The organism is Bartonella koehlerae C-29, from assembly GCF_000706625.1.
In the GTDB taxonomy this organism is placed as follows: domain Bacteria; phylum Pseudomonadota; class Alphaproteobacteria; order Rhizobiales; family Rhizobiaceae; genus Bartonella; species Bartonella koehlerae.
Genome location: NZ_KL407334.1, coordinates 1,199,812 through 1,244,805 on the forward strand (window position 1 = coordinate 1,199,812; position 44,994 = coordinate 1,244,805).

General features: G+C 38.7%; 50 protein-coding genes, 3 tRNA genes and 3 pseudogenes. 17 read left to right on the plus strand and 39 right to left on the minus strand.

Annotated elements, in window-relative coordinates; genetic code table 11:
* The 16 genes from O9A_RS08560 to O9A_RS05170 all read right to left on the minus strand — a co-directional run.
* A partial coding sequence (locus tag O9A_RS08560; protein ID WP_084790500.1) for a hypothetical protein occupies positions 1–1,625 on the minus strand: 1,625 nt, incomplete at its 3' end.
* A gap of 22 nt (positions 1,626–1,647) precedes the next feature.
* Complete coding sequence (locus O9A_RS05100) at positions 1,648–1,905, minus strand: hypothetical protein (protein ID WP_011180810.1); 258 nt, start codon at positions 1,903–1,905, stop codon at positions 1,648–1,650.
* Between the two features lie 8 nt (positions 1,906–1,913).
* Complete coding sequence (locus O9A_RS05105) at positions 1,914–2,894, minus strand: phage tail protein (protein ID WP_034447842.1); 981 nt, start codon at positions 2,892–2,894, stop codon at positions 1,914–1,916.
* Complete coding sequence (locus O9A_RS05110) at positions 2,887–3,810, minus strand: transglycosylase SLT domain-containing protein (protein ID WP_011180812.1); 924 nt, start codon at positions 3,808–3,810, stop codon at positions 2,887–2,889. Before O9A_RS05110 ends, O9A_RS05105 begins: the two co-directional genes overlap by 8 nt.
* Positions 3,810–6,029, minus strand: coding sequence for a hypothetical protein (locus tag O9A_RS05115; protein ID WP_011180813.1), 2,220 nt, complete (start codon positions 6,027–6,029; stop codon positions 3,810–3,812). Before O9A_RS05115 ends, O9A_RS05110 begins: the two co-directional genes overlap by 1 nt.
* Positions 6,022–7,845, minus strand: a complete 1,824-nt coding sequence (locus O9A_RS05120) for a hypothetical protein (protein ID WP_011180814.1) — start codon at positions 7,843–7,845, stop codon at positions 6,022–6,024. Before O9A_RS05120 ends, O9A_RS05115 begins: the two co-directional genes overlap by 8 nt.
* Positions 7,845–8,900, minus strand: a complete 1,056-nt coding sequence (locus O9A_RS05125) for a tail fiber domain-containing protein (RefSeq protein ID WP_011180815.1) — start codon at positions 8,898–8,900, stop codon at positions 7,845–7,847. The genes O9A_RS05120 and O9A_RS05125 overlap by 1 nt, the downstream gene beginning before the upstream one ends.
* A gap of 1 nt (position 8,901) precedes the next feature.
* Positions 8,902–9,285, minus strand: a complete 384-nt coding sequence (locus O9A_RS05130) for a hypothetical protein (RefSeq protein WP_034447844.1) — start codon at positions 9,283–9,285, stop codon at positions 8,902–8,904.
* Between the two features lie 41 nt (positions 9,286–9,326).
* A complete protein-coding gene (locus tag O9A_RS05135) occupies positions 9,327–10,784 on the minus strand; it encodes a hypothetical protein (protein ID WP_011180817.1) in 1,458 nt (485 codons plus the stop codon).
* Entirely contained in the window at positions 10,784–11,482 is a 699-nt protein-coding gene (locus O9A_RS05140; RefSeq protein WP_011180818.1) for a phage adaptor protein, read from the minus strand. Before O9A_RS05140 ends, O9A_RS05135 begins: the two co-directional genes overlap by 1 nt.
* A 75-nt stretch (positions 11,483–11,557) precedes the next feature.
* On the minus strand, positions 11,558–11,980 hold the full coding sequence (locus O9A_RS05145; RefSeq protein ID WP_011180819.1) for a hypothetical protein: 423 nt from the start codon (positions 11,978–11,980) through the stop codon (positions 11,558–11,560).
* A 19-nt stretch (positions 11,981–11,999) separates the two neighbouring features.
* Complete coding sequence (locus O9A_RS05150) at positions 12,000–13,145, minus strand: N4-gp56 family major capsid protein (protein WP_034447849.1); 1,146 nt, start codon at positions 13,143–13,145, stop codon at positions 12,000–12,002.
* Positions 13,146–13,241: 96 nt separating this feature from the next.
* Entirely contained in the window at positions 13,242–14,138 is an 897-nt protein-coding gene (locus O9A_RS05155; RefSeq protein WP_011180821.1) for a hypothetical protein, read from the minus strand.
* Positions 14,139–14,149: 11 nt separating this feature from the next.
* Positions 14,150–16,204 (minus strand): portal protein, encoded by a 2,055-nt coding sequence (locus O9A_RS05160; RefSeq protein WP_011180822.1) that lies wholly within the window; start codon positions 16,202–16,204, stop codon positions 14,150–14,152.
* A complete protein-coding gene (locus tag O9A_RS05165) occupies positions 16,189–17,514 on the minus strand; it encodes a PBSX family phage terminase large subunit (protein ID WP_011180823.1) in 1,326 nt (441 codons plus the stop codon). The genes O9A_RS05160 and O9A_RS05165 overlap by 16 nt, the downstream gene beginning before the upstream one ends.
* Complete coding sequence (locus O9A_RS05170; protein WP_011180626.1) at positions 17,495–17,821, minus strand: hypothetical protein; 327 nt, start codon at positions 17,819–17,821, stop codon at positions 17,495–17,497. Before O9A_RS05170 ends, O9A_RS05165 begins: the two co-directional genes overlap by 20 nt.
* Before the next feature lie 298 nt (positions 17,822–18,119).
* Between O9A_RS05170 and O9A_RS05175 the strand changes: the two genes are divergently transcribed.
* Positions 18,120–18,578: a hypothetical protein gene (locus O9A_RS05175; protein ID WP_011180624.1), complete on the plus strand. Its 459-nt coding sequence runs from the start codon at positions 18,120–18,122 to the stop codon at positions 18,576–18,578.
* Positions 18,579–19,095: 517 nt separating this feature from the next.
* On the opposite strand, the gene O9A_RS05180 is transcribed toward O9A_RS05175, so the two are convergent.
* From O9A_RS05180 to ssb, 6 genes are all read right to left on the minus strand, one after another.
* Positions 19,096–19,365 (minus strand): type II toxin-antitoxin system RelE family toxin, encoded by a 270-nt coding sequence (locus O9A_RS05180; RefSeq protein WP_011180622.1) that lies wholly within the window; start codon positions 19,363–19,365, stop codon positions 19,096–19,098.
* On the minus strand, positions 19,349–19,576 hold the full coding sequence (relB, locus tag O9A_RS05185) for a type II toxin-antitoxin system RelB family antitoxin (protein WP_007346764.1): 228 nt from the start codon (positions 19,574–19,576) through the stop codon (positions 19,349–19,351). The genes O9A_RS05180 and relB overlap by 17 nt, the downstream gene beginning before the upstream one ends.
* Before the next feature lie 107 nt (positions 19,577–19,683).
* Entirely contained in the window at positions 19,684–20,016 is a 333-nt protein-coding gene (locus O9A_RS05190) for a type II toxin-antitoxin system PemK/MazF family toxin (RefSeq protein WP_011180620.1), read from the minus strand.
* On the minus strand, positions 20,016–20,273 hold the full coding sequence (locus O9A_RS05195; RefSeq protein ID WP_034459411.1) for an AbrB/MazE/SpoVT family DNA-binding domain-containing protein: 258 nt from the start codon (positions 20,271–20,273) through the stop codon (positions 20,016–20,018). The genes O9A_RS05190 and O9A_RS05195 overlap by 1 nt, the downstream gene beginning before the upstream one ends.
* 80 nt (positions 20,274–20,353) lie before the next feature.
* Positions 20,354–20,848: a hypothetical protein gene (locus O9A_RS05200; RefSeq protein WP_034448601.1), complete on the minus strand. Its 495-nt coding sequence runs from the start codon at positions 20,846–20,848 to the stop codon at positions 20,354–20,356.
* A 53-nt stretch (positions 20,849–20,901) separates the two neighbouring features.
* Positions 20,902–21,348 (minus strand): single-stranded DNA-binding protein, encoded by a 447-nt coding sequence (gene ssb / locus O9A_RS05205; RefSeq protein ID WP_011180617.1) that lies wholly within the window; start codon positions 21,346–21,348, stop codon positions 20,902–20,904.
* A gap of 211 nt (positions 21,349–21,559) precedes the next feature.
* Between ssb and O9A_RS05210 the strand changes: the two genes are divergently transcribed.
* Both O9A_RS05210 and O9A_RS05215 read left to right on the plus strand, forming a co-directional pair.
* Entirely contained in the window at positions 21,560–21,850 is a 291-nt protein-coding gene (locus O9A_RS05210; RefSeq protein WP_011180616.1) for a CopG family ribbon-helix-helix protein, read from the plus strand.
* Positions 21,847–22,119: a type II toxin-antitoxin system RelE/ParE family toxin gene (locus tag O9A_RS05215; RefSeq protein ID WP_011180615.1), complete on the plus strand. Its 273-nt coding sequence runs from the start codon at positions 21,847–21,849 to the stop codon at positions 22,117–22,119. Before O9A_RS05210 ends, O9A_RS05215 begins: the two co-directional genes overlap by 4 nt.
* A 4-nt stretch (positions 22,120–22,123) precedes the next feature.
* Here the strand turns inward: O9A_RS05215 and O9A_RS08680 are convergent, their stop codons facing one another.
* The 6 genes from O9A_RS08680 to O9A_RS08385 form a co-directional block, all read right to left on the minus strand.
* Positions 22,124–22,627 carry a hypothetical protein gene (locus O9A_RS08680; RefSeq protein WP_011180614.1) on the minus strand — a complete coding sequence of 168 codons (504 nt, stop codon included), beginning with the start codon at positions 22,625–22,627 and terminating at the stop codon, positions 22,124–22,126.
* A 181-nt stretch (positions 22,628–22,808) separates the two neighbouring features.
* On the minus strand, positions 22,809–23,195 hold the full coding sequence (locus O9A_RS07750; RefSeq protein ID WP_082246570.1) for a hypothetical protein: 387 nt from the start codon (positions 23,193–23,195) through the stop codon (positions 22,809–22,811).
* The gene (locus O9A_RS05235) at positions 23,179–24,429 is read right to left on the minus strand and encodes a DUF1376 domain-containing protein (RefSeq protein ID WP_011180612.1); all 1,251 of its coding nucleotides are present in this window, start codon (positions 24,427–24,429) and stop codon (positions 23,179–23,181) included. The genes O9A_RS07750 and O9A_RS05235 overlap by 17 nt, the downstream gene beginning before the upstream one ends.
* Positions 24,419–24,898 carry a crossover junction endodeoxyribonuclease RuvC gene (locus O9A_RS05240; protein ID WP_011180611.1) on the minus strand — a complete coding sequence of 160 codons (480 nt, stop codon included), beginning with the start codon at positions 24,896–24,898 and terminating at the stop codon, positions 24,419–24,421. The genes O9A_RS05235 and O9A_RS05240 overlap by 11 nt, the downstream gene beginning before the upstream one ends.
* A 136-nt stretch (positions 24,899–25,034) precedes the next feature.
* On the minus strand, positions 25,035–25,379 hold the full coding sequence (locus O9A_RS05245) for a hypothetical protein (RefSeq protein WP_245262473.1): 345 nt from the start codon (positions 25,377–25,379) through the stop codon (positions 25,035–25,037).
* A gap of 17 nt (positions 25,380–25,396) precedes the next feature.
* Positions 25,397–25,759 (minus strand): hypothetical protein, encoded by a 363-nt coding sequence (locus O9A_RS08385; protein ID WP_034459412.1) that lies wholly within the window; start codon positions 25,757–25,759, stop codon positions 25,397–25,399.
* A gap of 84 nt (positions 25,760–25,843) precedes the next feature.
* Between O9A_RS08385 and O9A_RS05255 the strand changes: the two genes are divergently transcribed.
* The 9 genes from O9A_RS05255 to O9A_RS05300 all read left to right on the plus strand — a co-directional run bounded on the left by O9A_RS05255 (position 25,844) and on the right by O9A_RS05300 (position 31,602).
* Positions 25,844–26,182, plus strand: a complete 339-nt coding sequence (locus tag O9A_RS05255; RefSeq protein ID WP_011180608.1) for a helix-turn-helix domain-containing protein — start codon at positions 25,844–25,846, stop codon at positions 26,180–26,182.
* 238 nt (positions 26,183–26,420) lie between these two features.
* Positions 26,421–26,795 (plus strand): hypothetical protein, encoded by a 375-nt coding sequence (locus tag O9A_RS05260; RefSeq protein ID WP_034459413.1) that lies wholly within the window; start codon positions 26,421–26,423, stop codon positions 26,793–26,795.
* Between the two features lie 63 nt (positions 26,796–26,858).
* Entirely contained in the window at positions 26,859–27,215 is a 357-nt protein-coding gene (locus tag O9A_RS05265) for an antA/AntB antirepressor family protein (RefSeq protein ID WP_011180606.1), read from the plus strand.
* Positions 27,216–27,229: 14 nt separating this feature from the next.
* Complete coding sequence (locus O9A_RS05270; protein ID WP_011180605.1) at positions 27,230–27,961, plus strand: Rha family transcriptional regulator; 732 nt, start codon at positions 27,230–27,232, stop codon at positions 27,959–27,961.
* Between the two features lie 12 nt (positions 27,962–27,973).
* Positions 27,974–28,357: a hypothetical protein gene (locus O9A_RS05275; RefSeq protein ID WP_011180308.1), complete on the plus strand. Its 384-nt coding sequence runs from the start codon at positions 27,974–27,976 to the stop codon at positions 28,355–28,357.
* Positions 28,358–28,798: 441 nt separating this feature from the next.
* The gene (locus O9A_RS05285; protein WP_011180311.1) at positions 28,799–29,578 is read left to right on the plus strand and encodes an ERF family protein; all 780 of its coding nucleotides are present in this window, start codon (positions 28,799–28,801) and stop codon (positions 29,576–29,578) included.
* Position 29,579: 1 nt separating this feature from the next.
* Complete coding sequence (locus O9A_RS05290) at positions 29,580–30,203, plus strand: lambda exonuclease family protein (RefSeq protein WP_011180604.1); 624 nt, start codon at positions 29,580–29,582, stop codon at positions 30,201–30,203.
* Between the two features lie 110 nt (positions 30,204–30,313).
* A complete protein-coding gene (locus O9A_RS05295) occupies positions 30,314–30,562 on the plus strand; it encodes a hypothetical protein (RefSeq protein WP_034448587.1) in 249 nt (82 codons plus the stop codon).
* A 2-nt stretch (positions 30,563–30,564) separates the two neighbouring features.
* A complete protein-coding gene (locus tag O9A_RS05300; protein ID WP_011180602.1) occupies positions 30,565–31,602 on the plus strand; it encodes a tyrosine-type recombinase/integrase in 1,038 nt (345 codons plus the stop codon).
* Positions 31,603–31,658: 56 nt separating this feature from the next.
* Here O9A_RS05300 and O9A_RS05305 read toward each other — a convergent pair whose 3' ends face one another.
* The 5 genes and pseudogenes from O9A_RS05305 to O9A_RS05325 form a co-directional block, all read right to left on the minus strand.
* Positions 31,659–31,958, minus strand: coding sequence for a HigA family addiction module antitoxin (locus O9A_RS05305; RefSeq protein WP_011180601.1), 300 nt, complete (start codon positions 31,956–31,958; stop codon positions 31,659–31,661).
* A gap of 18 nt (positions 31,959–31,976) precedes the next feature.
* Positions 31,977–32,258 (minus strand): type II toxin-antitoxin system RelE/ParE family toxin, encoded by a 282-nt coding sequence (locus O9A_RS05310; RefSeq protein ID WP_011180600.1) that lies wholly within the window; start codon positions 32,256–32,258, stop codon positions 31,977–31,979.
* A 512-nt stretch (positions 32,259–32,770) separates the two neighbouring features.
* Positions 32,771–33,120: pseudogene (locus O9A_RS07755) on the minus strand (PBSX family phage terminase large subunit); the annotation flags it as partial.
* A pseudogene (locus tag O9A_RS05320) lies at positions 33,101–33,388 on the minus strand (hypothetical protein). The pseudogenes O9A_RS07755 and O9A_RS05320, both read right to left, overlap by 20 nt.
* A 471-nt stretch (positions 33,389–33,859) precedes the next feature.
* A complete protein-coding gene (locus O9A_RS05325; protein WP_034459414.1) occupies positions 33,860–34,357 on the minus strand; it encodes an Hsp20 family protein in 498 nt (165 codons plus the stop codon).
* A gap of 281 nt (positions 34,358–34,638) precedes the next feature.
* On the opposite strand from O9A_RS05325, the gene O9A_RS05330 reads away from it, so the two are divergent.
* The 3 genes from O9A_RS05330 (at position 34,639) to O9A_RS05340 (ending at position 37,397) form a co-directional block, all read left to right on the plus strand.
* Positions 34,639–35,541, plus strand: coding sequence for a serine aminopeptidase domain-containing protein (locus tag O9A_RS05330; protein ID WP_034459415.1), 903 nt, complete (start codon positions 34,639–34,641; stop codon positions 35,539–35,541).
* A gap of 1,319 nt (positions 35,542–36,860) precedes the next feature.
* Positions 36,861–37,223 carry a cell cycle two-component system response regulator CpdR gene (cpdR, locus tag O9A_RS05335; protein WP_034459416.1) on the plus strand — a complete coding sequence of 121 codons (363 nt, stop codon included), beginning with the start codon at positions 36,861–36,863 and terminating at the stop codon, positions 37,221–37,223.
* A gap of 99 nt (positions 37,224–37,322) precedes the next feature.
* Positions 37,323–37,397: transfer RNA gene (locus O9A_RS05340), tRNA-Val, on the plus strand.
* A gap of 237 nt (positions 37,398–37,634) precedes the next feature.
* Here the strand turns inward: O9A_RS05340 and O9A_RS05345 are convergent.
* From O9A_RS05345 to O9A_RS05365, 5 genes are all read right to left on the minus strand, one after another.
* A tRNA-Arg gene (locus O9A_RS05345) sits at positions 37,635–37,711 on the minus strand.
* A 38-nt stretch (positions 37,712–37,749) separates the two neighbouring features.
* Positions 37,750–38,055, minus strand: coding sequence for an ETC complex I subunit (locus O9A_RS05350; protein WP_034459417.1), 306 nt, complete (start codon positions 38,053–38,055; stop codon positions 37,750–37,752).
* 90 nt (positions 38,056–38,145) lie between these two features.
* Positions 38,146–38,222: transfer RNA gene (locus O9A_RS05355), tRNA-Pro, on the minus strand.
* A gap of 757 nt (positions 38,223–38,979) precedes the next feature.
* On the minus strand, positions 38,980–39,669 hold the full coding sequence (gene hdaA, locus O9A_RS05360) for a DnaA regulatory inactivator HdaA (RefSeq protein ID WP_034459418.1): 690 nt from the start codon (positions 39,667–39,669) through the stop codon (positions 38,980–38,982).
* Entirely contained in the window at positions 39,666–40,877 is a 1,212-nt protein-coding gene (locus O9A_RS05365; RefSeq protein ID WP_034459419.1) for an AI-2E family transporter, read from the minus strand. Before O9A_RS05365 ends, hdaA begins: the two co-directional genes overlap by 4 nt.
* Before the next feature lie 155 nt (positions 40,878–41,032).
* On the opposite strand from O9A_RS05365, the gene purM reads away from it, so the two are divergent.
* On the plus strand, positions 41,033–42,118 hold the full coding sequence (gene purM / locus O9A_RS05370) for a phosphoribosylformylglycinamidine cyclo-ligase (protein WP_034459420.1): 1,086 nt from the start codon (positions 41,033–41,035) through the stop codon (positions 42,116–42,118).
* The gene (purN, locus tag O9A_RS05375) at positions 42,115–42,726 is read left to right on the plus strand and encodes a phosphoribosylglycinamide formyltransferase (RefSeq protein ID WP_034459421.1); all 612 of its coding nucleotides are present in this window, start codon (positions 42,115–42,117) and stop codon (positions 42,724–42,726) included. The genes purM and purN overlap by 4 nt, the downstream gene beginning before the upstream one ends.
* Positions 42,727–44,769: 2,043 nt before the next feature.
* On the opposite strand, the pseudogene O9A_RS05385 reads toward purN, so the two are convergent.
* Positions 44,770–44,994: pseudogene (locus O9A_RS05385) on the minus strand (hypothetical protein); the annotation flags it as partial.

The following is a 44,994-nucleotide window of genomic DNA, read 5'->3' on the forward strand; positions in this document are numbered from 1 at the left end:
CCATAAACACTACTCCCACCATCACCACCTTTACCCCCTAAACCATAAACACTACTCCCACCATCACCACCTCTACCACCTTTACAGCCAGTGTTGCTCCAACCGCCCCAACCACCCCAACCACCATCGGATAAAAAATTATCACCACCACGACCACCACGACCACCTTCGCCGCCAGTGCCGCCAGCACCCTGGCCACCACCACCACCAAGAAAGCCATCTTTACCATTATAATCGCCATCTTTGCCTGTAGCATCCTCACCTTTAAACACGCCTTTTTGATAAGGTTTAATTGAGTTATTTCCACCAAAAGCTATAATAAATTGACCAACTACTGTGCGGTCGCCTCCAGGATTATTACGACTCTTTCCGCCTTTTCCAATCTTGACCGAATTCTTTCCAAGAAATTTTTTCCTTGTTCTTACGTACGTACAACAACCACCAAAACCACCTTCGCCGCCAGTGCCACCATAAAGACTATCCCTCCCAGCATCGCCGCCACCCCAAGCCCATATCTCAAGTTCTGTCTCATCAGTAACACCTTCTGGCCAAGGAATGTCTCCACTTTCTGTTATAAGGATTTCAACAGGTTTTCTATATCCACTATCATTGCTACCATTATCATTTAGGCTATTGGCTTTGATTGAAGCCATGAGGTTGGCTGGTGAGATAAGTGCGTCTATTGTTTTTGTTCCATCAATCCAGTCTTGTTTTGCAAGAGGTTGAATGAGATCAACTTTTTTCTCTACACTGTGCGCTACATCTTGCGCTTTATTAGCTGCTGTTTGTGCAGTGGTAGCAATAGCTTTTGCATCCGTAGCATTTTTTTGTGCAACACTCGCCGTATCTAATACACTCTCTGCTGCCTCTTTTGCTTTAGTTGCTGTATGTGTCCCTTGTTGTGCACTTTCCTGTGCATGTTGCACATCATTTTCAATTTTATCAATTTTTGCAATCTGTGCACGTTCTTGAGGGGTTAAAATAAGGTGCTCATTCCCCTCTTTCATATTCTCCATATCAAATGCATCTTTTGCTATTTTATCTGGATCATAGACTGATTTTAACATACCAAAAGACTTTGATATGGCAAAATAACTGATGGTATTTTTGAGATCTACCGGAGATATAGGATAATAAACACCTTCACTTCCTTTATACCATTTTTCTATTGTTGGCTGGGTAGAACTTAGCCACCGAAGCTTTGATCTTTCTTCTTCAGTCAAAATCTTTTTGGTAGGACCCTCATGCATATTTTCCATGGAAAACACATTTGATCTCACATTATCGGGATCATATGTAACCGCACTCATATCACCAATTCCTAAAGGTGATATTTGTATCCAACCATCCCCTGATAAAATCGTATTCTCATGGGCTTGCCCACTTGCTTTAATATCGTTAACAGTGATCTTATCTTTGTAGGCAAGTTTACCAATATCTCTCTTTGCAACCGCATCATCAGCTTTCTTTCCTTGAGCAGCGGTTGCGAAATATTCTACCTCATAAGCTGCTGCACTGCCCACTGAAATGGGTGCAAGAGCTTTACTATCTAAAACACCTTCTTTGACTTCTTCCTTTGTTGCTGGTTCAAGCTTAAATATATGCGTGTGATAGGGTAATGGCATTGCAGTTTATTCCTTAATCAGTTCATTTTTTGAGATTGTGTGTGGAGAGTGAGACCTGTAAGCGCAATGCATCAAGGTTTTTTTGCAGGGTCTCGATACGTTGCTCTGTTGCTTCTTGATACTGTGTCAAAGCGCTTAAAAGATCACGCTGTGTGTCGTTTTTGATAAGATCAAGGACCTTGTTTAAAGGCGCATGAACCATGCGATTGCTTGCATAAAAAAGGACGCGGATTTGTTCCGCGTCCGCAATATCATCAATAGCGGATAGGTGATTGATCATTGGAACACTCACGATTTTATGGCATAAACAACCGTTATATTAACAGGGCGCGTCTCTGTCTCACCTGTTGAAGAGAGGGTGACCTTGTGTGTGTGCATGCCAGCAGGTTGTGTTGTCGCTGTAAGAGTTTGATAGTGATAACTAGGGTTCCTTCTGCCGATATCATTGGCACTCCATCCAATTCCAGCATACTGAAAACTGTGCGTGTGCTCACCTGCTTCTTCAAGGGTGCAAGCATGTGTATGCGATTTTATGCAATCCTTCTGCATATCCGCAAATTGTCTACTTCTGTCTAAACCACGGCCATCATCAAAGCCGCGTAAAAACATTCCTCTAAAGTCTGGAACTTTAAAAGTTGTATCGCTATCTTTCCCCCATTTATCCCCTATTGCCTTGAATAACTGCGGATACTCTTTGCGTTGATAGGTTGCACCATCACATAAAAGCCACCCACTTGGCAATTCTTGCATAGCAAAGGTTGCAATAAACCCGCAAGGGAAGGTTTCGACCTTTGGTGGTGGAAGTGGTGTGGGATTTAAGAGATACCAACCATCATGTTCTTTTGTTGATGCATCGCTATTATAGACTATTGCATAAATACCACCCGTTTGTAATTCACCACCCTCTAATGGTACAATACCCATGTTCGTGGCTTTATAGAGTGGCGTTGCTCCTATATTATTCACATTTATTGTTGTAGATCCCACATTCACACCACGCGCCTTAAAGTGTAGAATGATATCATTTTTATATTTTGCTATAGGTGAAATCGTTGTTAACGTTATCGATGTTGTTTTCTCTTGTCTGTTCACCATAAAGTTTGCATCAAGGGAACCACCATTATCGGCAAGATATTCACGCACACGCTGCATCATGACACGTGCACTATCATTGACAGAACTAGGGGGTTGTCCCTCTGCCCAATTAATCATGCTATCTGAATGCGCATTTTCATCAGCTGTCAACGACCAATCATAAATATCAGACATGATAAGCCCCCGTTCTTCTTAATAACTCTTCTTGTAATTGTTGCTTTTTTTGCTGTCCATATGAGCGAACAGGATTTCTCCTTGAGGGATCAATTAAGAGCGTTAAATCTACTGGGTGTGCACTTGATTGTGAAAACCCCGTCATCATTGGTTGTTGCATCATTTGTTGATGTGCCATCTCTATTTGTTGATTTTGCGCATCTTTATTCCGTCTCATCAAATCAACCAAACTCATTACACTCTTTTTAAGAGCACCTGCATCAATGCCTTGCCCCTGGAATCGTGTATTTTCATGCAATGGTGTATCATATGCCATCAATGGTTTTCTCGCTTGAGCACCTTGAATTGCCTTTTGAAATCTCTCAACGCCGCGCAAGGGAACCACTTCATTTGCTGCACTCTGTCCATTGCCCCAGCTTTGTCGTGCCCTACCATTCGAAGCCTCTCCCGTTTTATTGTAAAGCCCATAAATATGATTCATAAAATCCCCTGCGGTTGCCTCCACATTTCCTCCGTTAAGGACAACTGCTTGACGCCCTAAAAGCTGGCTTGCTGGCACATTAGGATTTTTGATAAGTTTTACAGCCCCTGCTGGTCCTTGTTGGTGTGCAAGATAAAGTTCTGCTTGTGATGGCTCTCTGCCTAATGCTGTAGCTAAATAACGCGTGTTATCCTTCGTTAATCGTGCCATAGCATCCGTTGCTTGAAAGGGATCAAACTTATTATTCAGTTGATACTGTTTTGCTGTTGAATCGAGAAATTGATACAGCCCTCCTGCACTACTTTTGCTATTTCTTGCATTTGGATTACCCTTACTTTCTATCATAGCAACCCGTTCAAGAAAGCTTTCTGGCAAACCATATTTTTGTGCTGCCTGTGAGATAGCACGCTTCACATTGGGATGAAAATTGATCATTAGTTTATAACCACTCTATAAGCACTACTATTCAAAAGAATGCCAACAAAATTGAGGAATTTTGTGTGATCTTTTTTGCTTATTAAGCGTTTCTTTTCTGCTTCGTGAAACTTCTTAATTAATTCAACGGCTTTTTCTCTTGCTAACCCAAACTCCCCTTTTTCACGCGCTGTTATGAGAGCCGCAATATCCCTTTCAGTCTCTTTATGAACACTTAAGAGTTTGCGTCCCCATTCCCTTGCAAAAGTTTTCATGGCTGTCTTGATGAGACCAATCTTTCCTCCACTCACCGCTTGTTCTATTGTCTTTTCTTCCACTTCACCCATATGGTTTGGCAAGCGTGCAAAAAGCCTTGTTCTTTCTACTTCTGGTCGCAACACTTTCATAAGCTGCTTGGCTTTATCCTTACCAAAAATATGCTGTAATTTTTCTTGACCATTTTGCGTGTCAAACAAACTCAAAAGATTGTGGTCAAAATTCTGTGCATTGCCTGCGGCATGTTCTACTTGTGAGCGTACACCTTTTTGAAAGGCATTTTTTTCCATCAACCCCAAATCCGAAAGTTGACTTTTAATTGTATCGAGATTAACGCTTTTCTTCAGTGCTTTCTCTCCTTGCTCGAGGGCATCACCAATAGTACGCTCGTCATAATAAATTTTCCGTGCTTTAGCATAATCTGGAGATGACGTATCCAAAACGTCCAGAATGCGTTGTTTGAACAAAGTCAAATCTCGCGCATACCCTCGTTTTCCTTTGAGACGCGCAGAATTAATTTGATCATCCAAAACCTCTTTCATCTTATGTAAAATCCGCATATTCAGTTTTGGATATCCATTGCTTCCTATAACTGTTGCATCCGCTTCATTTGGCATTTGCGCAATTGCTTTTTTATAGGCTTTTTGGAAGGCAGGGGTTTCTTGCAAGAGCGATAAATCTTTACTGACGGCATTGGAAATAGGAGAAGCTTTCGCCCTCTCATAAAATGATTCAGCTCTTTTCTGTGCTTGTTTGATAATCTCTTGCTTTAAATTAAGCGTATCGACCTTTGGACCCATCACATCTGTCAACGCATCCTTTATCCGCAGTGCACTCGCATCTTGCCTTTCAGTCAAACGATTACTCACAAGTGAATAAGTATCAAGATCTTTTTTTGCCGCTCTAAAAGCTCTTGCTGCAAGCTCATCATGAAGATCAATAATCATTGAATCAGGACCACGCTGTTTTAATGCCTTCTCAAGCTTATCGACACCTTCATCCCCTAAGGCATGGCTTACATCTTTAAGCGCTCTATTGCTTATTTGAAACGCCTCTTTTTCTACACCTTGTGTTACTGATTCAGTTTTACCAAACAATTTTCCAACTGTGTTTTTGAGAGCCGCAGGCGTTTTTCTCATAACAGCAGGCGTTTTTTTAAGTGATCTTGTCGCAAAAGATGTTACTTTTGATACACCACTGGCAACAGCTGGAGTTACAAAACCTAACCCAGCACCAAGCCCAGCAGTCAGGAGAGTATCCTCTAACCCCTCCCCTTCACCACTGCCTGCTATTCCGCCATAAATGGCTCCAGTTTTTGCTGCACGCCCCAAGCTAAACTTTGCCGCCTCTTTACTTGCTGCAGCTTTCATTGCGGCTTCACCTGCCGCTTTTGCCGCTGTCCGTTCTGCACCTTCTGCCAAAGCAGATTGCACCGCCCTTTCTCCTGCTGCTAGAGCTTTACTGGTTATTTGTGCTCCTGTGGCACCTGCTCTGCTTCCCAAAAGCACATCGGCCCCAAGAGCGGAACGCGCAGCAGCAGGAGCGCCAACACCTGGTATTAGAAAAGGAATTGCTGCCCCCGCTAAATTCCCCAGAAAAGATAGATAAGAATGATCTCGGTTCGCCGCCCTTTGATAATCTCTCCATCGCTTTGTCACTTCATTATATTTTTTGATTACCTCTCCATCTCCTGTCAAAAGATCCCAGAAACCTGCTAATGCTCCTGCGGCTTCATCATCATACCCCATGGTTAACCCGTGAAGAGCTCCCCATCCAAACGCACCCGCAGCACTTGGATGTGGACCATCTTCTTCTGTTATACTTTTATTTTCTGTAAGAGAACCACTCAGCCTTTCCTTATTTTTTGAAAAAAGCTCTTGAAGCTGTTCTGGTGTATAGTCACTTACATGCCCAATGACTCTGGTATTTTTTCTATGAATGAGAGGAGGAATTACTTCAGCCATTGGTTTGTTTCTCCTTAATGCGTCCGTCACTATCAATAAACAGTATGCCTTCCGGCAAAGCCTCTATCTGTTTTTCTAGTGAAACATCTGACTGCGTATTATTTTTTTTATAAGCATCCTCCCCATAGGCAGCTCGGACAAGTTCGCGTGTTGCCTCTGCACCACCAAAAAGAATTGCCCGTGTTGCTGCATTGGATTTATTAAAAGTATCGATAATGGTTGTTAAAGATTTCTTCAGTTGCTCTGCCGTAAGATCTTGATACAGTGCCGCTACAGAGTTTTGCAATGCTTGCAATTCCATATTAGACAAATTCCCAAAGCCAGATGCACCATTTGGTGAAAATGCTTTTGCTTTTGTCAAGGCATCAAGCCCAATACTCGCCTTCAATGAATCAAGCATATGCCCAAAATCTTTTGCCTTAAAACCAGGAATGAACGACCCCCAATAACCAAGGAAACCAGCAACATGCGGGTGCTCATCAACAATTTTTAGCAATTCTTTAGATGTCGAGATTATACGATTTGATCTGTCCGCTGATTCCAAAATTTGCATTTTTGCTTGCTGTTCTTTACGCTCCTCCTCCTTCTGCTCTTGGATTAATTTATGTTCTGCACCACTGCCTGCAATTGGCATCGCACGTATGCCATGAGGGGCATTTTTATCCTTAACAAGCATATAACCCGATTCAGGCTTTGACAGCATGCTATCAGTATTTCCCCCTAATCCAGAAGCAGTGGAACGTTGTCCCCCTTGGACAGGTATAATTTTCCCTGTGCTTGTTGAAATTTGGAAAGCCATATCCTCAGGCAATCCCTGCTTTGCTTTTTCTTCCGCTGTGAGTGTTCTATAGTCTTCTTGGGGGCTCAACGTGCTGCCAATCACTTTCATGGCAAGATCTGGATATTGCATGATTGCTTGTGCGTCTTTATCATCGTATCCTTTAGAGCGTAAAAACGCAAAAATTGGTCTATTTTGAAGACGTGTATTATTGCCCTGCCGCATAACAAGCGCCGCATTTGAAAAGCTTTCTTGCGGTGTTTTTCCTGATGCTAACCCCGCAAAAAAATCCATGAGATGCTCGGAAAATTCTGATTTTCTAAAACGCTCCCATAAGTTGCTTGGATTTGCGTCTTTATGGATAAAGTTTCCAACGGCGTTTACATAATCCGTTGCTTGTTCTGGCATATCATTTGCTTTTAAATGTTCTTCTTCTGAAATAGGCGTATGAGAAAGTGTTTCTTCATTGACAGGGCTGCTTCCCCGCTGTTCTTCCGGCATAGATCTGTTGTTGAACTCTGTAATATAATCCATTACATCTTTTTGCTGTCGCCCAGCTTCATCTCCACTCACTTTATCAATGTTAGAAACAAATGGAGATTGAGGAATCATTGATGCAACACCTCCCTGCTCTGAGAAATCAGATTTTTCTTGTTTTGGTACCTCTTGTATCCTAATAGTATCCTTTAAAGCATCTGGTAATGAAGGCATTTGGCGCTTTAAATCATCCGTAGACATAATCAATTCTGCTGGCGTTTTTTTCCCAGCTTCTCTTCCTTCCCCATAAGAACCGCGAATAAGCTCTGTAGGACTTAATTTTTGTTGCGTATCAGAGCCAGTATTATCAAAAGGGTTTGTGCTAAAAGCAGCACGTTCTAAAAAACTGGGCTTGTATCGGCCTTCAAACGATGTGCTTGGAGGTGTAGAAGACTGTCCTAGAAAATACTTGGGAAGTTGCGTTACAGCTTGTGTTAGCAAAGGACGCAAAACTTTTGGATTAAGAAATAGTGATAAAGTATGAAAGCCGTTTTGTTCCATCACTGCACCCTTTCCATGTTAAAGCCAAGCTTGTCATAATCAACATGCAAAAGGCCTGTGGTATTATTGTAGAAAACAGCTTCAGGATTTGACCTCAAAACGTCTTGTGCCATCACCCCGCGATAGCGCTCTGGAGAACCCTTATAGTTGTATTCATAGAGTGTATAGCCCTTTTTCTGTCCAGCCTCCCTGATGTTTTCTTTTGCCCTCCTATCGCTAAGCCCAGCAAAAGTACCAAGTATCGTTCCAACATTTCCAATAGTTTGCCATGGATTAAGTTTTGTTTGCGGCGTAAACTGTGTCCTTTGTTCCGTTTGCATTCCGTAATTTCCAGCAGAAGCCGTACCAGCTGCAAGCAGCTTACTTAACTGATCCCAATCAAGATTATTCTGCTGTTCCCATTTCTGTCGCTCTTCGTCTAATTGTTGTTGATGATTGGCATCAAGCAAACCACCTCCAGACAACGCATTGAGATTTGCCTGACCTTGACCTTGAAAAAAGTTATTAGCGCTAGCCAACTGATTTTGATTGGCTTGATCAATCATTCCATTGGCTTGCATCATATTGTTGACGTCTTGGTTATATTGCTGTGAGAGAGCTTGGGTTGCTATGCTGCCTAATTCATCTGCCAAAACACCCGTATGTGCACCAGAACCATAACGCCCCGCGCCTGCCAATGAACTGTTAATCGTGTCTGAAGCTTTATTTAACGTGTTTTGCAGTGCTTCCTTAAAATAAGGATTATTGCCTATCTCATGACCAGAAGCCATGTTCTTTAAATTTTGGCTGGTTGAATTTTGCCCTGTGGCTAATCCATTTAAGTAATTATTATCATAGTTATGCGTATTATTGCTAAGCCCATTAATTGCATTTTTTGTTTGATCACTTAAACCTGCGACACGCTGCCCATCATAGACAGCTTTTCCGCTGCCTTGATTATAAAAACTCATAGCATCTTTAGCAGCACGTTCAAAGATTCCCTTTGCCCATTCAGGTGGTGCATTTGTTTGCGTGGTATTTTGCGTCGTCTGAATTGGTTTTGAACTTTTTCCCATGTTAAAGCTGCTTTCTATATTCTAAAAGATTAACGAAATAGCCATGCGATTTAAGGGATTTTTTCCACCCACGCCGACCGATAATGATAAGTTCTTTCGCCCCTTTTTCTTTATAATAGGCTTCAATTTGGGGAATAAGCTTCGTTAAGGGTGCTCCTCCTTTTCCCCCAAGCGTGACAATAACCGCCCTTAATGCTCCAGTGACAAGTTTCTGTAACTCTGTTGTGACATGCGCCATAAAGTTTTCCTGCTCATCCACAATAATCCAGAGAAGCTTATCCCCCTTCAAAATATCGTTTAAAATAGTCTGCGGAGTATAATCATCAGGGAACTTTTTATGAAAATAAGCTATTGATTTTATAACCTTATCCAAATAGGGGGCCATTTGTTCCGCACTCCATTTTTGCGTGTTATAAATTCTAAAACTCATCTTATACCTGCGGGTTTCAGTGTCACATCAAAGCCTGTTATATGAGTCCATGGTGTGCTTTCTGGTATTCTAAGCCGCAAAGCATGATAGCGTGCCCTAGAGCGGATATTGTACATCCCACTGCTATAGCCCGCGTAACGCTCTTTCGCCCAATTTAATTGACCTCTATTATCAATGATAAAAGCAGCTCCAACGCTTAAAAGACCATTTGTCGTATCTGCTTGAACAAAAGCCTCACTCATAAGATTAATCTGTCTGCCTGTATCTCCTACAGTTTGTGAAGCAATGACAGCTTCCATAGGAGGACCAGCAAAAAAACCAAATCTATTGTCCGGTGTAAATGCTCCCAATATTGGCGCGCCATTTTGCCACATTTTACTATCAAGAGAAGCACGTAAATCTCTCAAGCATCCTTGTACTTCGTCTAAGCCTTCTAAGGTATAACCTGCCGCAAAGAGGGGGAATAAGAGAAGTCTCTGCCCTTTAATGACGCTCCATATTTGCAAGAGCCAATCATAAACATAGATATTCATCCCCATCATATCGTCGTTTATAGAAAAATAAACGCGTGAATAGACCGGATCAATACAGGCTTTCATCTCATCAATGGCAAAATTACTGTAAAGCGTAAAGATAGTTTTATCGACCTTACCAAAACCAATAGGCAACATTTCCCCTGTACTATTGATTTGATAAAAACCATCATCAGAAACAAAGAAAGTATAGTCTCCACGGCTTGCAATCGCAGTGCTGCTTTTTGCCCCTATTTTGTCTTTTATTTTTACAAAACTAAATATTATTTTAGACCCTGGAACAAAGGTTGCATGATAAATGGCAGAACGCATAAAAATCAGTGGGTTGGTTGCTTGTGTTGCTCCTTGCACATATTCACCATCTGGAAAATCCTGATAATCGCAACTTTTCTCACCAACCTTCCAGTGTGTCGCATCATTGAGACCTGACCAGTGAACACGATTTGGCTTATCTGTTAATTTCATCAAACAGATAAAATCTCCCCAAATACGAACAAGTCCAGCCCGCGGGGGATTACCCCCCAAATCATCAAATCTCTCTGCTGTCTTCAAGGCAAATATTTGCGGCGCATCATTGTTATTAACAGCAATGATATAATCGCCAAAGACAGCAAAAGACCAAGGTGCCATTTCATTGGCATGATATTGTTCCCCAAGCTTGCTAACATCTTTCCACCTGCGCGTGCTGTTATCATATTCGTAAAGCTTTGTTGATGTCCCTACAATAATCCGCACACCACTCAATGACCTTACCGCATAGACCCCCAAAATAACATCCGGAAAAGGTTCTGAAACGGGTGCAACTTTGGGAACTGGAATATAGGAATTGGGTGCTGGCAAAACATTCACAATCTCACGAGAATAACCATTATTAATAAATGCAACATCTGGTCTAAACTCAGCAATAGGAATAAAGGTCATCAGAAATCCGTATGTTGAACTCTCAACAAATTCTTGCGCCGTGACGTTTCAATTTGTAGCGCATCAAGTTGCTCTTGAAACATAGCAAAGGCTGCTGCCGCCATCTGTGGTTCTTTAATAATATTCGTATAAATTTCATATTTTGCGCGGGTTTTGATCAGTTCATAGGCTTCTAAAAACCATATTGAGGCTTCTTGTATGCTCTCAATGTCTTTTATTCTCATAGGGTCAAGAATAAGCCTGATAGAATAAATACGATCTGGGATTGGATACAAAATAAGCTTTTGTTCAAAATAACTGTATCGCGTGGGCATGCCATGGTTACAATCATTCTCAAGGTTTTCAATGACGAGTGGATCTGTATGCAAAAGCTTTGATTTGCTGTGATTATCTTCATAAATGTAAGCATCAACAATGCGAACAGCAGCCGGAATAACTGGATTTTCCTCTGCTCCATAGCGGCTTTTCCCCTTTAAAGTGGTAAAAACAACTTCACGACTTTCATTAAAATAAAAGGGCAATCGTTCACAAAATCGAATGGCTGAAAATATTGCCTTTTGAACTTGATCAACATACTCATCTGTTTGATCGTCTATTTCATCCTGAATATCATTCACCATCTGAATGAAATTTTTATCATGAGGAACAATGGTCTGTTTGTCTCCAATCGGACCACCTGTCTGTACTATTATTGTCATATTACTCTCTTCCAAATGTCTTAGAATATTTTGAGAGAAGAGGGGACGCAAAAAAACAAACGCCCCCTTGCGCCTTTAACGATTTGTGTAAAACTCAACAATCACCTCAACATCCCCTTTGCTGCTTTTCTTGTCTCGTGTCATGTAAATCGTATTTTCAACCTCTAACGGAACATCGCGTTCCTCCATGGGTATGTACACATTGCTATCGGTAGATTGCGTAAGCCCTACATCTCCATAATCATTACCATGAGGCTCTTTTCCAAATGTCGCTGTTACATCTTCAAAATCCGTCATAGCATAAATTTTAATGCTTTTTATAAAAGCCCCTCGGGGTAGAACACCAATTTTCGTTATCAACCCTTGATCTGTACATTTAACACGCGCCCGTAAAAAACTAACCTGCTGCGTAGAGTTATTGCGTCCTTGCAAAACAGGTGGCAATCCCTCATCTGTCATGCCAACAGTTTCCTGTGTAATTAGCGATTTTTCTGCCATAATTGTCATCCTTTAATAATTAGCTTGCTTCAGCAAAAGAAGGGATAACAATCGTGCCAAAGTCTTGTCCCCCTTGATCAGAATGCGGCAATGTATAGCGTGACTTTTTCATGCCGATAATAGTTTTTGCAGCCAGACCAAATTCACGTTGATAATCAAACAATTCTTCAACAAGTTTATAACGCGTCTCACTATTTTCCTCATTGCTTCCTGTTGCACCATTACCAATACGCCCATAAGCCATGATGATACTTTGCGCACCAAGCAAAACAGCACGACGAACAGATGGCACAGGCTCTTGTGTCTTTGAATTAACACCATTAGGGACATGCTCTGCTTCACGCAAAATGACACCATTATACATCCCCAAAGAACCATTAAAAATTGGATTCTTCGCTCCAGAGCCATCATAAGCTGCCTTGGTAATGTCTAACCATTGACCACTCTTGGTATTGGTACGCAATTGAGTTACCTGTATTGGATGGAGATACATCACATAAGCCGATTTCCCATCAACACGAACAGGACGCAAACGTGGATTTGCCAATTTAGCACGTTCAACAGCTTGATCGATAAGATCTAATGTAAAAACATCCTCTTTTGTAAGCTCTTCATCAGTTTTTTTCTTAGCTGGGCGAATAACACGCAATTTGCTTGGCTCTGATGGCGCGTTAAAACCATAATGCACCGGTTTAAGCGTTATGGTGCGTCCTTCAAACTGCATCCATGGTGCGGTATAGCCTGCTGCCTGAATAAAGAACATCAAACTTAAGCGATCTGCATACCAATCAACAAGCCCATCCTTTGCTTCCTGACGCAAACTAAAGGGAATACGCTGTTGATCAATAGAGCCTTCATATTTAATGCGCACCGCATGAGTAAGCTCGTTGATGTGCACCTTTTCATTCATAAATTGGAGTGCTTCTTCATTGCCTTCCAGCGTTTGTCCCTCGCTAACGCCATCCCCCATCAGTTGGACTCTTAATCCACTCGTCACAGCGTCACCAGCGGATTTTTCTAGCATATCCAATACTTGAATAATGCTGTTTTTGCTTTTTCCCATCAGCGGTGCAATGGGCAACGCTTTTGAAGTTTCTGTGTTTAGCATCTTAGCCCAAACGCCAACGGCTAATGGGTCATTGAGCTTTACTTCTGTTACTGCCATTTCAATTAATGCCTTTCTTGGTTTTAAAACTCGCCTTGCGGCTACCCCAAACGATAACAATCACTTGGTTCTCTCTGTTGCGCCACCACGCACATCTCACGTTCTGCTCATAATTTGTTCAAATTTTTCGGGATTTTTCTCAACCCATACAGCAAATTCGGCATCTGGCATGGAAAAGAGCGTTCTCATATCCATACCGCCTGTTGGAACTTGTCCACCCCGCGCTGTAAGTGTCCGCGCTGCTTGAGAGCGCTCTTGAAGGGTTTCCACTTCATCCTTTATTGGTGCTCCACTATAGCCAAAAGCCTTTGCTTTTTGCACCAGCACCTCTATTGGGTTTATACCTGCTTTCTGACACTGCTGGCATATTTGGCGCAATTCAGCACCAATTTGCTGTTGCCGTGCTGCGGGATCTTTCCATTGTGGATAAAGATCTGCCTGCGCTTGTAGGACACTATCTGCTCTTTCATAGAGATAATCAGTGATACTGTCTAAATCCGGATATTTATCTTGTACCTGCGCTTTGGCTTCTTCAAAATAATCCCCTAACTTTTGGCGTTCATATTCCTCTTGATTCAAACGTTCTTGGCTCTCTCTTATGCGAGAAAACTCATCAAGCAATTTCTGTTGTTCCTGTACCTTATGACTAAGCCATGCAACATGTGCTTTTGGATCATCTTCTAGGGTAGGGATATTTTCATCGCGGCGTCTTACCGCCTCTTCTTGCATTTGTGCATATTTTTGTGCAAACTCAATGGCAAGTTCACGCGCTTCCATAGCCTTTTGCTCTGCCTTTTGGCGTGCTTGTCGTTCTTGCTCTATCACACCAGAATTTGGCTGCTCCTGAAGTGGTTCTACAGATGGCTGCTGAGAACTTTCTTCCGCATTAAAAGCTTCCCTAACTTGCTCAGGCTCAACTAACTCAACAGGACGATCACTGGCAAAATGTTCGTCATAGATTGCTTGTTCTTCAGGAGTAAACTTTTCTTCCATCTTCTGTTCCTTCAATGTGGTATTAATCTTTTTGTCAAAACGCGGTAGTGTTCCAACTGTGCTTGTAAGGATTTGCGCTCTAGATCACGCTGCGCTATCTCATTTTTTGCCCGTTGAAGTTCAAGCTGCATGCGTGCCTGTTCTTGCTTCAAAAAAAGCTCAATATTTTTCTGCTGCAACGCTAACTGCTTTTGTTGTGCATCAAGTTGATAAAGCGTGCCTTTTGCTTGCGCTTCTTGCTGGAGAGCAGCAATCTTTGCTTGTTGCTCTGGATTTAATTGTGTTCCTTGGTTTTGTTGCATCATTTGCTGCTGTTGTTGTTCTTGTTGCGCCTGCTGTGCTTTTGCCGTTAAATTTGCCACCAATGTTGCCGGTAATGGGGAAAGCTTTAAAAGATCTGGAATCATCTCCGGTGTTAAGAAACCACCAAGCAACGGCAACATTTGCGTAATCGCTGCAAAAGTTCTCTCTTTTTCATTGGGACTTGTTGGTGAATCATCAACAATAATGTCGTATTCAAGCTTTGTGACAGCTTCACGTGTTAAGGGCACATACTGCGCATTTTCTGGTCCAGAAATACGAACCAAACGCCCATCGGAAAGATAGTTTTGAATCAAATAAAGGATAATCTTTCCCTGTCGACATCGATAAAGCTTAAGATTATCAAATAAACCCGCAAGCAAATTAAGCGTTGATTGCCGGCGTGTATTTTCCAATACATTCGCTTGATTAACCTCTCTTGTGCCTATAAACTCTGCCGACAATCCCGTTACGTGCGTTATCGCTTCACGCGATTCATTAAACAACTGAAAAAAGCCATTAGGGAATTGTGCACTTGGCTTTGGTTGGATTTTTCCTCCTGTAAGCGCCCCGTTTTTAACCCACGTAATCGTATCGGTTCGTGTCCAATTTTCGAGTGCTTGGCGCTCATCATCAAAAGCTCCTCGTTCTGCCATCAAACCACCTTTGGCTTGACTGTTTAAAATATACATGACTTGGCTAAAATATTTATTCGACCATTTTTGTGGGTCTTTTGCGGGGCGAACAATCCCGTAAAACTGGTTTTTAAGCTTATCCAGCGTGCCTGTGATACATTCCCAGCCAAGCTGTCCATCTGGTGCTAAGGGTTTATCAGGCTTTGCTAAAAGACGCCGTCCCAGAAAAGCGCGCTTAACCACCTTTTTATTAAAACGCACCCCTTGAAGTTGTGGAGCCACCCTTTGAAGCTGTTCGAACTCTTGTTTGCTATAACTGCGCATCTGTCCTGTTTGAAGATCAGGTGCCTTGAAATAAACTTCATATTCAAACCAACGGCATTCAACTAGCGTAACATAGCGTTTTTCAGAAGCTGACTGTGATAAAGAATCTGCATTGGCATGATCATTATAAGCATCAAGTGAGACATGATACTCCTCACAAGCGGTTGTATTATCTGTTGCCCAATCAGCATGGAGATCTTCAACTGCTACATCAGGAAAAAGACTTTTAGCATCCTCAACGGGTTTACGATCAACATACCACATACGCTGTGCATCAATGAGATTGGGTCTTACAGCATTGGCATCCCAAACCATTTTCAGTGGATCTAAGCGTTGAATAGCAGGAATTCCTTCAGGATCTGTCTCATAATCAAGCCGTGTATCTGTCCAGCCCATGCCACAAATGACCATATCCTGAAAAGCATCGGAATCGGCATATTCCGCCTCTGCCTCATCACGAAACCATTCTGCTGCTCCAGTGAGCAATTCATTGGATATTGCGGCTCCTGCTTGCCTTGGTTGAAACTGCACTTCACGCTTATTATTACGCTCTGCCCCAACAATTGCGTTGACAAGGGGTGCAATACGGTTAAAGGTCATAACAGGGCGGCGTTGCGCCTTCAAAACCGCCAGATCTTCCTCAGCCCATTGACGACCATTATAAAAATCAAAATCTTCACGCGCCTGTTCACGCCATTCATTGACGTGTTCAACATCTTCCTTATACCAAGATTTTAAGCGCCTATAGAGTTCATATTCATCAAAATCTGCCGTTTTTTTAGAGTTATGACTTAGAATGCCATCCATGATGCCGCTTCTCTTTCTATAGCGCGATAACGTTCTTGTTGCGGTTTAATGCGTGGTGCTTCATAAACAATGCACATCAAACCAAAGGCATCCGCACCATGACTGGACCAATCATGTTCTGCCCCCAAGCCAATGCCGCGCTTCTCATCCCATTTCTCATGATACCAATTCAGCGCCTTACGACCCGCTACAGTTGTCTCTTCATGAAACCAAACAGAGGGTAAAATACGCCGCACCGCCTCGATCCGCATCTTGACAGCACCAGCCCCTTGATGAGGGATCACTTGCGTTTCAAAGCCCGCATCATTTAACGCACTCTCAAAACTCACATTATGTACACGGTCCCTTGTTGCGCCATCATGGGGAAGAACCATCAATGCCTTCTCATAGCCATTGCGACGTAACCAGCCTATATGCTCGGATAACGGCTGCCCTTGTGCTTCGTAATAATCCAAAACACGGATCTCTCTGCCAACAAATTGCGCTATCCATATCGCCGTCGCATCTGCCTTGGCACCCGTGCCCCCAATATCCCAAAAGGCACGCATCTGCATTAAAGGATCACGTGCAACACGCCCTATCCGTCCCTCCTGCTCGGCTGCTAACATTTCCTTTTGATAGTAAGCGCCTTGAACAGCGGTAAGATAAGCCCCCTCCCATATATGTTTATAGGTCTCTGGACGATTCTTCAGATCATCAAGCCGCGCTTCATTCAAGATCTTGGGAAATTTCGGATTGTCTGACCAGTTGATCTCTACACGCTTAATGGCTTCATTGTTTGAAAAGCGAAACCGCCTTTCAACCGGTGCATTATCTCGTAAGGGGTTCCACGTTACCCATAACTCTGCTCTCCACCCCTCACCTTCTTCACGTAAAGTCGGTATAAGCGTTTGCCAAGCTGTCTCTGTCACAGGCTCTGCCTCATCAACCCAACAGAGCAAAATGCGCCCCATGGATTTGATACTGGCTATATTACGATCTAGTCCCGAAAACTGAAAAGCAATACGACCATCAATCGACTTAATCGAAGATTCTCCAACCTTATAGTAGTCCTTTAAAAAGTCATGACCTTCAATGGCCCGTTTAATCTCCTCTAAAGAACTCTCTGCGAGAGAATTTTGAAACTGACGTGCGCAAAGGATAGTGCCTGATATTCCTCCCATGCCAAATTGATAGCCTTTTAAAGCCGCCATCAAAGCAAAGGATCTTGTCTTTCCAGACCCTCGTCCTCCCCAAGCAGCACGCACCGCCGCCTTACCTGTAAAAATCGCTATAAGCTTTGGTACAATCTTAATCTGTCGTGTTGTCATGACCCAAAGGCGCGATTTCCACGCGCCCTATCATCTTAATCGCCCCGCCATCCTCCCCTGTCACTTGCAATGGCAACACCTTACCAAGCAACGCTAAATAAGCGGCGGGGCATTTAAGTGCCTGTTTTTCCAGATAAGAGATTAATCCTTCTTTACCATATTTACTGCCTGCTCGTTTAGCAGCTTCAATGACTGACTCTTTCAAAAGGCTCGTTGTTTTATTGGGTACGCCTTTTACCCGCCCTTTTCCTGCATTGGGTGGCAATTTTTTTGGGTGCAAAGTCATCTCTGTATTTTCTGCTGTCATAAAATACTTTCTCCCAATAACAAAAAGCCCCGCAAAACACAGGGCTCTCAGTAATCATGTCAATTTAATAAAAGAAGTTGAGGGGGAATTATCTACTGTAATTTTAGACGCAATTCGACCACTACAGCAGCTCTATAAAACACCATTATTCACGCCATGTCAACAAAAAAATCACGATATTGTATATTTTTTATTTTCTTGCCTAAATATAGTGTCTTTAGCACCAAGCAACACCTCACAATTGTATCCTCTAAAAGAATCAATTATATGACTGATAATTAATAAATGGGGGGAAACAATGCGTGATATTGTCATAGTAATAGTGGGTATACTCATACTATGGAGTATAGTCTCTGACATGTGGGAAGAAGCAGAAAATGGTCGGAATACAGAATTTCAAGGTACTCTTTTATTAGTCATAGTACTCGGTGTGCTTTGGTATCTTGAATTTTCAAGAAACTTTTTATTAATAGTGGCAATTTTGCTGTTTGCTTGGAGAAATTACCTAGGAATAATAGCAAATTCTGAACATGATCGCTTAGTCGAATACTCTCAGATGGCATTTGATTATGAGAATGAAAAAATTAATAAAGCGATTATACAACGAAACGAAGCGGTTAAGGAAAATAGTAGGATGGTCGATAGACACTACAAAGCGATTAAGGAGCGAGACAAAACAATTGAAGAATTATCCGAAAAGCTTTGGCAACAACAAAAACAGATAATGATAATGGAGAAACAGAATGAATCTGGTTGAGAAAAAAATCAATTAAAGGTTCAATACTATGACTGATAATTAATAAAAAGGAGAAATTTTAGTGTTATTTTTCAAAATAAGCAGCTCTATTAGCCATAGTAATCAGTGGACTTTTTCTTTCTGATTATGCCAATAGTGAGCTCTCTATTCATTATCAGTCTGCTAATATTGATCAAAGTTTATATGAAAGAATTAAAGTTTTACAAAAGCAGTACAAAGCAGAACAGCATCCAAAAAAGATTTTATCAGATAGTGGAATTAATCAATATAACATTTCGTTTTCCACTGTCTCTGATTATGAAAAACCTCAACGACGTATAACATTCGATGATTTAATAATTGTAATAGAAGTACTCGTATTTATTAGTATAATGTCCATCATCATTAACTTACTTTGGCGCTTTAAATTGAAAATTCCTGCTTATTTCTTTTTATTAACAACCGCTCTAATTAGTTGCGCGGTATTACTCCTTTTAATCTTTGATTAAAGATCAAAATATTTTATAAAAGATTTACCTTAACCTTTATATATATTTTTTCTATGTCCAACAGCCAAAACTAATACGACAAGCTCCTTATCATAGAGTTCACAAAGTATCCTGTAATCTCCTACACGATATCTCCATAAACCTGAGAATTGTCCTTTTAAGGGCTTACCTATTACACGCACATCTTCAAGAGGAGCAACGTGTTGATCTAAAAAATCAACAATCCGCCGTGCTTCTTTTTTATCGCATTTTTTTAAAAAACTAAGAGCTTTTTTTTCATATCTAATCGTCCAAGCCAAGCTCTTTCCTCACCTCTTCAGAGCTATAAAAAGTACCCTCTCCCCTTCGAACGCGCTCTCTTACTTGTGAGGCTAAATAATAATCCTCTGCTTCCTCTATGCCACGTTCAATAATCTCGCGTAAATAAAAAGACTTTGTACGTCCTGTCTTAGCAGCTAAATTATTCAAACGTGTTTCGAGATCACTTGGCAACCGAATAGATATCGTCATGATGGAATCCTCATATTTGTATTCACTGTAATACAAATACAACGCATTGTACAGAAAAACGTTTCATCTCATGTTGCTTACTTTAACATCCTTCAAGTGCGAAGAAACTATGTGAGAAATGTTGATAGCTTAGCAAGAACTTCATTCATAATTATGGGGGGAACTGTTTCCATTTTCTTACCCTGACGCGCTGCTATATCCAGAGCACGTGGCTGGTCACAACGTATCACACCTGTTGTATGCAATCCTGTTCCTACCAATGAGACAGCGAAACCTGCGGTTCGAGAAAAATTTCCTCCACTTGTAATGGGTAAGACAATGGGTGTTTTCGTGACACGATTAAACGCCTCTGGTGATACAATCAATACAGGACGCGTTCCTTTTTGTTCATAGCCTGAAGTTGGGTCAAGAGATACAAGCCAAATTTCGCCCCGCTTCATCACAAGAGCTCTCTACCAACAGGTTTAGCATCAAACCACTCCATATCCTCATCAGAGAAATCATCTGAAAGATGACATTGAGCTAACAATTCATCAAGAGTGTAACTTGGAAATGTCTGTGGCTTCACAACCAATTGTCCATTATCAACAGCCAAACCAACTTGCGTGTTCTCAGTAAGATGAAGAACATCAAGCAATGCCGGCGGTATAGAGAGCATAACAGACCCTCCAACTTTACGTAATTTTGTTGTGTGCATTAAACGCCCTTTCCAATATTATATAAAAATATAATATTTTATCATCTATTCTTCAAGAGCTTTTCATAACAATAAAACATTTACCATTTACTTTTTGGGTCAAAATATTTCTGGAGAGTATTCAGAGCGATACGCAATGCATTCACAAGATGTGGCAATTCTTGATCTTCCATAACAAGGTACTGTAGCGCAGCATAAAGGTTATGCTGTCTATAAAGGCACTGTGCTTCTTTAAGGACCTTTTGCATATTACAAAACTGTTCTGTTGCACGTTCAACCCACTTCTCTCTTGCTTTGTCATCAGAAGATGATGGTATTTCATCATAAACAGCGCTTGGTAAACCTTTTGCACACGAATAGTCATTTCTCACTTCAAGATATTTTTGCGTAGCGTCATACTGGTCTTGAGTAAGCACGCCTTGCAAACAAAGCCGCCCAACATAAGACCCCGCAAGTGGATTTTTAGCCTCTTCTATGGTCAAACCAAAGCGTTTAGCACGCATTTCAACTGCCAATTGATTAACAGGGTCTTGACGTACTTTCACTTGTGAAATGTAGGTATCTTTCTTTCTCATACATCCCCCGTATCTGTGGAAATCCACATTCTTATTTTTGCTCTATTTTTTAATCAAAATGGCATGCTGTCATGAGCAGATATGCCATAATCATCAGCACCTGAAGCGATAGCATAACTTTGAGAAGTGACAGACGAAGAGGACGCAGATTGCTCTTTCTTTGCATCAAGTAAATGCAACTCGCCTTTATATTGTGGCAGGACAATTTCTGTTGTGTAACGGTCATGTCCATTTTTATCTTGCCATTTACGGGTTTGTAATTTGCCTTCTATGTAAACCTTTGAACCTTTGTGTAGATACTGAAGTGCTATTTTTGCAAAATGCGGATTAAAAACCACTACGGAATGCCATTCTGTTTTTTCTACTTTTTGGTGCGTATTTTTATTCATATAGCTTTCAAAGGTTGCCATACGAAAATTGACCACCTCAGCACCAGAAGTCATCGTTTTGCTCTCAGGATCATCTCCTAAATAGCCAATTAACATCACTTTATTGAGCATGTTTTCACTTACCTTATATTTGCGCTATCTATAATAGATATTTTATAATATTTATTTTTTATTTTCAATAAGATAATATTATTTATTAAAGTATATAATTAAGAATTTAAAATGGTAAGATATTCATAGCTTTTGTTTCTAACTACTACTATTGTACATGCACTAAAATGTGTTATATTATAATTACATTGTAACATATTAATGGTGTAAAATGGCTGAAACAACATTTACCTTTCGCGTTGATGATGCATTAAAAAGTGAATTTTCTCAGGCTGCAAAAGCATGTGATCGATCTGCTGCACAGCTCTTACGGGATTACATGCGTGATATTGTAAAAGAACAAAAAGAAAAGATAGCGCATGAATTATGGTTTCAGGAACAAGTCCAACTTGGATTAAATTCTGCCAACGCAGGTGATGTAATACCTTTTGAAGAAATTGAAACAGAAGCACAAGCATGGCGCTTTGAAATACAACGCAAGCTGAAGACATCAGATTCATGAAGCTCGTTTGGACACGGATAGCGCATTACGATCGTCAAAAGATACGGGAATATATCGCGCAAGAAAATCCTTCTGCTGCATTAGTATTCGACAAGCTTTTATCTAAAAAAGTAGAAAGACTCATTAGCTTTCCTAATCTTGGTCGTGTTGGCCGAATTAGGAATACGCGCGAGCTTATTGTGCGTAAGAATTATATTATGATTTATGATGTTTCTAATGGCACTATACGGGTTTTGCGCATACTTCACGCAAAACAAAAGTGGCCATAGCAAACTATATTTTTTGGTTTATCCGACATGCTGTTACGCTGTAAATTTCCTCTCCGTCTAAAAACAGGGCAGATGAGTCATGTTTTAAGTTAAGCTGCTTCCGATAGTTTTTGATCTTTTTGTTATTTTTGTATCTGCCTAACTGCTTATCAAGCGCTTCTTCTAGCTGTCTGTCTATCTCACCACCAGCTTGTGAACGCTGTTTGATATTTTCATTCATCTCGTCTATTAAAGCCTCATAACTCAAAACACTTTTAGGTACCGCACCCCCATAAATCCACGCTTTTACTTGCGCTTTGGTGCTAAAGTCCGCATTCTCAGGTATTTTGTAATACTGACCGCCATCAAATTTTTCACACTCTCTTGTACCGTCTTCATATTCGTAGAGATTATAAAAATACTCAGCGGCTCCATCTCCCCACGGCACATATCCAACAGCGGTTGCAACAAATTTTTTTTGCATGGGCTGTTTACGGTTTTTTAAGAGCAAATGTTTTAAAATGGGCATGTTTTCATCCTATATTTTACCAATAGCGTTATTTGTCTCAAATTTGACCGTATGGTGCGTTTTATGTTCCTAATGTGGTTTGTATCAAAAAAGTTCTAAATCGCGCTGTACGGTGCCTTTTTGTCGATTTAAATGCATGTCTAATCCAAAAAGATCAGCACTTCTCACTATTTTGCTGTTTTTAGGCTGCTTTTGAACTCAAGTTGCCATGAAGCTCTTCACAAGGCTTTCCTATTCTCATAAATGAGATGCGCTTGCCTCCTAAGGCTAGGTTACGACTATTTTCAACAGCTATAAACACTTTCTCAGCAGTTCCAGAAAGCCTGTTTTCTAAATCGCGACAATACTGCGCAAGATCAGCACAAGAGGGCACAAAGGTTGTTGACATGCCTTTGGCTTCTCCACGCACAAGATTTTTAACAGCCTGCAACAAAGCCCATAGCGAAATGCCGTTAAGAGCTGTGATATAAGCCTTTGCACGTGCCTCTGCATTCGAAACTTTTTGCATTGTCAAACCACCTTCAAGCACATCAAGAGCCTCTGCAATATCTTCAACAGACGCTTTCAAGGTAAGTAAGTTTTGGACTGTTTGATAAGTTGCAAAAGCTTGTTCCTCTAGAGCTGGTGTCAATTTCACGCCATCGATTAAGGTCAATGGATACTCCCTTGTGACGTATTGCGCCATCTGTTGTGCAATGTCTTGAAGTGGATTCACTAAATCCTGCTTTACGGATAAGATTACGGATTGTCTCTCCGGTACCACCACAAGTTCTTTGATCTTTTGAAAAGTTTCCATTGTTTCCACCATTGTTGTTCGTGTTTTTTGTTTTTTCTAAATCCTCGATAGCCTTTCGCACCCAGTTACGCCAGGTTGCTTGCCAATCGATTTTGGTAGCGTTTGCTCCAGATTTTGAACGCCAGTAATCTCGAAATTTTGCGATTTCAACTTTCACACGCTCTGAAGGCAAGCCCTCTGCAATGGCAAAATCGTAATCGGGTTCAAAATCCTCAGGCAATCGACAACCGCGATTAGCTTTCGCTCGTTTTGCTTTTTTCGGAATGCTTTCTTGCTCGTGACGGGGTGATTGATCTTGGGATGCGGTTTCGATTGGCTCTGATTGGCTCTCGAGATCATGAACCTCGATTGGCTCTTCAACCAAATCGTTCGTTTCTAAATTTTCAAAATCAGTTTCTTTTTTTGCTAATACGATAGTATTAGTTTTTTTATTATTACTGTTAATGTTAGTGTTATTGTTTATGTTATATATATAGGCATCATTAAGCATGTCGTAAGCATCATGCTTAGCATCCTTAAGCATACTGTTAGCATCATGCTTAACCGTTTTAGCATCATTAAGCATTGCTTTAGCATCGTTTTTATCATTGTTTTCAGTGAGTTGAGCATCATCACAAGCATCATTTGTATGTTTATCCCATCTTGCCTGCGCTGCTTTCTTTGCTCTCTCCGATAATTTCTTTGACCGAGATGCCTTCGATACCTTATCTAAGCTTTCATTAGAGTTATTGAGTTCTTCTTCAACTTTTAAACTCCATAAGCGACCATCTGCTAAACGTGTAATATGATCAGTACTCTGTAAAACATCTAATGCTTTCATAAACGTTTTTACTGAACAGCCCGTGTAATTAGCCCAGACCTTAAGATTATTCAAAAGGGGCTTTCCAGTGTAAAGCATTTGCAAACGTAACTTGATATAAACATTGCATTCAATGGGAGATAAACAAGCAAGATCAATAATCCATCTATCTGCAAACAGTCTCGTCCATGGTAATTTACTGGACATACACACCCCCTTCTTTCATTAGATATAAAATTGCCAAAGCATCTGCTTCGTTGTCATCTTTAGGTGCGTGCCCTTTTGCACACACCGCTTTAATCATCTCTTCTTTTGAGGCATTTCCTTTTCCTGTCGTTTCTTTCTTAATCGTCCCAACGGGAATGCCTTCATAAGGAATTTGGTGATGTTCACACCACGCCGTTAAGGTTGCTAACAAGCCGCCATAAACATGCGCTGCATCCGTCCCTACATGACGGCGCACTTCTTCAAAATACACCGCATCAATTCTCCTTGCTGTCATCTTCATTTCAGTAAGCCATTGTTTAAAACGTAAATAACGCATCCCACCGCCTTCAAAACGACGGGGCTGAAAATTCATGACGCCACTGAATATATGACCATCCGCACCACATATCGCCCAGCCCGTCTTGCTTCCTAGATCAAGACAGAGAATAGTTTGTGCATGAGTGATCATAATCCCCCCTTAAGGCTCTACGTATTTATATGTGTGCTATGACAGAGCGTGTAGTCATAAGTTTAAAAAAGTGGACTAACTTAATTCAGAAATACACCGCATACTTCAAACTTCACAAAACTAAGAGAAACAAATCTCACTTACTTTTTTTCTGATTTGTAGATCGCATGCATTTCTGCAAACTATCTACGAAATGTTTTTTGAAACCGTATGCATTGCTATATGCCTTTATAGACAGTGATGGTCCTAAAGCACTTTGAATTATCAAATTATCATTTTCATCAAGAGAAAAATTCCAATCAGAATTATTAAAGACAACTGTGCTGCCGTCTGGAAAATGCATTTCTTTTGTTGAATCTTCTAAAATATGAAAAGTATAATATGAACTTTGCAACACCTTTGTAGAGCTTTGTATTTTTTTATAAGAGACATAAAAACAAAGAAACATGATTATATTGGCAATAAAAAGCACAATAATCATTGCGAAATTGTCCATCTTTATTTTCTTTCTTCATATTGAGACTGCAACATTTCATTTTGTTCGCACGATTTCACCCGAAAAGTAGAACCGTTGACAAAAGAAGACGGTGGAGATAATTTTTCTTTACTCATCAAATTTTGCAAACGTTCAGAATAGAAAAAATCTTCGGGGCGCAAATCAATGTTGTGTTTACGAGCATAGTTTAAAAGCATCACTTGATATTTAGCCGGAATGATTCCGCCCTTACCTTCACGTTTTTCAAGAGAATAAGCCCATTTTCTAACCACAATAACATTACGATTAATGATATTTGCAACCTTATGATGTCCACCAAGATATGTAATTATAAGTTTCGCTGTTTCTGTATATGCTTTTATCATAGCCAATAAAATACGATATAAGGAATATTTAGTCAATACGATAAACGTATTTTTATGTTTTTTAATATTGTAAGGTTTTAAAAAATGATAAATAACTCAAGTATGGTTAAACAAAGAGAGCTAAAAATTTGGATAAAGCAAGAACTCGATAAAATGGGCCGTGGCAGTCAAGCAAAACTTGCGGCCCATCTTGGAGTACGCAGACCAGCTATATCTAATATTGTCAATCTTGATCCTAATAAGGAAATGAGAGATGTTAAAGCTGATGAGCTTGTGAAAATTATGGATTTTTTTAAAGATTCTTCACCTTTTTCCGGATTTTGTTCTGATGATTTCCTTTATTTGTATTCTCAAGCAAATGATTCTGAAAAAAAGATTGTCGAGGATCTTTTAAAATCTCTGCTCGCAGCACGAAATCTATAAAAGCTATTTTTTCACTTTCAGTTAATTTATTTAGCATTACAGTTAGTTGTTTGTTTCTTTCACGATCCAACATAAATTCCCCATTTAAATTTTAAGATAATAAATAATTATGTGGATTATAAATACACATAAATACGTTTATCGTAATTTTTTTCTTGACAATTAATTACGATAAACGTATTTTATTTTTATAAACCACAAACACACAATCGCCAAGAGGCGTTAGGGAGGGGAAATCATGGAAAAGCCAATTTTTATTCATTCCGATGAAATTTTATTAGTTGTGTATGATGATGATCAACACATTGGTCAGTCAGGACCACTTGATGCAAGCCAAGTTCAAGCAATTATTGATGAGGCAGAGGATGCAATCCAAATCCTTCGCGTAAATCCTTCTGAGAAGAGTTGTGAAGATATCTCTGAAGAGATCGCAGAAGCATATGTAGAAGAAAATATTGAACGTCTCAATGAGGATAGTGAAGTCCATTACTTTATACGTGAAAGTGATGCCTACAATAGACTTTTAGATGATTTAGCAAAAGAAAAATATAATGATGAGGTCTACGGTACTTACGAACAACAACACCGTTTGCGTCCTTGTGATGTACTTTAAAATTCTTAAGGGCGTTTGAAAAAGCGCCCCCTTTTCCCATCAATAATTGATTAGAGTAATCTTATGAACACACATGATAATGATAGTGAAGGATATCTCATACCTGAAAACGAGGCAGACAACAAAATCGGTTATGCCAAAATGGTCAAAGCCCATGTAATGCATAGGCACTTACATTTGAAACAAGATTTTTCCACTTGGTTTAACGATTGTGTTGAAAAGTTTGATCTAAAAGAAGGCGTGGATTTTGTTTTTACAAAACAAGAATGGAACAGACAGAAGATTTGTCCAAAATCTGAAATAGAAACAGATAAAACCGATAATCATTACTTCAAAATTCACGTAGCAAAGAAAATCGCTCAAGCAGAGCGCCATAGAAACTATGGCAGAATATTATACCAAGACTTGTGTTTTCATTAATTTAGGAAGTGATGATGCGAAACTTTATTACAACATCTGAAAACAATTTTCAAAACACAACAGTCCAAACTATGTCTAGCCGTGAAATTGCAGAGTTATGCGGTAAAAGACATGACCATGTTATGCGTGATATCAAGAAAATGCTTGAAGAACTTAACGCCCCCAAATTTGGGGTGGTTGATTTTAGTGGTTATTATCTTGATAGCAAAGGTGAAAGCCGCCCTTGTTATAACCTCCCCAAACGTGAATGTTTAATTCTCGTATCTGGTTACAGCACTGCTTTACGCGCAAAAATAATTGACCGCTGGCAAGAATTGGAAAAGCAAGCAATAACACCACAAATCGACTATTCAAGTCCAAAAGCTATGATTGGCTTTTTGAATTACCTACAAGGTCAAATAGATCAAAAAGACACCATCATTGAAGATTTAACACCAAAAGCCATGGCTCTTGAAAGCTTACAGCGCCATGATGGGCTCTTCGGTCTTACAGAAGCTGCTAAAATACTCGAGATGCAACCAAAACAATTCATTCAATTTTTACAGCAAAAAGGTTGGGTTTACAGACGTGCAGCAGGTGGAAATTTGCTTCCGTATCAAGACAAAATCCAAAAGCAACTGATGGATTGTCCAACCATCACGCTTCAAACCGCAAGTGGAATAGAAAAAGTCATTCCTTGCGCAAAAATCACCACAAAAGGCATTGGTGTGTTGTCTGAAGAAATCAAAAAACAAAGCATGCATTAAAAGGCAATAAGCATGGAAAAGAAATACGAACTGACTGATGAAACCACCGATATTGTAAGTTGCCATACATTGTACCGCATTCGTGCTTTAAGAGATTTTGATGATGTTAAGGCTGGCGACCTTGGGGGCTTTATAGAAAATGAAAGCAATCTCTCTCATGATGGCAATTGCTGGGTCTATGATAATGCTTGTGTTACTTGGGGTTCAAAAATTTATGACAATGCAAAAATTTATAATAACGCCCGAGTATATGGTGGTGGTCGCATTTTTGAAAACGCACAGATTTACGGAAATGCAATTGTTTATCCCAATGCAAGAATTTATGGCGACGCAAAAATTTACGGAGATTCAGAGATCTGCGGAGAAAGTCGTATCACAACAAACGAGAAAAAATAAATCATGTATAAATATGAAATTAAACCTACCTTATGTGCACAGTTAGTTGTGAGAAATACTCACAATCTAGGTGAACTTTGTATCACTATCTCTGGGTATAAAGACGAGCCTTATGTAGATACCATAATTTCTGAAGACATAATGCATGATTTTTTAGGTGAGGATAATTTTAAAACAATGATGTCATCAAATGGCTTATTGGGATTTACATATTCATATGAATGCATAGCATTTATGTGTACTGGATTTAAAATGGTCCCCCCCTATGCTAACAAAATCCTTATTTCACTTATGTATCATAACTTACGCGCACATACAGCAATATTACAAACTGATGACATCATACAGCCTATAAAATCCAAACTCTAACAACCAAACCAACTTTTAACAGATGCGTGATTCACGCCACGGGGGAATTGCGCTTCAATGGAGGAAATCAAGATGAGTGAACTCAGTATCACGCAAACTGAATTAGTGGAAAAAACAAAAGATTGTGCAATCAAAGCAACGGCTATGGATCGCATTTTAACCAGAGCTTTAGAAAACGATGTCGATATGGACCGTCTCGAGCGTCTGATCGCATTGCGGGAAAAGGAAATAGAACGACAAAACTATCAAAGCTTTGTTGCTGACCTTTCCGCTATGCAAAGGGAATATCAAAAAATACAAAAAAACGCTACAAATACCCATACCAATAGCCAATATGCTACGCTTGATCAGTACATTGATGCCATCAAGGAGACCCTTTCAAAATACCACTTTGCTTTGTTTTCTCGTATCAAGGAACAGAGTTCAGACAGCATAAGCGTAGAAATGACTTTGACGCATCCGTCTGGAAATAAAATAGCAACAGAAGGAAAATTTCCTCATGATACGAAAGGATGTAAATCAAACATACAAGCGGTTGGCTCTGCTATCACCTATGCACGCAGATATCTGTTAGGCATGCTTCTTAATGTTGTGAGTGCAGATGATGATACGGATGGGAACGTGCCTCTCACAAGTGCATTTCCGCAGCAGATCAGTGAGATCAGAACACTCATGGCACAAACCCAAACAGAAGAAACCAAGATACTTGCTTATGCCAAAGTCAACAATCTTGCCGATATGTCTGATGGACAGGCTCAAACGGTATTGCATCTTTTGAAAGATAAACGAAACAAACAAATAGCAAAAGCAGAGCAATCTCTCTCACAACAAGAACAGCAAACGGCGGTGTAACATGGAGCAAAGAACAGCAGAGTGGTTTCAAGCAAGATTAGGCAAAGTCACTGCTTCAAACATTTACAATGTGCTCAGTAAAACAGCCAAAGGAACACCTACTAGCAAATATGAGGAGTACAAAATCAAACTCATGACAGAGCGATTAACAGAGGAAATAAGCCAATCTTATCTAACACCAGCTATGCAATGGGGCATTGAGCATGAAGAGGATGCACTAAAAGAATATGCCATCATTTATGACACAGAGGTCATAAAATGTGGTTTCATTCAACATCCCACCATAGAAATGGCTGGAGCAAGCCCTGATGGATTGATTGGGGAGGAGGGTTTAGTTGAAGTCAAATGCCCACACTCCACCAAGCATCTACGCTTTTATATGGATGGCACTATCAAGCCTGAATATAAGGCACAAATGCAATTCCAAATGGCATGTACAGGACGTCAATGGTGTGATTTTGTCAGCTATGATCCGCATTTTGTAGGCAGATCCCTTCGTTTGCGCATGAAAATTAAACGTATCCACCGTGATGAGAAACAAATTGAACAGATCAATCAAGCAGTTGAGATATTCTTAGAGGAAATAGAGCAAGAGATGAAACAGATCTTGACACAAGCTGCTTGACGTTATGGGGGTGCTCTCTCCTCCCAGCACCCCCACCTTTCCTAACAACTTTTAATAAATGCGTAATTCACGCCATAGGTGAATTGCATCCAAATATAAGGAGAATAGACATGGCACATCATCCACCTACCATAACCCAACCAACCATTGCACGTGCTTTAAGAGAAGCGAAAAAACAAGGATGTGAACTCATAGAAATTAAGCCCACAGGAGAATTATTTATTCATATCAATAAAAGCATAGCATCAACAACGATAGGGAATGTTTATAGCATTGAAGATTTTCCACCGCTTGAAGATGAGAAAGAAGAATATACTACTAACCACTCCTGCCCTTCTGTTGATGGCATAAAGTTTTAGCCATGCCAAAGCGCCGTCCCCCTCATCTTGTCAAAGAAACAACACGCCATGGTAAAGTTGTGTGGTATGTCCGGATTGGTCATGGACCACGGTATCGAATTGAAGGAACCTATGGAACACAAGAGTTTGTTGACAGTTACACACTTGCCATTAAACAAGCGCAAAATGGCACCCCAAAAAGAATGACACAAACACGACTTACAGAAGGCTCGTTTGATTGGTTATTGCATCAGTATTTACAAAGCATGCAATGGCATAATCAATCAGAATCTACTAAAAAAGTGAAGTATAGAATTTTAAATAATGTATCCAAACATATAGGTAATCACGCTTATAAAAGCATAGAAAAGCGCCATATTCTTGATGCTGTAGACAGAAGGCGCGCTACTCCCGCAGCAGCAAAACATTTTTTAACTTCTTTAAACGGTCTCTTTAATTGGGCAGTTGATAATGCTCTTTTAAATAGAAATCCTGCCCTTAATATAAAAGCACCAAAATCTCTTAACAGTGAGGGGTTACAACCATGGCTAGAAGAGGACATAGATAAATACTACCATCATTGGTCACATGGTAGCCATGAACGCGTCTGGATTGATGTTCTTCTTTACACGGGGTTGCGCCGTGGTGACGCAGTTCGTATCGGCTGGAAAGACGTTAAAGATAATATCATCCATCTTAAAACAGAAAAGAGCCAATTTAAAACGGATGTTTTTCTCCCTATTTTACCAGAACTTACAGAAACTCTTCAAATTGGTCCTATAGGAGATGAAACATTCATTTGTGGTAAAAGTGGAAATAAGCTCGTGAAAGAAAGTTTTGGCAACCTATTTCGTGAAGCCTGTAATGCTGCAGGTATAAAAAAGTCAGCACATGGCTTGCGAAAATTAGCAGCAACACGTGCCGCCAATGCTGGTGCTACAGTTTCACAAATGAAAGCGCTTTTTGGCTGGACAGAAGATAAAATGGCATCTCTTTATACCAAAACAGCCGATCGGAAACGCTTAGCTATCGAAGCAATTAAAAAACTACAAAAAGGTTAGAGCAATGTGCGGCGACTAAAAAACTAACCAAAGCACCAAAAAAATTATGAACGAAATCAAAGCGACGTTTGTGGTGAATCAGAAACCAGAGGAGAAATAGGTGGTTGTGCCTGTTGCATTGTTTTCCATAAATTGTAGTTTGTTTGCATATCCAACCAAAATTTCGCTTTACTAAAACCAGCCAATTCTAATTTAATAGCAAGCTCGGTACTCATAGAAGCATGTCCGTTAATCACTCTTGAGAGAGAAGCTCTTGTCATATGGAGATGATCAGCTAACTTTTGTATTGTGAGTCCCATTTCTTCCAAGAAAGCTACTTTTAGAACTTCGCCCGGATGTGCAGGATTATGCATCATTTGTTTTCGTTCCTTTCATCAATGGTAGTCTTGATAATCAACAAGCTCCACATCTGTTCCTATAAAGCGAAAAGTAACACGCCAATTTCCATTCACCCATATAGAATAGTATCCTGTAAGTTCACCTTTAAGAGGATGCATTTTAAAGGCAGGTGCTTTTAACATTTCAGGGCATGTAGCACTCGTTAAAGCTGTTAAGATAACGCGTAATTTTTTTACGTGATCTGGTCGAATAGCTTTTGTAGAACCCGTTGTATAAAATAATTTTAAGCCCTTATGTTTGAAACTCACAATTGCCATTCGCATCCCTTATCGTATACTATTACCATACGGTCAATAAAAATAAGTGTCAAGCGTCATACTGGAAAATCTGGTTATATATTTGGTAAAATGATTGAGAATAAGCTTTTAAAAAAGTTTGGCATAAACAGAAAATAAGTTAATAAAATCACCGGAATCAAAATTCCCTCACCTTTATATAATTTATTGGTTTTATATAAGTATAACGCCCCCACCCCCTCCGCCACACCACTTTTTTATCATGCTTGTAGCTTTATAGCTTGCCAGCAGGTTTTGTATATTTTGACACCAAGTTTGTGCCAATTTATTTTTTTCAAAGGGTTTTTAAGGGGTTCTCAAAGGGTCTTCAAAGGTCATTTAAAAATCCTTTAATGAATCTTTTGTCTTCTCTTAAAGGTCGCAATTGGTAATGATCAGTTCCTTAGCGGAAACTGCTTTATTGGAGGAATTAGAAGAATAAGTGGTTCTCACCTCTTTTAGGGTAAATTGGCTAAAAGTTTTCCCTATCTCTGGCTGGCTATATTGCGGTCTAGTCCAGAAAACTGAAAAGAAATACGACCATCAATGGACTTAATCGAATACTCCCCAATTTTGTAATAGTCCTTTTAAAAGTCATGGGCTTCAATGGCGCGCTTAATCTCTTCCAATGAACTTTCTGTTAGAGAATTTTGAAACTGAAATGCACAAAGGATGACCCCTGATATTCCCCCATACCAAATTGATAACCTTTTAAAGCCGCAATCAAGGCAAAAGATCTTGTCTTTCCAGACCCCGTCCACCCCATGCTACACGTGCAGCCGCCTTACCTGCAAAACAAAATTGGTATAAGCTTTGGTACAATCTTAATCTGTCGTGTTGTCATGAAGCAAAGGCGCGATTTCCACGCGCCCTACCATCTTAATCGCTCCCCCATCCTCCCCTGTCACTTGCAAAGGCAACACTTTACCAAGCAACGCTAAATAAGCCGCAAAACATTTAAGTGCTTGCTTTTCCAGATAAGAGATTAACCCCTCACTGCCATACTTACTCCCTGCCCGTTCAGCTGCTTTAAGCACTGACTCTTTGAGAATAAGTTTTTTTTTATTTGGTACACCTTTTGTCTACCTTTGACCTGCTGCCTTTGGTGGCATTTTTTTTGATCAAAACATTTCTGAAAAGCATTCAGAGCAATCCGCAATGAATTACAAGATATGGTAGCACTTGATCTTCTACAACAAGATATTGTAAAGCAGCATTAAAGATTATACTGTTTATAGAGGCACTGTGCCTCTCTTATTTGATATAACTCTCATTTAACAGCAAAAACGTACATAAAAACAACAAATTATAAGCTATTCCTGCCTAATCCTACCCTTTCCTATTTGGTACAAAACCTCGTGTCAAACTACAATAGCTATTTTTAAAAACCAAATAATTGTTCTACAATACATGCAAAACACTTTAAAAATTGAAACCACTCCCCTCAATGTAGAATCATATACGAAACATCACCATCTGAGTTTGGGACAAACAGCTTTTATTTAAACAGCCTGTTCTTTGAAAAGATTTAAAAACGCGAGACAAAAGTCTCGCGTCATCTTATTCTTTAAAAAAATTTTTAATTATTCAGTTGTCTCATTTTCTAAACTTACTTTACGCACACTATGATCGTCACTATTTTTTACAATAGATGGCGATGCCTGCACAACTATCTTTTTTGGCTTTAGTTCAGCTGGCATTTCTCTTTTAAGCTGAATATGAAGAAGGCCATCTCCAAGTTCTGCTCCAATAACCTTAACATGATCAGCCAAATGAAAACGCCGTTCAAAAGCACGCGAAGCAATACCTCGATAAAGAAATTCTCGTTCTTCATCGTCATTTTCAGGTTTTCTTTCACCCCTAACGATTAGCTGATTGCAATGTGTTTCGATATCAATCTCATCCTGAGAAAAACCAGCAACAGCCATAGAAATTCTATAAGAATCCTCAGTTAAACGCTCAATATTGTACGGTGGATAAGAAGAAACATCATCAGGTTGTGTTCTAGAATCAAACCAATTAAAGAGATGATCAAAACCTACTGTTGAACGATAAAATGGTGAAAAATCTACTTGACGCATAATATTGCCCTCCTTTAGAGCGACTATAATTGACTCACAAAGTTCCCAAATGGCAAACCTGCCCGTGAACCAGCGATCCCAGAGTGGCGACCGCACTATTTATCTGGTAATTATTCCGTTTTATTTCAACTCTTTTGTGTTCCAATTCGTAAAAATATACAAAAACAACATAACTGTTTCTTAACCCTTCATCATCATTATATTAATTAATATAGGAATATGAGTTCTCTTCTCATCTCATTTTGCAGTAAATTGCAAAAACACAAGACGAAGGATGTCAATTGGAAAAGCCTCTTTATCCTCCAAACTTGGGAATCCCTCCTGCTAATATTCATAATAGCCACCTTAAGATAGCCACTGATCGCAAAATTCGTTTTGCGATAACACATCCTGAAATAGAAAAATCCAAAGGAACAATTGTTATTCTTGAAAGCTATGCAAATACTTTAGAGGAGTATTTTTTACCAATGAATAAAATTTCCAAACGCGGTTTTTACACAGCAATATTTGACTGGTTTGGTCGAGAAGGATCGCAACCTGATAAACAAAAACAAAGACGACACAATTATTTTAATATTAACAATGATATTAATGACTTAAATAAATTTCTTAAAAATGTTGTTTATCATAATTGTCCACCACCTTACTACATGCTGGCCTATGGTATGGGGGGACTGATAGCTCTTAGTGGATTGGATTTCATTAACCATAAGTTTAATAGAATGCTTTGCATTTCTCCTCTTTTTGCTCCATTTGGTAATAAAACAAATGGCTTTCAACATAAATTAACACAATTTCTTTCTGATATAGGACTTGGATTTTTACCAGCGAAAGGCGGAAAAAAATTAAAACAAAAAAGTACGCAATTTTTGCGCATCAATGAAGAAGCTTTATCCCCTGACTTTCTTATAAAGCGTCCGACATCTCGATGGATGGCATCAGTACTCAATACAATTGATAGCATGAAAAAAAATATTCTTAATGGGCATTTACAAATTCCAACATTATTTATTCTTGCCAATCAAAACAATATTGCCAACAACATTGAAGTACGACAATTATGCCAACATACACATCTGACAGACAGTATTACAATTACAGGTGCCGAACTCGATACCATCATGCATGAAGAAAATTACCAAAAACAATTTTGGGTTGCTTTTGATGCATTTATTCGCGAATGAAATACACATAAGATCACAGTTTTAACAAGACCATAATTTAAGACCATAAGGAATAAATAGAAAAATACATGAAAAAGATCTTTAAATAATTAAGTGTTATAACTCTGTTAATTATAACAAGATGTTATTTAGAGATAACGCTCTCTGAAGACCTAAGCGAAAAAGTTAGGCGTAAAAATGTGATTGTGGTAGAAAAAGATCTCTTAGAATCTGAAATACCAATTCCTTATAATACTGCTCCAAAATCAAACATCTAAGCTTTACTAAATATTTTCCATTGAATCTGTAGAATTCATACGATTTTCCATGAGAAAAAGGACGAATTAGAGTGGTAAAGTCAAGAAATTTCTCTTTTATCAGCCTAGTACTGTTATTCCAAAACGAAGCACTAAGAATCGCTTAATAAACTTTTATAAGAAGAAAAGAACGTAATCTAAATGCTGAATTTAGGATTTTATGTTGATCATGAAACAACATCTTCATATTCTGTTCGCTTTTGCATAAGCGTGCGAGACTATATTACAATGTGAAATAAAGGACTTACCTAAATTCAAAATAAAAATACACATACAATCTTTTATTTGATAGCAGCTGTACAACTCTTATATCCATGGAAAATTTTTTCACAAAATGTCAATCACCTTGTTACAAACTCAAGAGGGGTACACTTTCTAAAAAATCAACCAATTACCTATTTCAGAACGCAAATGTAATAGTTCGATAAAGTTAATCTCCATTTGCAAAAATAATAATGATCGACAAAGAAATTTTAATATAACATAATATAGCTACCAAAATCAAAAGAGAAAAAATTCTATTCCTGAGTCTATTACAAAAAAAATTATTTTATCTCATAGGAAAATATATTTTAGCAGAAGAGTCTGTAAAATGAACTTATTATGTTTACAATGTAGATTGGTAAAAATATACAAAAAATGAGCAACTATAAAACTCCGTCCTGCCCATTCATTTCTCAAAAATAACGAATCAATACAACACTCGCCCCATTCCCTATAGAAAAAAGCTCTAAAATATTTCTAAAAGCTATTTCCTAAAATACCGATCAGAATGAAAGAAATCTAAAAGAAATAGAAGCAGAGATTAAAATGCTCATACATATAATTTCTTTCAATATTACATACATTTCGAATTTAACTAATGAACAACTAATACTGTATACTATCAGACAAATAGATAAGAATTAACCATTTTGCCATTCATTCCAATTATGAGCATTTTATCACTTTTTTTATAAATACTCTATATTGTATAATCAATGAAGCAAAAACTCTGACGAATGGAGTAATTGGAACATAATCATGAAAAGAATCCTGCTCGCAGAAGATGATGACGATATGCGCCGTTTTCTAGCAAAGGCTCTAGCACGTGCCGGTTACGAAGTCGCCGATTTCGATAATGGTGCTAGTGCCTATGCACGTTTACAAGAAGAACCATTTTCTCTTCTCCTTACTGATATTGTGATGCCAGAAATGGATGGGATCGAACTGGCACGACGTGCCACTGAAATTGATCCTGATTTACGAGTAATGTTCATTACAGGCTTTGCAGCAGTTGCACTCAATTCAAATAGCGATGCCCCTCCTGATGCAAAAGTGCTTTCTAAACCCTTTCATTTGCGTGATCTCGTGAATGAGGTTGAAAAAATACTTATAGCTGCTTAAAGGCGATATTTTTCTAAATTATTCACGGCTGATTAAAGAAAAAATTAAATTAGGCATTGACGTTTGTAATTCTATGTGGTGTATGCAACCTTATTGAAAGGGCGTGTAGCTCAGCGGGAGAGCACTACGTTGACATCGTAGGGGTCACAGGTTCGATCCCTGTCACGCCCACCAGGTGTTTTATACATAAGTGTAACATACTGATTTTATATATTTTTTAAGATGCGGGATGCATATATTAAAGCGCGTGTTTTTGGCGAATTTCTTCTAAAACCTTTTTGAACCCTGCTACTCTGTTGTAAAAATATTCAGAATTCTAACAACTATGCTAACTGTTTCACCACTAAATGGATCAAAAAATTTTATTATACAAAGCCTTCTTCAAGAGTCCTGTTGGCTCTACTTAAAATATGGCGATCCCGACAGGATTCGAACCTGTGACCCACGGCTTAGAAGGCCGTTGCTCTATCCAGCTGAGCTACGGGACCAACTTATCATTTTCACAATATAAAACAACACCATTAACTCAATGAGTCCAAGATTGCAGCCGATCACTGCGAAAATTATCAGAATAAGAAACAGCACGCCGAATCGGCTTATGTGTATTTTCTACACGATAAGGAATAGCATTCTTGCGCGCAAAAGCAACCGCTTCTTCTTTCCTATTAAAGCGGATTCTCACCTGATTATTTATGTCGGATGTAGCTGTATACCCCATAAGAGGCTCAAGCATTTTTGCTTTTATTGGCTCATATTGTAAAATCCAAAAACCCGTATTGCCTCTACCGGACTGCATAGCTGTCTTCGCAGGACTATAAATACGTGCGATCATGCTTCCTTTTCCTTAGATTAAACAACGCTTAAATGATAATTTTTCACCACACGCACCCAATTGGGCCATTCTCTTACATCACACCAGACATGGTCGGAGCGATAGGATTCGAACCTACGACCCCCTGATCCCAAATCAGGTGCGCTACCAGGCTGCGCTACGCTCCGCCATTTACGTTTACTTGATGCATATTCCCTAAAATTTTCACAACAGAAGTGCAAGAGAAAAACACATTTTTTTTTAATTTTGTTGCATTTCTTTACAAGAAAGAGATTCTAAAAATTTTTCTCTGCTAAAAAATAACTGACAGAAACAACAAAAACAATACCCACAAAAGGCAAAGCCCTATCTCCGTAAACAAAGCAACCAACTTCTATATAAAACTTGCAAATTTCCCCTATTGTTTTGAGAAAACTTTAATGCCATCAGCAACATCTAGCAGATATAATTATAGCAACGAAAATGGTCTGAGAATCATAAAAAATTCTTAAAGAGCATAAAACTGTAACATCCCCACGTTGCAGATATAAAATCTAGCACGCATCACAAACCATTAATCACAACCGACCCTCCGATGCTGACAATTATTATTACTTTTTGAAAATTCTGCACTTTCCTAACTCTCTCACTAGTGGATAAATTAAAAAACAAGCATTTTTGCATTCAAGTCATAAAAACCTCGTTACAGAAAAAAGAAAGAGTCCTCCTCAGTCGAATCGCTTTGGAAAAGTTAACAAGCCTGTATAAACTATGAGAAGAGAGCAACGTCATAAATTAAAAGCTTACAGTCATTCGAACAATGAGCACCTTTAAAAAGAGAAAAATGCTCTCACGTGGAAAAATAAGCAAACGAAATATCCTTTTTTACCTACCTTCAACAGATGTGGCAGAAATAAAAAACTTAAATTATGCTAAAAACAGTTTTCACTGAACTTGCATGTTAAGAACTTCACCAATAACGGCACGCGTTATTCTACTTTTTCTTTGTAACGCCAACCGATCAACAGAATCAATAACACGCTTCAACGAAAACAAAGAACGCTCACAACGATTTACAAGATAATAAACAGTATCCGGATGAACAGTAATCTGCCTATCAGAAAAAAGTTTAAAAGCAACAGCTGTTAGTAATGCTTCATCGGGCTGATTGATCGCAACTAACATAACCGAATTAAGGCGACTTTTGAGATCATTTAACTTTAAATTCCATGCTGAAGGTACTGTACGTGACGTCATCAACAAAGTAGCTTGACACGTATCAAGATTTGCTTGCTTAATGCTATTAATTAAGTGAAAAAGCCCTGTCTCACTGATTTCACCTGAATCAATATCCTCGATTAAAAATGATCTGCCTAAAGAAGCCACAGAAATAGCTTGATCGATCTCATTGCGATGAAGTTTTAAAGCATCCGCTTTCTCAGCCCATACGCTAGAAAAGTGAGTTTTCCCAGATCCTTCTTTTCCAACCAAAACTGCAATAGGTAAAATCCAATTCGGCCAATGATCAATAAGCTGAAAAGCCATACGATTGCTTTCTGTTACCACCAAGTCATCAAATTGAAAAATCGGATTATAAGAAAAATTCAAGGGTAATTGTGTTTCACGCTCATTCATTCTAGCGGCTCCGAATTTCCACTTCGCGAATACATCTGAGAATTAAGATAAGTATGAAGAGCAAAACGAACTAAAACACCAACAGCAGCCGCCGCAGGAACAGCAATAAGCATACCAGTGAAACCAAAGAGTGAAGAAAAAGCAAAAAGCGCAAACATTAACCACACCGGATGCAGCCCCACTGACGAACCCACAAGCTTTGGTTGAAGAATGTAACCTTCAATAAATTGACCAATTAAAAATATAACCATAACAACAATGATCCAACCCCAATTATTTGGATAGAATTGGACCCAGGCAACACCAACAGAGAGTACAAAACCACTCATTGTACCAATATAAGGAACAAAACTAATAAGGCCAATAAACATACCAATTAAAAGACCAAAATTAAGCCCCGTGATGGTTAAACCAATAGCATAATACCCCCCCAATATTAAACAAGCTGTTCCTTGACCACGAACAAAGCCAGCGATAGCCCTATCCATCTCATAAAAAATACTGCGAACAGTTTCAAGATGATCCCGTGGTATCAACGAATCAACTGCTGTAACCATACGTGGCCAATCCAATAACATATAAAACGCAACCACAGGTGCCACAACAAAGAGACTGACGATATTCACGAGAGATTTTCCTGATTTCAAAAGTGAATTCAAAAGAGATGTAATAAAATCAGAACTTTGTCCTAAAAGCCCTTTAATATTACTCTGTAATTCATTTGGATCACTTCCAAAATAGCGTCTGACCCAATCAAAATCATGTTCAACGAAAAAAGTTTGAATACGATTAATATAAACGGGCAATCCATCGTTCATAAATTGCTGTATTTGCCAACTGATAATAGGAATCAAAATAATTAAAGCAGCAACAAAAAACACAACAATAAACAAAGTAATCAGAATAGTACCAAAAACGCGACGAATACCAAACTTTTCAAGTAATTGAACAATCGGATTAAGAAAGTAAGCCAACACAATCCCTGCTACGAAAGGAAGCAAAATTGATCCAAAAACAAGCATAAAAAGAATGAAAAAAACCAAAGCACCAAGCCAGAAAAAAATTTGTTTTTTCATATTATTCGGTAATGGTACTTGAGTATAAGCTGGCACATAAGTTTGGTAAATATCGCGGGATCTATTTTCACGAACTTTCTTCTTCATAATTGGCAAAGCAGAATGATCGCTGTTATCTGATATCTTATTCATAAAATATCCTAAAAAATTCTTCAAAAAAATTATAAACTTCTTTTACATAGGCCACAAGCAAAGTCGTTTATTTTCTTATCAATATCTCTTGCAGAGATGACCCTATCATGGCATTGCATAATATCAAAACCTAATTTCCTATAAGGAAAGTTCCAATGAGCAATCAAGATCTCATAAATGATAAATCTAAGAATGGTCTTACCTACGCAGAAGCCGGTGTAAACATCGATATGGGTAATGCCATGGTAGAAAAAATTAAACCCTTCATACGCGCAACAAAACGAGCAGGAACAGATGCAGAAATCGGCGGCTTTGGCGGGCTTTTTGATTTAAAAGCAGCAGGATTCACTGATCCCATCCTCGTAGCGGCTAATGACGGCGTGGGGACAAAACTAAAAATTGCTATTGAAGTAGGTATTCATGATACCATTGGTATTGACCTGGTAGCCATGTGCGTCAATGATTTACTCGTACAAGGTGCTGAACCTCTTTTTTTTCTCGATTATTTTGCAACTGGAAAACTTGACCCCGAACAAGGTGCGGCTATCGTTTCTGGTATTGCAGCAGGATGCCAGCAAGCAGGTGCAGCTCTTATTGGCGGAGAAACTGCAGAAATGCCTGGTATGTATGCGAAGGGAGATTATGACTTGGCAGGCTTTGCTGTAGGAGCTACTGAACGTAGTACATTATTACCTTCAAAAGACCTTGCAGAAGGTGATATTATTTTAGGTCTTAGCTCATCTGGAATTCATTCGAACGGTTTTTCTATTGTCAGACGAATCGTTCAACAAAGTGATCTAAAATGGGATGATCATGCCCCTTTTAATCCCCAAATGAATCTTAGCACAGCACTTCTCACACCAACACGCATTTATGTAAAATCTCTCTTGCCTATTATAAAAAATTACAAAGGAATCAAAGCTCTTTCTCATATTACGGGGGGTGGCTTTCCTGAAAATATTCCCCGCGTACTTCCCTCATCCCTCTGCGCTGAAATTAATCTTTCTGCCATTCATGCTCCATCAATTTTTTCATGGATTGCCAAACAAGGAAAAATAGAGGAGTTAGAGATGCTAAGAACATTTAACTGTGGTATTGGCATGATCATGATCGTAGCACAACATGAGATTGAAAAAATTATTCAAGAACTTGAAATGCAAGGAGAAACAGTTACTTTACTCGGCAAATTAACAAAACGCCAAAACAAAGGAATTACTTTTAAAGGTGCACTTCATTTATGAAAAAAAAGATTGTTGTTTTTATTTCTGGCAACGGCTCTAATATGGTTGCTCTGGTTAAAGCAAGCAAACAAAAAAAATATCCGGCTGAAATCACCGCAGTTATTTGCGATAATCCTCACGCTAACGGCATTGAAAAAGCACGTGACAATCATTTGCCCATTCGTATTATTGATCGTAAGAATTATCCAACTAAAGAAGTATACGAAGAATCTATCTTTAAGGTTTTAGCTGAATATCAGCCGGATCTTATCTGCTTTGCTGGTTATATGCGCCTCATCTCAACCCGTTTCGTAAAACTCTATGAAGGAAAAATTTTAAACATTCACCCTTCTCTTTTGCCTTCATTTAAAGGTCTAAAAACACATGAACGAGTTTTACAAGCAGGTGTTAAAATTACTGGTTGCACTGTTCACCTTGTTACAGAAGATATGGATTCAGGTAAAATTCTTGCCCAAGCAGCTGTTCCAGTGTGCCCTAATGATACAGCTGATAGCTTAGCGCAAAGAGTTCTCAAGGTTGAACATAAACTCTACCCAGAAGCTTTAAAAGCATTCATTGAAGGAAACAAAAAAGTGACAGATGCTCAACAACAACTTTTATCTTTTTAAGCACATAAACGAATAGATTGCTGCATTATAAAAACTCAATTTATTCTTCAACTCCTACATTTTGAGATCTGTAAGAATTTTGTCATGATGAAATAACATTATTGATTTATAAAGATAATTCATAGTTTTACAACTTAAATATAAACCTCGAATATATAATAGTAAGATTCTTTCGTTTTAAATTCTCTTATAATGAATCAGGGAAAACATTCGATTACACATTATAGTGCGATTGGCATGTAAATAAAAACCGTTTTAGAAAAGAAAAAATATGCCACTTATGAAACTGTCTAAATGCAAAAGTATTCACAATATTAAAGGTGTAAAATATAATTATAGTAATAATTTTATTTTTATAATTATAAAATTAATAGTAGTTAATAGATTCTGCATTATAATTTTTATAAACACTGTTATAAAATAGAGTTAGAAGTAATAAGAGATATTTTAAAAAAAAGTCACATGAATAGCAAAACAATGGCGTTTTGTTTTACATGAAAGACGCTTACTTATCAAAAAAAGAAAGAAACAAAAGCGTGAGACAATGCGTAATTCCCATTACTTAAAACATATTTCTTTAGATACTTTTAAAAATCGCAAAATCAAATTAAAGGGTAATAGTAAAGATGAAAACTGGTTTGCGCTTTTACAACTCTACATTCTATCCCAATTAGACTGTCTCTCCATTTCAGATATTACCCAAACAGATATACGTAATATTCTCGTTTCAATTTAGAGTACAAAAGCTCGAACATCTTATAAAGCTCTTGATCTATCTTAATCTCTATTTCAAACGTACTGCTACCTTAAATTTAGTTGATTTACAAGCAATAGAAAAAACTTTATTAAGAATAAAAACGCCATAAAATGCAAAGCTTGCCAGCTATGAATTAGAAGAAAGTTCCCAATTTTTTTATAAAACACTAAATGAAATAACAAAATTTATACATTTTGCTTTATGTTTTCTTATGCTTACAGGCGTTCACACAAGTTTCTTATGTCATAAATAAAAATCAGACTGAAGAGGATATATGGACTTTTCTCACTAAAGATATGAAAGAAAAGCATGATTCTACAACAGAGTTTTGCATGCCTTTATCATCATAAGTACTAAAGATCATTCAGCAAATTCATCGTCTTCCCAAAAATGATTTTATTCTTTCCTCTTCCATTCGTGCTCCTTTCATATTCAGTCATGGAAAAGTGTATCAATGAAATTGAGCTTGAAGCATATCCGCATAGGTTTCAATCTAACTTACGGGAGTGGTTACTTACAGGAGTGTTTAATAGAAAAAATAATACCTCTATGAGATCTCTGAAACCACCCTAGAGCATTGTATTAGAGGGAATAAAGTAACCGGATTCATCGTCGCACAGACTTTTAAAAACAGTACTGTGTCTTTATGGATAAATAAGCATCTGATGTAACAAGAAAAGGTGAAGATAAAGGATAAATAATCCCATTGTCTGTGAACAACTTTCTCTCTCTTTTCTCTCATTCATTGTCTAAAAGAATTATAAATGTCCAAACTGATAATTATAGCATAAAACACTTTTTTTATCAATAAACCCACCTTTAATAATAATAAATATGATTGTTGACAATTTTTTGCATTAAAAGAATTTTCTTATGTCTAAAATCGTGAGAATGCAAATTGGCTTCATATGAACATTTCAATATTCCACCGTAGTGACCAATGAATTGATCACTATAAAAGCCACCAAAATTTGTTTTTATCACGTTGATCACAATCTTATGAATGTAATCAAAAAAGCTAAAACGCAATGTCAGAGTGACATGGTATAAAAAGCCTTGTCAATATATGGAATAGACAAGGCTCTCTAGTTTAACAACAATTTTAAAGTAGTAAAATCTCACTCCACAACGAAATATTCCAGGATAGAAATGCTATATTATGAATAACACACAAAGCATGATCAGTGCATTTTTAAGATACTTCAATAAAATTTTTCATTGTAAACTGAATGAATACGAATTTTTTATATCAACTCATACTTTCCCCCAAACAACATAGTCAGTCTTTATTTCTTTTTTCCTACTTTTCCCAATAAATCATTTTCAGCTGCTTTATATCCTAAAAACGTTAAAAATGACATCCATCCCCCCACTCCTAACATTATCATCAACCCTGTAAAAGTTATTACTAGTACCTTTTCAACTTTTTCTTCTGAGAAGAGATCTGTTTCCTTTCCAATACTTGCTTCAGGAGTCAACATGAAAGGAATATTAACTGCTTGAATAAAATG

Bases quoted from the DNA above. Each gene is read 5' to 3' on its own strand.
- O9A_RS05100 (WP_011180810.1), bottom strand. From the start codon at position 1,905: ATGATCAATCACCTATCCGCTATTGATGATATTGCGGACGCGGAACAA.
- O9A_RS05105 (WP_034447842.1), bottom strand. From the start codon at position 2,894: ATGTCTGATATTTATGATTGGTCGTTGACAGCTGATGAAAATGCGCAT.
- O9A_RS05110 (WP_011180812.1), bottom strand. From the start codon at position 3,810: ATGATCAATTTTCATCCCAATGTGAAGCGTGCTATCTCACAGGCAGCA.
- O9A_RS05115 (WP_011180813.1), bottom strand. From the start codon at position 6,029: ATGGCTGAAGTAATTCCTCCTCTCATTCATAGAAAAAATACCAGAGTC.
- O9A_RS05120 (WP_011180814.1), bottom strand. From the start codon at position 7,845: ATGGAACAAAACGGCTTTCATACTTTATCACTATTTCTTAATCCAAAA.
- O9A_RS05125 (WP_011180815.1), bottom strand. From the start codon at position 8,900: ATGGGAAAAAGTTCAAAACCAATTCAGACGACGCAAAATACCACGCAA.
- O9A_RS05130 (WP_034447844.1), bottom strand. From the start codon at position 9,285: ATGGCCCCCTATTTGGATAAGGTTATAAAATCAATAGCTTATTTTCAT.
- O9A_RS05135 (WP_011180817.1), bottom strand. From the start codon at position 10,784: ATGACCTTTATTCCTATTGCTGAGTTTAGACCAGATGTTGCATTTATT.
- O9A_RS05140 (WP_011180818.1), bottom strand. From the start codon at position 11,482: ATGACAATAATAGTACAGACAGGTGGTCCGATTGGAGACAAACAGACC.
- O9A_RS05145 (WP_011180819.1), bottom strand. From the start codon at position 11,980: ATGGCAGAAAAATCGCTAATTACACAGGAAACTGTTGGCATGACAGAT.
- O9A_RS05150 (WP_034447849.1), bottom strand. From the start codon at position 13,145: ATGGCAGTAACAGAAGTAAAGCTCAATGACCCATTAGCCGTTGGCGTT.
- O9A_RS05155 (WP_011180821.1), bottom strand. From the start codon at position 14,138: ATGGAAGAAAAGTTTACTCCTGAAGAACAAGCAATCTATGACGAACAT.
- O9A_RS05160 (WP_011180822.1), bottom strand. From the start codon at position 16,204: ATGGATGGCATTCTAAGTCATAACTCTAAAAAAACGGCAGATTTTGAT.
- O9A_RS05165 (WP_011180823.1), bottom strand. From the start codon at position 17,514: ATGACAACACGACAGATTAAGATTGTACCAAAGCTTATAGCGATTTTT.
- O9A_RS05170 (WP_011180626.1), bottom strand. From the start codon at position 17,821: ATGACAGCAGAAAATACAGAGATGACTTTGCACCCAAAAAAATTGCCA.
- O9A_RS05175 (WP_011180624.1), top strand. From the start codon at position 18,120: ATGCGTGATATTGTCATAGTAATAGTGGGTATACTCATACTATGGAGT.
- relB (WP_007346764.1), bottom strand. From the start codon at position 19,576: ATGACGATATCTATTCGGTTGCCAAGTGATCTCGAAACACGTTTGAAT.
- O9A_RS05190 (WP_011180620.1), bottom strand. From the start codon at position 20,016: ATGAAGCGGGGCGAAATTTGGCTTGTATCTCTTGACCCAACTTCAGGC.
- O9A_RS05195 (WP_034459411.1), bottom strand. From the start codon at position 20,273: ATGCACACAACAAAATTACGTAAAGTTGGAGGGTCTGTTATGCTCTCT.
- O9A_RS05200 (WP_034448601.1), bottom strand. From the start codon at position 20,848: ATGAGAAAGAAAGATACCTACATTTCACAAGTGAAAGTACGTCAAGAC.
- ssb (WP_011180617.1), bottom strand. From the start codon at position 21,348: ATGCTCAATAAAGTGATGTTAATTGGCTATTTAGGAGATGATCCTGAG.
- O9A_RS05210 (WP_011180616.1), top strand. From the start codon at position 21,560: ATGGCTGAAACAACATTTACCTTTCGCGTTGATGATGCATTAAAAAGT.
- O9A_RS05215 (WP_011180615.1), top strand. From the start codon at position 21,847: ATGAAGCTCGTTTGGACACGGATAGCGCATTACGATCGTCAAAAGATA.
- O9A_RS08680 (WP_011180614.1), bottom strand. From the start codon at position 22,627: ATGCCCATTTTAAAACATTTGCTCTTAAAAAACCGTAAACAGCCCATG.
- O9A_RS05235 (WP_011180612.1), bottom strand. From the start codon at position 24,429: ATGTCCAGTAAATTACCATGGACGAGACTGTTTGCAGATAGATGGATT.
- O9A_RS05240 (WP_011180611.1), bottom strand. From the start codon at position 24,898: ATGATCACTCATGCACAAACTATTCTCTGTCTTGATCTAGGAAGCAAG.
- O9A_RS05245 (WP_245262473.1), bottom strand. From the start codon at position 25,379: ATGATTATTGTGCTTTTTATTGCCAATATAATCATGTTTCTTTGTTTT.
- O9A_RS08385 (WP_034459412.1), bottom strand. From the start codon at position 25,759: ATGATAAAAGCATATACAGAAACAGCGAAACTTATAATTACATATCTT.
- O9A_RS05255 (WP_011180608.1), top strand. From the start codon at position 25,844: ATGATAAATAACTCAAGTATGGTTAAACAAAGAGAGCTAAAAATTTGG.
- O9A_RS05260 (WP_034459413.1), top strand. From the start codon at position 26,421: ATGGAAAAGCCAATTTTTATTCATTCCGATGAAATTTTATTAGTTGTG.
- O9A_RS05265 (WP_011180606.1), top strand. From the start codon at position 26,859: ATGAACACACATGATAATGATAGTGAAGGATATCTCATACCTGAAAAC.
- O9A_RS05270 (WP_011180605.1), top strand. From the start codon at position 27,230: ATGCGAAACTTTATTACAACATCTGAAAACAATTTTCAAAACACAACA.
- O9A_RS05275 (WP_011180308.1), top strand. From the start codon at position 27,974: ATGGAAAAGAAATACGAACTGACTGATGAAACCACCGATATTGTAAGT.
- O9A_RS05285 (WP_011180311.1), top strand. From the start codon at position 28,799: ATGAGTGAACTCAGTATCACGCAAACTGAATTAGTGGAAAAAACAAAA.
- O9A_RS05290 (WP_011180604.1), top strand. From the start codon at position 29,580: ATGGAGCAAAGAACAGCAGAGTGGTTTCAAGCAAGATTAGGCAAAGTC.
- O9A_RS05295 (WP_034448587.1), top strand. From the start codon at position 30,314: ATGGCACATCATCCACCTACCATAACCCAACCAACCATTGCACGTGCT.
- O9A_RS05300 (WP_011180602.1), top strand. From the start codon at position 30,565: ATGCCAAAGCGCCGTCCCCCTCATCTTGTCAAAGAAACAACACGCCAT.
- O9A_RS05305 (WP_011180601.1), bottom strand. From the start codon at position 31,958: ATGATGCATAATCCTGCACATCCGGGCGAAGTTCTAAAAGTAGCTTTC.
- O9A_RS05310 (WP_011180600.1), bottom strand. From the start codon at position 32,258: ATGGCAATTGTGAGTTTCAAACATAAGGGCTTAAAATTATTTTATACA.
- O9A_RS05325 (WP_034459414.1), bottom strand. From the start codon at position 34,357: ATGCGTCAAGTAGATTTTTCACCATTTTATCGTTCAACAGTAGGTTTT.
- cpdR (WP_034459416.1), top strand. From the start codon at position 36,861: ATGAAAAGAATCCTGCTCGCAGAAGATGATGACGATATGCGCCGTTTT.
- O9A_RS05350 (WP_034459417.1), bottom strand. From the start codon at position 38,055: ATGATCGCACGTATTTATAGTCCTGCGAAGACAGCTATGCAGTCCGGT.
- hdaA (WP_034459418.1), bottom strand. From the start codon at position 39,669: ATGAATGAGCGTGAAACACAATTACCCTTGAATTTTTCTTATAATCCG.
- O9A_RS05365 (WP_034459419.1), bottom strand. From the start codon at position 40,877: ATGAATAAGATATCAGATAACAGCGATCATTCTGCTTTGCCAATTATG.
- purM (WP_034459420.1), top strand. From the start codon at position 41,033: ATGAGCAATCAAGATCTCATAAATGATAAATCTAAGAATGGTCTTACC.
- purN (WP_034459421.1), top strand. From the start codon at position 42,115: ATGAAAAAAAAGATTGTTGTTTTTATTTCTGGCAACGGCTCTAATATG.